The sequence below is a fragment of the Bacteroides togonis genome, from assembly GCF_900130135.1.
GTDB lineage: Bacteria > Bacteroidota > Bacteroidia > Bacteroidales > Bacteroidaceae > Bacteroides > Bacteroides pullorum.
On record NZ_LT670820.1, the window covers coordinates 3,305,314 to 3,362,984 of the forward strand.

The window sequence follows — 57,671 nt, forward strand, 5'->3', positions numbered from 1 at the left end:
GTTGCCGCCGTTCCTGCCCAGAGTAGCCATTTTGCTTACCTGAGTAGCGGTACCTGGTCGTTGATGGGTATAGAGGCGGATGCGCCTATTATAACTCCTGAGACAGAAGCATTGAATTACACCAATGAGGGTGGTGTGGAAGGCACCATCCGTTTCCTGAAGAATATTTGTGGCATGTGGCTACTCGAGCGTTGCCGTCTGCAATGGGGCGAGACTTCTTATCCCGAGCTGATAGCTGAAGCGAATGCTTGTGAAGCTTTCCGTAGCTTGATTTATCCAGATGATGCTTCGTTTGCCAATCCGTCGGATATGGAGCAGGCTATCAAAGACTATTGCAAGTCTACCGGCCAGCCAGTACCTGAAACTCGTGGTCAGATTGTACGTTGTATTTTCGAGAGCCTTTCATTGCGTTATCGTCAGGTTCTCGATGATTTGCGTGCCTTGTTTTCCCGCCCGATAGATACATTGCATGTGATAGGTGGAGGAAGCCGCAACGATTTGTTGAACCAATGGACGGCCAATGCCGTGGGTATCCCCGTAGTAGCAGGCCCGTCAGAGGCTACCGCCATCGGAAACATCATGTTGCAGGCCATTTCGGCAGGCAAGGCTCAAGACGTTCCTTCCATGCGTAAGCTGGTAGCGGCATCCATTCCTTTGAAGACTTTCCAGCCTCAAGACGATGCCGTGTGGAGTGAAGCTTATGCTCAATTCAAACGTATTGTACGATAATTATAACCATAATAAAATAAGATAAAACCATGAAAGAAGAACTGATTGTAAAGGCTTATGAAGTGGCCAAAGAACGTTATGCGGCCATCGGTATGGATACAGACAAGGCGATGGATGCCTTGCAGAAAGTACAACTCTCCCTGCATTGCTGGCAGGCTGATGATGTGACAGGCTTTGAGTCGGCTGGCGAATTGACAGGTGGCATTCAGGCTACCGGTAACTATCCTGGCAAAGCGCGCAACATTGAAGAACTTCGTCAGGATGTGCTGAAGGCTGCCAGCTATATTCCTGGTAACCATCGTTTGAATTTGCATGAAATCTATGGCGATTTTGGCGGCCAGTTTGTAGATCGTGATCAGGTAGAACCCAAGCATTTTGAAAGCTGGATGCAATGGGCAGCCGAGCATAATATGAAGCTCGACTTCAACTCTACTTCCTTCTCACATCCGAAAAGTGGTAGCTTGTCTCTCTCCAATCCTGACAAGTCTATTCGTGACTTCTGGATTGAGCACACCAAGCGTTGTCGTGCCATTGCCGAAGAAATGGGTAAGCGCCAGGGCGATCCTTGTATCATGAACCTGTGGATACACGATGGTAGCAAAGACATCACCGTCAATCGCATGAAGTATCGTGAAATCCTGAAGAACTCGTTGGATGAAATTTTTGCCACTGAGTACAAGAATATGAAGGATTGTGTAGAATCTAAAGTATTTGGTATTGGACTGGAAAGCTATACTGTGGGTTCAAGCGATTTCTATACTGCTTATGGTGCAAGCCACAACAAGATTGTGACATTGGATACCGGTCATTTCCATCCGACTGAAAGCGTAGCCGACAAGTTGTCTTCTTTGCTTCTCTTTATCCCCGAAGTGATGCTTCACGTTAGCCGTCCTGTACGTTGGGATAGCGACCACGTAACCATCATGAATGATGATACACTGGATTTGTGCAAGGAAATCGTACGTTGCGATGCGTTGGATCGTGTACACATCGGTTTGGATTACTTTGATGCGAGCATCAACCGCATTGGTGCTTATGTCATCGGTAGCCGTGCTACACAGAAATGTATGCTCCAAGCCCTGTTGGAACCGTTGGATACGTTGCGTAAGTATGAAGCTAACGACCAGGGATTTGAACGCCTGGCTCTGTTGGAAGAAGCCAAGTCGTTGCCTTGGAATGCCGTTTGGGATATGTTCTGCTTGAAGAACAATGTGCCTGTGGGCGAGGAGTTCATCGCAGAAGTTGAGAAATATGAAGCGGAGGTTACTTCCAAACGTAATTAATATACATCGTAGGACGGGACAAGTGTCGGGAGGCGCTTGTCCCTTTCTGCTGTATGCAAAAGAATAAATAGCATGAATACACTGATAGGATTGTTGATTATAGCGATTGGCAGCTTCGGACAGAGCAGTTCGTATGTGCCCATCAATAAAGTGAAGGAGTGGTCTTGGGAGAGCTTTTGGTTGGTTCAGGGCGTTTTTGCCTGGTTGGTTTTCCCTTTGTTGGGGGCTTTCCTAGGCATACCTGACGGAGGAAACTTGCTCGACCTGTGGAGCTCGGGTGGTGCACTTCCTGCCATTGTCTATGGAATACTTTGGGGCGTAGGTGGATTGACGTTTGGGTTGAGCATGCGATATTTGGGGGTCGCTTTGGGACAAAGCATTTCTTTGGGTACTTGTGCGGCTTTTGGTACATTGTTCCCTGCTTTGTTTGCAGGTAAAGACCTCCTGCATGGTGATGGCCTGATGTTGCTTATTGGAGTGTGCATCACGTTGGCGGGTATTGCCACGATCGGCTATGCAGGTAGTCTTCGTTCGAAAAACATGACGGAAGAAGAGAAGAAGGCTGCGGTTAAGGACTTTGCGTTGACCAAAGGTCTGCTGGTAGCCTTGCTGGCTGGTGTGATGAGCGCTTGTTTTGCCTTGGGCCTCGATGCTGGTACACCTATCAAAGAAGCGGCTTTGGCTGGTGGGGTAGAGCCTTTGTATGCTGGCTTGCCCGTCATTTTTCTGGTGACTTTGGGAGGCTTCTGCACCAATGCTGCTTATTGTATTCAACAAAATGTAAAGAACAAGACTGGCAAGGACTATTTTTCAGTGAAAAGTAGTATCTTTGTAAACAACCTGTTGTTCTGCGCCTTGGCAGGCGTTTTGTGGTATTCGCAATTCTTCGGCCTAGAGATGGGAAAAAGTTTTCTGACCGAAAGTCCTGTCCTGCTCGCTTTCTCGTGGAGTATCCTGATGTCGTTGAACGTCACGTTCAGTAACGTATGGGGTATCTTGTTGAAAGAATGGAAAGGATGTGGGGCACGTACCATCTCAGTGCTCGTCATAGGCTTGGTTGTATTGGTCGCTTCTATCGTAGTAGTGGCCATGGCGCAGTCTTGAATTATTGTAAATTTGTAGTTTAGAAAGAGTATTTATGGAATCAATTTTGAACAATCGTCCGGCTCTGGCAGCCGAAGTAGAAAAGGTAGCCGAAGTGGCTGGCTATTTGTGGCAAAAAGGTTGGGCCGAACGCAATGGCGGTAACATTACAGTAAATGTGACCGAATATGTGGACGACGCCATCAAGGCGATGCCTGCTATTAGCGAAGTGAAACCGATAGGAGCCGTGCTCCCTCACCTGAAAGGATGCTATTTCTATTGCAAGGGCACCCAGAAGCGTATGCGCGACTTGGCACGCCGTCCGATGGAGAATGGCTCCATCATCCGCATTCTCGATGATTGCGCCAGCTATGTGATCATTGCAGACAGCCCTGTGATGCCCACTTCCGAGCTTCCTTCTCACTTGAGTGTACACAATTATTTGATTTCAAAAGGCCTTCCCTATAAGGCATCTGTTCATACACATCCTATCGAGTTGGTGGCCATGTCGCACAACAAGAAATTCTTGGAAAAAGACGTTGCCAGCAATTTGTTGTGGAGCATGATCCCTGAGACAAAAGCTTTCTGTCCGCGTGGTTTGGGTATCATTCCTTATAAATTGCCCAGCTCAGTAGAATTGGCCGAAGCTACTATTCGCGAACTCGACGACTATGACGTAGTTATGTGGGAAAAGCATGGCGTGTTTGCGGTCGATGTCGATGTCATGGCTGCTTTCGACCAGATCGATGTACTGAATAAATCCGCCTTGATCTACATCGCCGCTAAGAACATGGGCTTCGAGCCCGACGGCATGAGCCAGGAGCAGATGAAGGAGATGTCTGTAGCGTTTAACTTACCTAAATAAAGCAAGTATTATGTATAGAATGATATTGAACGAGACATCCTATTTCGGTGCAGGATGTCGTGAAAACATTGCCGTTGAGGCTGCCCGCAGAGGTTTCAAGAAAGCCTTCTTCGTAACCGATAAAGACCTGATCCGTTTTCATGTAGCCGACAAGGTAATCGAAGTTTTCGAAAAGAATAATATCCCTTACGAACTGTTCAGCGATGTGAAGGCCAATCCGACCATTGCCAACGTACAACATGGTGTAGAGGCCTTCAAGGCATCGGGTGCCGATTTCATCGTGGCTTTGGGAGGCGGTTCTTCCATCGACACGGCTAAGGGTATCGGTATCGTAGTGAACAATCCCGATTTTGCCGATGTGAAGTCGTTGGAAGGCGTGGCAAATACCCGTCAGAAGGCAGTGCCTACCTTTGCCTTGCCTACCACTGCTGGTACGGCGGCCGAGGTGACCATCAATTACGTTATCATCGACGAGGATGCCAAGAAGAAGATGGTTTGTGTCGATCCGAACGACATCCCCTCGGTAGCCATCGTTGACCCCGAACTGATGTACTCCATGCCGAAAGGGCTGACCGCCGCTACGGGTATGGACGCTTTGACTCATGCCATTGAGAGCTTTATCACGCCTGGTGCTTGGGTAATGTCCGATATGTTCGAACTGAAAGCTATCGAAATGATTGCTGCCAACTTGAAGGCAGCCGTAGACAATGGTAACGATACTGTTGCGCGCGAGGCTATGTCGCAAGCCCAATACATTGCAGGTATGGGCTTCAGTAACGTAGGTTTGGGCATCGTACACTCGATGGCTCATCCGTTGGGTGCCCACTATGATACGCCGCATGGCGTGGCCAATGCCCTCCTGCTTCCCTATGTCATGGAGTATAATGCCAATTCTCCAGCTGCTCCCAAGTATCTTCAGATAGCCAAGGCTATGGGTGTCAATACGGAAGGCATGAGCGAGGCTGAAGGTGTGCGTGCGGCCGTTGATGCTGTTCGTCAGTTGTCATTGAGTATCGGTATTCCTCAGAAGCTGCACGAGATTGGTGTTCGCGAGGAAGATCTGCATCAGTTGGCTATCGACGCCTTCAACGATGTTTGTACGGGTGGTAATCCTCGTCCTACTTCCATTGAAGATATTGAAGCTCTTTATCGTCAGGCTTATTGATAATTTGCATGTTGTGTTGCCTCCATTTTAGGGTTATGGAGCGATGCGAAGGCTGTACTTCCTTTTCGGGCAATTTTGTATGGATAGGGAGTGCGGCCTTTCCTTTTTAGGAAAAGGGTGTTTTCCTGTCCGTATCTCTATGTTTTAGGAGTGCTAAAAGTATCATTTGTTATTTAGATTTGTATTGGATACCATGAAAAAGTTTTTTTATTTGATTCTGATATGCACCTTGGCGGCTTGCGGTGTTGAAAGGCAGGAGCCTATTGATCGCGAGGCGTTGGTGGCGCGAAACAATCCGCAGGTTTCTGCGTTCGATTCATAGGCTTCATTGTCTGTGGGTAATGGGGAGTTTGCCTTTACGGTAGACGTGACGGGTTTGCAGACTTTCCCTGAACGCTATTCCAAAGGTGTGCCTTTAGGAACACAGAGCCAGTGGGGGTGGCATAGTTTCCCAAATCCTCAAAACTTTCAGCCGGAAGATGCGTTGAAAGAGTTTGATTTCGGCCGTGGGCACAAGGAACTTTATGCTTGCCAGTTCAAAGAGACAGGGCGTCAGCAAGATGCTTCCAACTGGTTGCGGATGAATCCACATCGTCTGCATTTGGGTGTCGTTGGTTTGGAATTGGGAGATAGTGTGGAGGTAGAAGACTTGACTGATGTTCGTCAAAGTCTTGATATGTGGAAGGGAACAGTAAGTAGCAATTTTACACTGAATGGTGTTGACTACGAGGTACAGACGGTGTGCCATCCCACTTTGGATATGATTTCGGCAAAGGTTGTGGATGAGGCCCGTTCGGGCATTAATCTTCGTTTCCCTTATCCTACCGGCCAACATTCAGACGATGCTTGCGATTGGAAGGCCAATGACAAGCATGCAACGGAAGTGGTGCGTCAGGATGCTCAATGTGCGGTCTTGAAGCGTACATTGGATGAAACATCTTACTACGTGACTCTCTCTTGGGAAGGAAAAGCCCATCTGTTGGAGAAAGAAAGGAACTATTACATTCTGGAACCTGAAGCGGATACGTTGGCTTTCTCTTGTTGTTTTACCTCCGAACTTCTTAAGGAAACGTCCGATGCGTCTGTAGTTGAAACGCTACCGACTTTTGAAGAAACTTCCGTCGAGAGTGCCGTCCATTGGAAAGAGTTTTGGACAAATGGTGCTGCCGTTGATTTTTCTCATTGCACCGATCCTAGAGCTAAGGAGTTGGAACGTCGCGTGGTATTGTCCCAATATCTTCTGGCTATTCAATCTGCTGGTAGTTTTCCGCCACAGGAAACAGGTTTGACATATAATTCTTGGTTTGGAAAATTTCATCTGGAGATGATTTGGTGGCATCAGTCCTGGCTTGCTTTGTGGGGGCATGAGAATTTGTTGGAGCGTACGTTAGGGTGGTATGAGGCGGTTGAACCCGTTGCTCGTGAGATAGCTCGTCGTCAAGGTTTTGAAGGCGTACGTTGGATGAAAATGACAGATCCCAGCGGAATGGAAGCTCCTTCGAATGTGGGTTCTTTCCTGATATGGCAACAGCCTCATTTCATTTATTTGGCCGAATTGGTTTATCGTGCCCATCCTTCAGAAGAAATTATCCGTCGTTATAATCGATTAGTGCAGGAGACGGCAGCTTTCATGTATTCCTTTGCTACGTATGACGAAATGGGGGCACGTTTCCTCTTGAAAGGATGCATTCCTGCTCAGGAAACTCTTCGTGCTGCTACCACTATCAATCCTCCTTTCGAACTTTCCTATTGGCACTATGCCATGCAAGTGGCTCAGAAGTGGCGCGAACGGGCAGGCATGGAGCGCAACCTGGCATGGGACGAACTGATAGACAAACTCTCCCCTCTGGCTTATAATGAGGAAGGATTGTATTTGGCTTCAGAAGATGCTATGGATACATATAAAGATATACGCTTCACGAGCGATCATATGGCTGTATTGGGGGCCGTAGGAATCCTGCCGATGAATTCTTTGATTCGAGAAGATTATATGAAAAATACGCTCCATTGGGTGTGGGACAATTGGAATTGGGGAAAGACCTGGGGATGGGACTATCCGATGACCGCCATGAATGCCGCCCGTATGGGTGAACCTGAGAAGGCCGTAGGTGCCTTGTTGATGGAGAAACGCACTAATACATACTTACTGAACGGGCATAATTATCAGGATGGGCGTCTACGTTGTTATCTGCCTGGTAATGGTGGCCTTTTGACGGCTATTGCCATGATGTGTGCCGGATGGGATGGATGTGAGGTGGATAATCCTGGTTTTCCGAAAGATGGTACATGGGATGTGCGTTGGGAAGGACTGAAGTCCATGCCTTGATGGGGATGATGTAAAAAATACGGCGGATGAAAAATCATCTGCCGTATTTCAGTCGGAATGAGGCGACTCGAACGCCCGACCCCTACGTCCCGAACGTAGTGCGCTACCAACTGCGCTACATTCCGATAATTTATGGGGAAAAAGTGGTGTCACCAGGAATCGAACCGGGGACACAAGGATTTTCAGTCCTTTGCTCTACCAACTGAGCTATGACACCATTTGCTTTTGCTTGATTGCGGGTGCAAAGGTAAATCTTTTTTTTGATACTACAAACCTTTTCTTGGAAAAAAGTATAAAAAAGGTGCCTCTCGTGTGGGAGGCACCTTGAAAAATGGGGAATATCAATCGATGTTCGGGTTGATGCTGTGCCAATCTTTGATGGCAGGCAGAACGCCCATTTCGATAACTTCGTCACGCAGGGTGCAGAGATGTTTGTAGCTTTCCTGCAACTTGGCTTCTTCTTCGGGCGTACCGTTCAGCTCTTTGTAGTGAACGCCGTCCTTAGTGATTTCTGTTTCCATAGCCATCATGATGTGGTCGAAGCCGTGGCTATATACATAGGTACCTGCAGGCCAACGGAACGGTTTTCCCCCCATAGCGGCAGCAATCATTTCGATGGAAACGTATGCAGGGCTCTGGAAAGAAGAGCGGCCACGCAGAGCGATGATGTTGGCACCGCCTTTAGTTACCTTTGTCTGGATTTCAGCCCATTGTTCCTTGGTCAGTTCGGGTGTGCCGATGATGTCGAGCAACGGTTTTCCATCAACCTTGGCAGTAGAAGCATAAACGGCCATCTGCTCGCCATGACCACCATAAGTACGGCAATTTTCGATCTTGTCTGGAGACATGTTGAAGTGTTTTGCCAGTTCGCTACGCAGACGGGTGCTATCCAATGCGGCCAGTGTAGTAACCTGAGAAGGTTTCAAACCAGAATACAACAGGGTGATCAGACCAGTGATGTCGGCAGGGTTGAAGATAACAACTACATGTTTTACGTCGGGGCAATATGCCTTTACGTTCTTACCGAATTCTTCGGCGATGGCGGCGTTTCCTTTCAGCAAGTCTTCACGAGTCATACCAGCTTTGCGGGCAGCTCCACCTGAAGATACTACATATTTAGCTCCTGTCAGAGCTTCTTTGATGTCAGAAGTAAAGGTCAGGTTCAGTCCTTCGAAACCGCAATGAAACATTTCTTCTGCTACACCTTCCAAGCCGGGAGCATACGGATCGTACAGACAGATGTTCGGAGTGAGACGCATCATGATGGCTGTCTGGGCCATGTTAGAACCAATCATACCGGCTGCGCCGACGATTGTCAATTTCTCATTTGTAAGGAATTCCATAATTTTGTTATTTAAAGGTGAATAAATAAGTTCTCTTTTTAATTCCTGTTGCAAATATAACGCTTTTCTCATAGAGTTGTTCATATAAAAAAGTTATCTTTTAGATTGAAATGTTATAGCTTATCCTTACCTTTGTCGCAAAAGGCATTTTATGGAAATTAATTTAGGAAAATACAATACGTTACGCGTAGTGAAAGAAGTGGATTTTGGCATGTACCTTGATGGAGGCATCGAGGGCGAAATTCTTCTTCCTAAGCGTTATGTCCCTCGAGGTTGCAAGCCTGGTGACGATTTGGAAGTTTTCATTTATTTGGACCAGGACGAGCGGTTGGTGGCGACTACTCAGAAACCTTATGCGCAGGTAGGCGATTTCGCATGTCTGGAGGTGTCGTGGGTCAATCAATATGGCGCTTTTCTCAACTGGGGATTGATGAAGGACTTGTTTGTACCCTTCCGCGAGCAGAAAATGAAGATGGAGGTGGGCAAAAAGTACATCGTTCATGTGCATCTGGACGATGAAAGCTTCCGTATTGTGGCTTCGGCCAAGGTGGATCGATACTTGTCGAAGGAGAAGGCGGACTATAAGTGTGGCCAGGAAGTAGAGGTGCTGGTGTGGCAGAAGACCGACCTGGGTTTCAAGGCCATTATCGATAATAAGTATAGCGGCCTGCTCTATGAGAGTGAAATCTTCCAACCCTTGCATGTGGGGATGAAGCTGAAGGCTTATGTGAAGCAGGTGCGCGAGGATGGCAAGATCGATCTCGCTTTGCAAAAGATGGGCCAGGCGGGTGTAGAAGATTTTGCTTCCATCTTGCTGGAGCACATTCGTAGTAACGGCGGGTATACGACGCTCAATGACAAGAGTCCGGCTGAAGAAATCTATGCCCTCTTTGGCGTAAGCAAGAAAGTGTTCAAGAAGGCCGTAGGCGATCTGTATAAGAAGCGTTTGGTGGTGCTGGACGAAAAGGGCATCACTCTGGTTCGGTAAAGCGATGGCTTTCCGAGGAGGAAGGCTCTGGCTTCGAAAGTGCGAATGACTCCTTGGCGGGGCCACGAAGCACCACGTTGGCTATGTCCACCCCTTCGGCCTGCGCTTCATTGATGATGCCCTTCGCGGCCAGTCGCTGGGCTATAAGGCGGAAATATCCCTTCTGGCTATCTTTCAATCGTCCGTCAGGGGTAAAGGAGTTCTTGAAATGTTTGGGCTTGGGGATGATAGAAGCCAGGTAGATGGATTCTTCCAGCGTCAGCTCGGATGGGCGTTTGGCAAAGTAGAAGTCGGCTGCTTCGTGGATGCCATAGACGAGCGGCCCCCATTCGGCGATGTTCAGGTAAACTTCGTACATGCGTTCTTTCGATGTGAGCCGTTGGTGCTCGATGAACCACACGATAAGTGCTTCTTCCAACTTGCGGGCGATGTTTTTGTTGCGGTTCAGAAAGACGTTTTTCACCAGTTGCATAGAAATGGTGCTCCCTCCGCGGGCAAAGCGATGGACTTTGAGGTCTTGTATCAGAGCCTCGCGTAGGGCGTCGGGCAGGAAGCCCTGATGATAGAAGAAGGCTCCGTCCTCGCTTTGTAGGACGGCCATCTGAAGGATGGCTGGTATTTGGTTCAATGAAGTGAAATGTTCCCATGAAGGTCCTACGGCAAAGGTACGTACGGGCCGATCGTCTTCGTAGGCGGTATATTCAAACTCTTCTGCCATTTTGCTCAGGTTCGTGTGGCCATAACTTTCGATGTGTACATCCTTTCCTTTCAATTCAGATTCCAACTTAAGGCTGTCCAAGTGGGCAAAGTCTACGTCGAGCAGGAAATGGTAGGCCAGCTGACCTTTGATGCGGATGTCGTCCAGGTTGTCGAACAGGCCACGGGGTAATGACGTGAAAAGGTCTTCGGCAGGGAACCAGGGCTTGTCCGTAGCAGAGGTCAGATGCCAGTATCCGTTCTTCTGTTCTACCTTCAGGTAGGGATGGAAGTCCAGACGGTTGAAGCGTACAAGGCTGGTACTATCCAGTTCGATGGAGGTAGGAGCGATGTTCAGATGAAACTCCAGCCGACCGTGGTCGAGGTTGACCAGTTCAGGTGAGAGGCGTCGGTGGTAGACTTTCAATCCATTGACTTCTGTTTGTCCAATAAGGCGAGTCAGCTCTCGTCCAAGGCGTTGTTGTTCGAAACGGCACGTCAGACTATCGAAGCTGACTTCGGCACCCAGACGTCGTTTAAGGTAGGGCAGGGTGATGTGGGGTGCGTGCAGAGTAGCGCTTAGCCGACGGTCGGAGGGATTGATTTCGCCCTCGGCCTGCCAGCGTTGCACGTAGTGGTCTTCGTCGGCTACGATGTCCGTTCGGAAGCGATGGTCTTGGATGTTGAATTGGGGGATATGGAGGTTGACGTAGTTATTGTCTTTTTGTTCGGTGATATTCAGGTGAGTTAGTGTGCCATTTCCCGGCAGGAAACCAAAGACGAGGTCGAGCAGCTTGTTGATGCGGAGGGTATAATCTTCTTCACTTCGTGGCGTGGTGGAAGGAGCGGATGCATCAGCCTCCGACGTGGGTCGGAAAAGAAAATCATAATTGGCTTCGGAACCATGCTTGACAAAACGCACGGCCAAGCTATCTAACTGAAGGTGGCGTATTTGTACATTGCCTTGGAGAAGTTCCCATAGGCTGAGTCGTGCTTGAAGCGAACCGAGGGTTAGGAGAGTATCTCGTTCATGTGGAACGATGCTCAGTCCTTCGAGCAACACGGTGTTGATGCTTTTGAAGGTGAGGTGTCGGTAGCGGATGTCGAGTTCGTGGCGTTTGCCTACGGAGGCCAGCCGTTGCTCGACCACGTGGTTCAGAAGGACGTTGCGGAGAATGTAACCTCCCGCCGTCAGGAGGAGCAACAGGCCGATGAGGCCTGTTGCTATGCGGAGAATGCACTGCTTTTTCATCTGTAAACCTATGCTTTAGCAGGTGCAAAGATATCATTTATTTTTCTTATTCGATAGGTACCCCCTTGTAGAAGTCCAATATCTTGGTGCGGAACAGGTAGTCGTACTTGGCTTGGAGCTCGTCGCTTTGTGCCTTCATCAGGTTTTGTTTGGCTTCGTTGAACTCCACGGCGTTGGCTTTGCCATTCTCGAACTTCTGTGTCATCAGGCGGAAGGACTCTTCGCTGGCCAAGGCGGCCGCATGGCTACTGGTATATTTGCTTTCGGCGGCGGTGGCGTTGTACCAGGCCTGCTGGATTTCCTTGTAGAGCGTCTTCTTGGCGTTGTCCAGCTGGAGGGCGTAGTTCTCCTGCTGGAGGCGGGCGGTGCGAACACGGTTGCGCGTGGCCAGGCGGTTGAAGAGGGGTACGCTGAGGCTCACGCCCAGGTACTTGCTGAAGTTGTCGCCCATCTGCTGGCGGAAGGTGCGGTTGATGGTGGAGTAGTAGCTCGTACCCAGACTTCCGTTGAGGCTCAGTTGCGGATAATAGCCGCTTTGGGCGATGCGGACACTACGTTTGCTTCCCTCCAGACGGTATTGGGCGGCTTGGATGGAAGCCTTGCCAGTGAGGGCTGTCTGATAGATATCGTCGGGCGGGGTGATGGGCGACGGTGCGATGGCCGTAGAGGGTGATTCGAGCACGAAGCCTTCGGGCGACTCAAGTTCGATGAGCTGGCTCAGGGTGAGCAGGGCGAGGCGGTAGTCGTTTTCGGTTTGCACGGCCGTCATGCGGTCTTGCGCCACGCGGGCCTTGGCGTCGGCCACTTCGGCACTCGAAGCCTTGCCCACGCCTGCCAGTCCTTCGATGCGCTTGCATTGCTGGAGGCTCAGTTCCACCTGCCCGAGGGCCACTTCGTGGAGCTCCTGGTTGAAGAGCACCTGCAGATAGGCCGAAGCGATGTTGATGGAGATGTCTTCCTTGGCCTTCTCGAGGTCGGCGGTGGCGGCCTTCAGGTTCAGCTTGGCCAGGGCATACTGGTTGGGCAGTTCGAGGCCGGTGAAGAGGGGGATGCTGGTAGAGAGTTGCATGTTGGTGCCGTTGCTGGCCGTGTTGACGTAGACGGTGGAGTAGTCGCCGGTCGTCTCGTCGGGCACGGCGGTTTGCGTACGTCCCCAGTTCCAGCTTTGGTTGGCTCCTCCGCTCAGGTTGGGCAGGCGGGCCCACTTGGCGGTGTTCACTTCGACGGCGCTCTGCTCGGCCATGTTGGCGGCCTGGCGGATGTCGATGTTGTGTTCGATGGCATGGTCGATGCATCGGCGCAACGACCACGTCTCTTGTGCCTGAAGGCCTGTGGCGAGGCAGGCCAGTGCGGCTATGGCGGATAGTTTGTTCATATCTGTATAAGTAAGGTTTTAGGGGTTAGTCTTCTTTTTCCTGATTCTTGGTGTTGTTGCGTATCAGGTCTTTGTCGGTGATGCCACTCTTGACGGCTATCTGAATACCATCGCTCATGCCCACTTCGATGGGTTGGCGGCGGAAAACCTGCTGGGGCACGCTATCGGTCAGCACATAGACAAAGGTGCTGTCGTCCTTGAACTCCACGCATCCTTCAGGGATGGCGAGGGCCTGGCTGGCACGTTCGAGCACGATTTCGCCGTTGGCGGAGTAGCCCGAGCGAATGACCACCGTATCGGGAACACTAACGGCCGCTTTGATCTCGAATTGGTTGGCGCCATTGTCTTCGGTCGATTTGGGCGCGATGTACTCCAGCGTAGCTTGGAAGGTGAGGTCCTGCAGGGCGCCGATGGTAATCTTGACGGGCATGCCTTCGCTCACGCGTCCCACTTCGGTTTCGTCGATGTTGCCGCGGAAGATGAGGTCGTTCATGTCGGCCACGGTAGCGATGGTCGTACCGTCGTTGAAGGTGTTGCTCATGATGACCGAGTTACCCACCTTGACAGGCACGTCGAGGATGAGGCCCTCGATGGTGGAGCGTATCAGGGTGCTCGAGAAGGAGGCGCTGCTCTGCGTGATGCCTTCCTTCACAATCTGCAGGTTGTCCTTGGCGGCCTGAAGCTCCTCGCGGGCCTGCTTTACGGTCACTTCGCCCTTCTCGTACTCCTCGGAGCTGATGAGCTTGTCGGCGTAGAGCTTCTCGAGGCGGGCAAAGTCGGTTTCGGCCTGGCGCCCGTTGATTTCGGCCAGGCGTACGCGGCTCTCGGCGGCGTTGAGCGTACCCAGTTCGGGGATAACTTTCACCTTGGCTATCACTTCGCCCTTCTTCACCTTCTGGCCGGCTTCCTTGTAGACTTCTTCGATGATGCCCGATATCTGAGGCTTGATGAGGACTTCGTCTCTCGGCTCTATCTTGCCGGTGACGACGGTGGTCTTTTCCAGGTCGGCCACGGCGGGGCGGACGGTGTCGTAGAGGGTGACTTCGGGTTGGGACTTCTGGTACAGGAACACGAAGGTCCAGATGAAGATGCCGGCCACGATGACCAGCAACGCGATTTTCAGAATCTTTCTTGTTTTCATGTCGGATATGTTTTTTTGTTTTTATTTCTATAATAGGATGGAGTAAATCGGAGGTGGAACAACTATTCGTCGCGTATCGCCTCTATCGGCTTGATGGCCATGGCGCGGTAGGCCGGCGCGAGCCCCGCCAGCACGCCGAGGGCAATGAGCAGCACGCAGGTACCCACGGCCATGCCGAAGCTGACCTGATAGTGCGTCTCGACGACACCCTGCGGATTGGCCGCCGCCTCGAGCACCTGGAGCACCAGCACGGCCAGCGAAATACCCGCCATGCCTGCCACGGTAGTCAGTACCATGCTCTCGGAGAGTATCTGCTGGAGAATGTCGCGCGGACGGGCTCCGATGGCACGTCGGATGCCTATCTCGGTGGTGCGTTCGCGCACGGTGACCATCATGATGTTCGACACGCCGATGGCTCCTGCAAAGAGCGTGCCCAGCCCCACCATCCAGATGAGGATGTGTACGCCCGTCATCAGGGCATCCATCATGGAGAACATGGCTTCCACGTTGAGCATCATCACCGCCTGCTGGTCGTCGGGCGAGATGTAGTGGGCGGCCTTGATGGTTTGCTTCACCTGCTCTTCCACGTCGGCCACCTTCACTCCAGGCTTCATGGTGAAGCACACGAGCTCGACGGTGTTGCCCAGGTTGTACATCTTCTGCATCGTGGTATAGGGCAGGGTGACGGCTTCGGAAGCCTGTCCCTGTATGTTGACGTTGCCCTCGGACGAGCACATGCCCACCACGCGATAGTAGATGCTATCTACCTGTACGTACTTGCCGCAGGGGTCGCCTCCCTTGGGGAAGAGGCTCTCGTAGACACGCTTGCCGATGACGCACACCTTGCGTGCTTCGCGGATGTCTACGTCGTTGATGAAGCGTCCGTAGGCCATTTCCTGATGTTCTATCTGTTCGTAGTCGGGGTAGAGCCCTTTGACGCTACAATCGTATTTGTTGCCCTCGTAGATGGCCGTTTTGCCCCATTGGGCTACCGAGGGAGTGGAAATCTCTATGGGGGCCAGTTTGCCGATGCGCTCCACGTCGGCCATTTCGAGGTCCCAGCTTCGTCCTTTGCGGAAGCCTTTGTAGGCCTCGCCCGTCTTTTGGGCGAAGATGAAGCCCGAGTTGGTGGCAAAACCTTCGAATTCTTTACGCAACTCCTGCTCCATGCCCTGGCCGCCTCCCATGAGGGCCACGAGCATGAAGATGCCCCAGAATACGCCGAAGGCCGTGAGCAGGCTTCGCGTCTTGTTGCGGGTGATGGTGACGAGGATTTCCTCGCAGGTATCTTTGTCTATTTTCATAATGCCTAATTTTCAATTATCCATTAATCCGCCCTCAATGCCTCGATGGGCTTGATTTTTGTGGCCTTACGGGCAGGGAAGAACCCGGCCAGCGTGCCGGCTACGATGAGCGTCACTGTAGCCTGTATGGCGATGCGAAGGTCTACCGTCGGGTCGCTGAACATCTTGGCCTGGAACATGCTGGCATCCATCGTCTGGTTGCCGAAGGTGTTGTCCATCCACTCCGTCACGCCGATGCCCGCCACCATGCCGATGTAGCCGAAGAGGGTGGTGATGACGACACTCTCCACGATGATGAGCCACAGGATGGAAGCCGGCTTGGCGCCCAGTGCCTTGCGGATGCCGAACTCGTGGGTGCGCTCGCGCACGGTGATGAGCATGATGTTCGACACGCCCACGATGCCGCTCAGCAACGTGAAGATGCCGATGACCCAGATGGCCGTGCGCAGGATGCCCATGGCGTTCATGGTGCGCAGGTAGTCGGTAAAGCGGTTCCATATCCAGATGGCGCCCGTGTCGTCGGGCGAGAAGCGGTGGTTGGCGCCGATGACGCGGCGGTATTCCGCTTCGAAGGCTTCGTTGCTCTTGAGGGAGGTCAAGCCGTCGGTGGTCAGGAGGATGTTGTTCAGCTTGTTGCCCTTGTTGTAGATGGTCTGCAGGGTGCTGAAGGGGATGTAGGCTTCGCTCGGTTCGCTGTTGCCCTGGTCGTTGTAGATGCCCACCACCTGATAGGCCACGCCCCCGGCGTTGACAAACTGGCCGATGGGCTCGGTGTGGGTCTTGCCGAAGAGGATGTCGGCCGACTTCTGGTGGAGGACGATGACCTTGCGCCGCTCCTTCAGGTCGATGTCGTTGATGAAGCGCCCCTCGGCGGTCTTCACGGCCTCGATTTCCGTGTAGTTGGGGTGTACGCCCAGCAGGGAGAGGTTGACGTACTCCTTGCCGAAGCTGATGTTGAGGCCGCTCTGGCGCACGGTGGCGCCCACGCTGGTCACGTTGTCGGGGAATTGCGTTTCGGTGTCCGTCAGGTCGCGGTTGTCCAGCTCGATGCGCCGCCCTTCCTTCAGGCCGTCGTACGACTGGGTGGTCCAGCCGGGGAAGATGCGGATGGAGTTGAGCGCCCGCTCGGACGAGTTTTGCTCGAAAGCATGGATGAGGCCGTTGCCCGCGCCCAGCAGCACGATGAGCATGAAGATGCCCCACGCCACGGCAAAGCCCGTCAGGAAGGTGCGTAGCTTGTTGCGCCGCAGGGTGCCGTATATTTCTTGCCAAAGGTCAATCATGGGAATTGAGAATTGAAAATTGATAATTGTGATAATTGTGATTTGTGATTTGAGAATGGGGGGCCATTCTCCATTTTCCATTAACCAATTACTTCATGAACCCGTCGCGGCCGAAAGGCGAAGCGTCGTGGTTCAGGTTCTCTTCGATGGTGCCTATCACGCCGTCCTTGATGTGGATAATCTTGTCCGTCTGGTTGGCCACGCCGCTTTCGTGGGTCACGACGACGATGGTCATGCCCGTCTGGTGGAGGTCCTTCAGGATTTGCATCACTTCGACCGAGGTCTTGCTATCGAGGGCTCCCGTTGGCTCGTCGGCCAGGATGATTTGTGGACGGGTGATGAGGGCGCGGGCGATGGCCACGCGTTGCTTCTGTCCGCCGCTCATCTCGTTGGGCATGTGGTGGGCCCAGTCCTTCAGGCCCAGGCGGTCGAGGTACTCCATCGCCAGGGTGTTGCGTTTCTTGCGGCTCACGCCCTGGTAGAACAGGGGCAGGGCCACGTTCTCCACCGCGTTCTTGAACGAGATGAGGTTGAACGACTGGAAGATGAAGCCTATCATGCGGTTGCGGTATTCGGCGGCGCGTGTCTCGCTCAGGTTCTTGATGAGCGTGCCGTTCAGGTAGTATTCGCCCGTGTCGTAGTTGTCCAGTATGCCCAATATATTAAGTAAGGTGGACTTTCCCGACCCCGATGCACCCATGATGGATACGAACTCTCCCTTTGCGATATCCAGATTGATGCCCTTCAGAACGTGGAGCGGCGCTCCGTTGTAGTAGGTCTTGTTGATGTCTTTTAGCTGTATCACGGCTTTCTTCGATTTTATGCTTGTTTTCGCTATTAGACGCACGTATGTGATAAAAAGTTGCAAAAGATACGGACTTTTTTTCTTTTTTTCTGCTAACGTGTGCATGTCGGGTATCTTTTTTTTAGGGAAAAGATTTTGTTGTTTCGTTTTTCTTTGTCAAATTTGTAACCAACATTAATATTAACCCTTTAAACAAAAGAGAATATCATGAATACGAACATGGAGAAACCCTATGTGGTGGGTATCGACATAGGCGGTACGAATACTGTATTTGGCATTGTAGATGCGCGTGGAACGGTGATTGCAAGCAGCTCTATCAAGACGGGCGCTTATACGGAAGTGGAAACATACGTGGACGAAGTTTGCAAGAACCTGCTTCCCCTGCTCGAAGCCAATGGCGGAAAAGATAAAATCAAGGGTATCGGCGTGGGTGCCCCCAACGGCAACTATTATACGGGTACCATCGAGTTTGCTCCCAACCTTCCGTGGAAGGGTGTCATTCCCCTGGCTGCTTTGTTCGAAGAGCGCCTGGGCATACCGACGGCTCTGACCAACGACGCCAACGCGGCCGCCATCGGCGAAATGACCTACGGCGCGGCCCGTGGTATGAAGGACTTCATCATGATCACGCTGGGTACGGGCGTAGGTAGCGGCATCGTCATCAACGGCCAGCTGGTTTATGGCCACGACGGATTTGCCGGCGAGCTGGGCCATGTCATCGTGCGCCGCGAGAATGGACGTGTCTGCGGTTGCGGTCGCAAGGGATGCCTCGAGACCTATTGTTCGGCTACGGGCGTGGCACGCACGGCCCGCGAGTTCCTGACGGCCCGCACAGAGCCTAGTCTGCTCCGCTCCATCCCGGCCGAGAACATCACGTCGAAAGATGTGTACGACGCTGCCGTGAAGGGCGACAAGCTGGCTCAGGACATCTTCAACTTTACGGGTACAATCTTGGGTGAAGCGCTGGCCGATGCTATCGCCTTCTCGAGCCCCGAAGCCATCGTGCTCTTCGGCGGTCTGGCCAAGTCGGGCGACTACATCTTCAAGCCTATCCAGGAGTCCATCGACAAGAACGTGCTCAACATCTACAAGGGCAAGACCAAGTTGCTGATGTCCGAGCTGAAGGATGCCGATGCGGCCGTGCTGGGTGCCAGTGCGCTGGGCTGGGAGCTGAAGTAACCGCTTTTGTAAGAAATTGAAAGAACTGGCACAACGGGTGCGGGGGAAATGATCGTCGCCCGTCTGTGTCAGTTATTTTTATGCTGTAATGCAAGGCCTGTCGTCGCTTTGGAAGGAGGTGTAGACTAGCGTCCGCTTGTGAATTTTTTCGATGGAAACGGCAATTTTTGCATCTGTGCCTGTCTTCGGAAGTCTCATTTTGGGCGGATTTTGCTGGAGTGGGGTGGACGATAGCCTTCGCTTTTTGTTATAAAAAAGGGAAGCCTCCGTATGTGGAAGCTTCCCTCTTTTATTTTGTTCTGGCCAGACGGCCTTGGCCTTAGGCGTTGGCTCTTTTCTCTTTGATACGAGCTTTCTTGCCGGTGAGGTTGCGCAGGTAGTACAACTTGGCGCGACGAACTTTACCGATCTTGTTCACCTCGATGCTGTCGATAGCCGGTGATTCGATGGGGAAGATACGTTCTACACCTACAGTACCCGACATCTTGCGAACGGTGAAACGCTTCTTTTCACCATGGCCGGAAATTTTGATAACAACGCCGCGATACAGCTGAACGCGTTCCTTGTTACCTTCTACGATACGGTATGCTACGGTTACGGTGTCACCTGCCTTGAAGCTGGGGTGCTGCTTGCCGGTAGCAAATGCTTCTTCTGCAATTTTAATTAAATCCATTGTTCTAATTGGTTAAATTGTTATCGTTACTACGCAACATACCAGGCTTCTCTCTGTTTTTCCTGACAGCGATTGCGCGAAAGCGGATGCAAAGGTGCGAATTATTTGTCGGATACACAAATGTTTGGCGCTTTTTTTGTGCTTTTGCGAGGAAAAGCCGGCCGTTCGTCTTTGTTGAAGGACTGGTTTCTCGTGGTGAATGGTTGGGTGCGGGTGCTGGTGTGGTGGGATCGTTTGTCTCTTTTTCTCTTTGCTTGTTTAGATGTGATGTGTTGAATATTTTCTTAGCCTGTTTCTTCTTCCTCTGATCACGATTATCACAAATCACAAATCACAATTAGCCGAAACGATTTTTACCTGTTGTACTAAAAGAGAAGTGTTAAATAATTTAATATTATATATATATTATATATAATATATATATAATATTATTTTTCGCTCCCGCTTCCTTTGGCTGGGTTGGAAATCTATTTTCGATAATTGTGATTTGTGATTTGTGATATTTGTGACGCTTGAAGCGTAGGTTGGAACATGTGGTGTTCTTGTGGATGATGCCTATTGCTAGTTCCGATTTTTTTTCGTATTTTTGTGTCGGTTTAAAAATACGATGAACGCATGGAAAAGAAAAATACATACTCGAAGTGGATGGCGGTGGTGCTGCTGGCCTGCGTATGCGGCTTGGTCTCCTGCCGTGCGGAATACGAAGTGACGAAGGTGGAAGGCACGCGGGTGGCGATGGACGCCACCTGGGATGCGGAGCCTGACAAGGATGCCCTGGCGCTGCTGGAGCCCTACAAGGCTGGGGTGGATAGCGTGATGGGCGAGGTGAAAGGCGTGGCCGCCGTGTCGATGGACCGCTTCCGTCCCGAAAGTCCCCTGTCCAACCTCATAGCCGACGTCTTGCGCCAGGCCGCCGCCAGCGTGCTGGGCCGTCCGGCCGACGTGGGGCTGGTCAACGTGGGCGGCATTCGCAACGTGCTGACCGAGGGCAACATCACCACGCAGAACATCTACGAAATCCTGCCCTTTGAAAACTCGCTCTGTGTGCTCACGCTGGGCGGAGCCGACCTGAAGGAGCTTTGCGCCAACATCGCCGCCCGTGGCGGTGAGGGGGTGAGCGGGCTGAACCTGGTCATCGATGCCGAAGGCCACCTGCTCGAGGCGAAGGTGGGCGGACAGGCCATCGACGAGGGGCGCACCTACACCGTGGGCACCATCGACTTCCTGGCCGAGGGCAACGACGGTATGGCGGCTCTGACCCACGCCAGCCAGCGCCAGTGTCCCGAGGGAGCCACGCTCCGCGGCCTTTTCATGAACTACGTGGAGCGTGAGACGGCTGCCGGACGGAAGATAGAGGCGCGCATCGAAGGCCGTGTGGTGATGAAGAAATGAACAATGTAAACTCAAGAAAGAAAGGATTATCGCAATGATGAAACGAATCTATATGCTGCTTTGGCTGGCCGGATGCCTGGCACTGAGTCTCTCCGCCCAGCAGACAAAAGAACTCTATCTGCTCCAGACGAGCGACATGCACAGCCGTGTGGAACCTCTGGCCGCCGATGCCGCCGACGCCGATGCCGGTAAGGGTGGATTGGCCCGCCGTGCCGCCTTCGTCCGCCAGTTCTGTGCCGAACATCCCAACACGCTCGTGCTCGATTGTGGCGACATCTCGCAAGGCACGCCCTACTACAACTTCTACAAGGGCGAGGTCGAAATCCAGCTGATGAACCACATGGGCTACGACGCCATGACCATCGGCAACCATGAGTTCGACTTCGGCATGGAGAACATGGCCCGCCTCTTCCGCATGGCCCGCTTTCCGGTGGTCTGCTCCAACTACGACGTGACAGGTACGCCGCTCGAGGGACTGGTGAAGCCCTATGTGGTCATCGAACGCGACGGCTTGCGCATCGGCCTTTTCGGCCTGGCTCCCCAACCCGAAGGACTGATACAGGCCGACAAGTGTCAGGGCGTGGTTTACAAAGACCCCATCCCCGTGGCGCAGGAGATGGCCGACCTCCTTCGTAACGAGGAACATTGCGACGCCGTCATCTGCCTGTCGCATTTGGGCATCCGCGGTATCGATCCCAAAGCCATGAGCGACGAGAAGCTGGTAGTGGCCACTTCGGGCATCGACGCCATCCTTGGCGGACACTCGCACACGTTTATGGAGACTCCCGCCTTCTACCCCAATGCCGAGGGGCGCGAGACGCCCGTGTTCCATACGGGCAAGAACGGCGTGTATGTGGGAGTGTGGACATTGACGTTAACGAAAAAATAATCTCTCAGCCGCTATGGAAAACACTTCGTTGAAACGCATCTGCCTGCTGGCCGTCCTGATATTGTTCTTTGTCAACCGTCCTATGTCCGATGCCCAAAGCGTGCCTGCTTCCACGCCCCGCGGAGAGGCTTCCTTCCTCTATGCGATGAAAGACGATGCTGGTTGCCGTCAATGGGTGGACTCCGTCATGCAGACCTTGAGCCTGCGCGAGCGCATCGGCCAGCTTTTCATCTATACGATTGCTCCCACACAGACCAAGGCAAACGTAGATCTCCTGCGCAAGGTGGTGAAAGATTACAAGGTGGGCGGCCTCTTGTTCTCCGCCGGCGAGGTGCCCGATCAGGTGGCGCTGACCAATCTGGCTCAGGAGTGGGCCGACGTACCTCTGATGATCACCTTGGATGGCGAATGGGGCCTGGCCATGCGCCTGAAGGAGACGCCCCGCTTTCCTCGCAACATGGTGCTGGGATGCATCGCCGACGATAGCCTGCTCTACGAATATGGGCGCGAGGTAGCCCGCGAGTGCCGCGAGATGGGCATCCACGTCAACTTTGCCCCTGTGGCCGACGTGAACATCAATCCCTCGAACCCCGTCATCAATACCCGCTCCTTTGGCGAAGACCCCGCGAACGTGGCCCGCAAGGTTGTGGCCTATGCCCGTGGCCTCGAAGACGGAGGCGTGGTTTCTGTAGCCAAGCATTTCCCTGGTCATGGCGATACGAACGTCGATTCCCACAAAGCCCTGCCCACGTTGCGCTTCTCGCGCGAAAGATTGGATAGTGTGGAGCTTTATCCCTTCCGCCAGGTGATAGACGCGGGGCTGAACGGCATCATGGTGGGCCATCTGGCCGTACCCGCGCTGGAGGGTAGGGAAGGAGTGCCTACTTCCCTCTCGCGCAAGATTACACACGACCTCCTCGTCGATGAACTTCGCTTCAAGGGGCTGGTCTTTACGGACGCCCTTGCCATGAAAGGCGTTTCGGGTAGCGCTTCCCTCTGCCTCGAGGCGTTGAAGGCGGGCCATGACCAGTTGCTCGTGCCGCGTCGCATCAAGGAAGATGTCGATGCGGTACTTCGTGCCGTGAAGCACGGCGAACTTTCCAAAGAAGACATTGCGCGCCGATGCCGCAAGGTGCTGACCTACAAATATGCGTTGGGCTTGAATCGGAAACCTTTCGTACGCCTGTCGGGACTCAGTACGCGGCTCAATACGCCTCAGGCGCGCGACCTTGTGCGCCGCTTGAGTCTGGCGGCCGTCACCGTGCTGGGCAACGAGGAGAAGACCTTGCCCTTGGATCCTACATTGAAAGACGTGGCCGTAGTCAACGTGGGCGACCATGCGGAGCTGATGCCCTTCATGCAAGCCCTGCGTCCCTATGCCGAGCCCGAGCGGTTCGACGTGGCGCGTGGCATGAACGCCTCGCAATGTGCTGCGTTCCAGAAACGACTTGCTTCCTATCGTCGGGTACTGGTGTGTGTCACTGAGGACAATCTGGACGCTTATCGCACTTTCTTTGAAACCTTTGCTCCAGAAGTCCCCGTGGTTTATGTTCTTTTCGTCCAAGGTTATCGGTTGGAGTCGTGGATGGACGGATGCCTCAAGAAGGCGTCGGCCGTAGTTCTGGCCCATGCCTCCGACGAAGAGGTGCAACAGGGCGTGGCGGATATACTCTATGGCGTAGCGGGTGCCGACGGTCGTCTTTCGGCCAGCATCGGCGAAGCTTTTGTTGCAGGCGAGGGCATCACCATCGAGCCGCGCACGCTTCCCCACTACAACCCCGACGAACATGGCATGGATGCGGGCATTCTTTCTCAGATTGACGACATCGTGGAGGAGGGTATCCGCAAGGGGGCTTTTCCTGGTTGTCAGGTCGTCGTGTGGAAGGATGGGCACGAGATGTTCAACAAGGCTTTCGGTACGCAGGAGAAAGGAGGAAAGGTTCCCGTGGAGGCAACCGACGTCTACGACCTGGCTTCGCTTACCAAGATGACGGCCACTCTGCTGGCCGTGATGAAACTCTATGATCAGGGCCTTCTTAGCTTGACCGACTACGCTTCGACTTATCTTCCTTTCCTGAAGGGGACGGACAAGGAGCGCATCACTATTCGCGAATTGTTGATGCACGAGTCGGGTTTGCCTTCTACTATCTTGTTCTATCAGGATGCTATCGACAAGGAAAGTTACGCCGGCACGTTGTTTAAGGCGAGTGCCGATCGTCTCCACACCGTCCGCCTCGGACGTAAAACGTGGGGCAATCCCCATTTTCGTTTCCGTGCAGGGTTGACTTCTCCTTTCAGGACTGATAGTTGCACCATCCAGGTGTCCGATAGCCTTTGGCTCCAAGCCTCCTTCAAGCAGGAGATGATGCGGAAGATTGCCGATGCGCGCCTTCGCGACAAACGTTACCGCTATAGTTGTGTGGGTTTCATCCTTCTCCAGCAGGTAGTCGAAGCTCGTACGGGCCTTTCGATGGATGAATTCCTTCACAAAGAGTTTTATGAGCCGATGGGATTGACACATACAGGTTTTCGTCCTTTGGCTTTCCTGTCTGCCCGCCACATCGTACCTACTTCGACCGACGCCTTCCTGCGCAAGACTACTTTGCGAGGCTTTGTCCACGACGAGTCGGCCGCTTTTCTTGGTGGGGTGTCGGGCAATGCTGGCCTGTTCTCGAATGCTTCCGAAGTCGCCGCCCTTTGCCAGATGCTGCTCGACGACGGGGTCTATCAGGGCAAGCGTTACTTGAGTGCCGAGACATGCCGAACGTTTACGACTCAGACTTCACGCATCAGCCGTCGGGGATTGGGTTTCGATAAGCCTGGCAAGGCCAATGAGCGCTTCAGCCCTTGTTGTGAATCTGCTCCTGCTTCCGTCTATGGCCATACAGGCTTTACGGGTACTTGTGCCTGGGTCGATCCCGACAATGGTCTTGTCTACGTGTTTTTGAGCAATCGTATTTCTCCCGATGTCTGTAACAATCTGTTGATGGAGCTTGATGTGCGTGAACGTATTCAGGAGACGATATACCGAGCTTTGCGCACAGGAAGATGATAGAGAAGGTTTATCGATGGCACAACTTTGACTATGCATTTATTATTAAAAATCAACAATCTTGTTTATAATATTCATATATGTTGTAAACGTCTATAGTTTGACTTTTCTTTGATGTTGATGAAGTAATTTGTAGTCAAGAGCTGTGGTTTTGCTTGATTAACTTTATGAGATAGTTTTAGATTTTATAATTTAAATATTGTTTTGACAATGAAGAAGGCTGTTTTATTGTTATTATTGTGGTGCGTATTAGGAATTTCAGTGTACGCCCAAAAAAGTTTTGTTTTGAAATCTCCTGGGGGAAATTTATCTACAACAATTGTGGCTGGTGAACAATTGACATACGATGTCGTTTGTAACGGTCGCCAGATAATGGCTCCATCAAATATTTCCATGACTTTGGATAATGGAACGGTGTGGGGCACTGGTGTTCGTATTCAAAAAAGTCGGCGTAAGAGTGTGGACGAAACGGTGTTTTCTCCATTCTATCGCGCTGCTCAAATTAGAGATCATTATAATGAATTGGTTTTATTCTTTAAAGGACATTATCGAGTCGAATTTAGAGCATATGATGATGGGATTGCCTATCGCTTTGTAAGCGATGTGGAAAAGCCTTTTAATATTGTTTCGGAACAATCTGATTTTAATTTTCCTTTTGATGCGGTAGCTTCAGTTCCATATGTCAGAAATTGGAATGAAGATAACCCTGACGCTCAGTTCTTTAATTCATTTGAAAATGAATATACAACTACATCTTTATCTAAGTTGCATAAACAAAGGCTGATGTTTTTGCCTGTAGTTGTGAATGTAGGCGAAGGTATGAAGATGTGTATAACAGAAACTCATTTGGAAAATTATCCAGGACTTTATTTGTCTGCTTCCCAGGGAAGCAATCGGTTGAGTGCGGTTTTTGCTCCTTATCCAAAGCAGTTAAAACAAGGCGGGCATAATCAGCTTCAGATGTTGGTAACTGAACGGGAAAATTATATAGCCAAAGTTGAGAAAGCGCGTACGTTCCCTTGGCGTATAGCTATTGTTTCTACTTCGGATAAGGATTTGGCCGCTTCCAATCTGAGTTATCTGTTGGCCGCTCCTTCACGTGTCGACGATACTTCGTGGATTAAGCCGGGTAAAGTAGCATGGGAATGGTGGAATGATTGGAATTTGGAAGGAGTTGATTTCGTGACGGGAGTAAACAATGAAACCTATAAAGCTTATATTGATTTTGCGGCATCTAAAGGGATAGAATATGTTATTTTGGATGAAGGATGGGCCGTAAATTTGAAAGCGGATTTGATGCAGGTTGTCAAGGATATTAATTTACGCGAATTGGTGGATTATGCCAAGCAGCGTAATGTAGGCATTATTCTTTGGGCTGGATATTATGCTTTTGATCGTGATATGGAAAACATATGCCGTCATTATTCGGAAATGGGAATAAAAGGCTTTAAGGTTGATTTTATGGATCGCGACGATCAGATTATAACCGACTTTAATTATCGTGCAGCTGCAATGTGTGCTAAATATAAGTTGGTTCTTGATTTACATGGGACGTCTAAACCGGCAGGCTTGAATCGAACTTATCCTAATGTGCTCAATTTTGAAGGTGTAAATGGATTGGAACAATTAAAGTGGAATCCAGTATCTTATGATCAAGTAAAATATGATGTTATGCTTCCCTTTATTCGTCAAGTTGCTGGACCTATGGATTACACTCAAGGAGCTATGCGTAATGCAGCTAAGGGACATTATTATCCTTGCTATTCTGAACCGATGAGCCAAGGTACGCGTTGTCGTCAATTGGCGTTGTATGTAGTGCTGGAGTCTCCGTTGAATATGCTTTGTGATGCTCCTAGCAATTATATGCGCGAGCCAGAATCTACAGATTTTATAGCACAAATTCCTACTGTATGGGATGAAACGAGAGTTTTGGAAGGTAAGATGGGCGAATATATTGTAACTGCTCGTCGTAAGGGAGATGTTTGGTATGTAGGTGGAATTACTGATTGGAATACCCGTGAGTTGACTATTGATTTGTCTTTTTTGCCTGAAGGCAAATATCAGCTTGAACAATTTTGCGATGGAGTGAATGCTCATCGTAAAGGAACGGATTATCGTAAACAAGTTGGTGAGTTATCTTTCGATAGAAAGATTCAAATAAAAATGTATCCAGGTGGTGGATATGTAGCTAAAATCCAGAAGAAGTAGATTTGATAAGATTGAAAAAATCGAAAAACTTAGGGGCGTGTCGGAATGATATTATTTATGTATCAAATTTAGACGCTGCCCCTGTTTTTTATGAAAACTGTTTATATGAAATGAAGTAATATCCGCTGACCCTTGATCTGGTTTACTGAATATCCCCATGTAAACCGGCGCAATTCAAGCATAAAAAAAAGAGCTACTTTTGTGTAACTCTCTGATTTTAAGTGATCCGCTTGGGGCTCGAACCCAAGACCCCAACATTAAAAGTGTTGTGCTCTACCTGCTGAGCTAGCGAATCAAACCTTATTGCTGTTAAGCGGGTGCAAAGATAGTCATTCCTTTTTAAATAGCAAATATTATTAGCGTTTTTATTTTATTCCTTTGGTTGATATTTATTCATGTGTTTGATTTTTAGAGCTTTCTGTATGTTCGATTTTCTCCCGATCGATAATAAATCTTTGGTAATAAGAAAGCATAAGTGTGGTTAACGGTAGCGCTATAATCATGCCTAACATTCCCATCAGTGAACCCCATATGGAAAGTGAAAGCAGGATGATAGCCGGGTTTAGCCCTGTTATCTTACCCATTACACGTGGTACAATGAAACCGTCTTGAATGGCTTGTACAACAGCAAATACGGCAAGGGCTGCTGCTAAAATGATCCAAAAGTTTCCTCCTGTATCGGCTGCTTTCAAGATAGCCAATATAATGGTTGGGATAAAACCGATAATCTGTAAATAAGGGACAAGGTTAAGAAGACCTATGAATAGCCCCAGGCCGATAGCTAAAGGGAAATCAATGATGAGGAAACCGATGCTGAATAAAATGCCTACACATAATGCGACAAATGCCTGACCGCGAAAGTATTTGTTCATGCCTTCTTTTACATCGTTCATAATGCCTGTCAGGAAGGGACGGTATTTTGCCGGAAGTAAACGTGGCCAACCTTCGGAAATACTTTCATAATCTAACAATATGAATACGATGTAGAGTAAGATAATGAATATCGTGAATACTCCATATATAAGGTTGATGGATTCTGTGACCAATGACCATAAAGGAGGTACAGCTTCTTTCAACATATTCAGTAGGTTTTTTTCTTGAAAAAGTTGTTTGAGTAATGCCGGGTCTATGTTTTCTCGTAGAAAATCTGATAGACTACGTGGTACATTGCTACCATAGCTGCTGTCTGTAAAATAGGCCATCAGCAGATCTTTGACTCGACTGAACTCTTGGACCATTGGGGGGACCAACAGATAAAAAGCTGCTGTCCCTATGGCAGCTAATAAAAGGAGAGCGCAAAATATAGAAAGAGCCCTGTTCCTTAATTTCAACCGATGTTGAAAGAATGTTACTAACGGATAAATCAAATAAGCGGCCAACCATGCGATGAAAAAGGGTAGTAGTACGCTGCTAAGCCTTTTCAAAAGCATCAGAATGGCAATGACAACGCCGCAAATGATAGCGCCGCGTATAAAGCTGTCGAAAGTGATTTTCTTACGTTCCATAATGCGCGAATTTGGTTTTTCATTTCTTGCTGTCTTCTTGGATTGCCTTCAAATAGCATGTGCGGCATAGGGGCTCATATTGAGCCGTTTCTCCGAGAAGCACTTGCTTGTCATTTTTTACTGTGCGATGCGAGAAGGAGGCCAGTTGTCCACATTTGACACAAATGGCATGTACTTTCGTCACCTCATCGGCTATGGCGCATAGGCCGGGCATGGGGCCGAACGGGATGCCACGGAAGTCCATGTCGAGGCCTGCGATAATGACTCGAATTCCATTATTGGCCAGTTGGTTGCAGACGTCTATCAGGCCATTGTCAAAGAATTGGGCTTCGTCTATACCGACTACGTCAATTTCAGATGCAAAAAGCAGGATAGTGCCTGATGAATCAATGGGAGTTGAAGCAATGGAATTGCTGTCGTGTGACACTACTTCGGCCTCTGAATAGCGTGTATCGATGGCTGGTTTAAATATTTCGACCCGTTGTTTGGCAAACTTCGCTCGTTTCAGTCGTCGGATAAGTTCCTCTGTCTTACCCGAAAACATTGATCCACAGATGACTTCTATCCGTCCACGTCTGCTGGTTTCCTGTATATGATCTTCTGAAAAAACGTTCATCCCTTTGTTGTTATAATCCGTACAAAAGTAATCATTTTGTTCTCTTCCTCGTATTTTTTCATTATTTATTTCTACATTTGTACCATTAATAAGTATGCAACGAAGGATATGCAGAAACTGTTAGATGATATAAGGACAGAAATGGATGTCCTGAAAGGGAGTATCGGACGTATGGAACAGCGTTTGGACGAATTGCAGAATAAATTTGCGGAATTGAATAAATTGCTGCAGACTGGAACAAGGTCCCAGACTCCCGAAGCCGTCGTAAGGCAGGAAATCGTAGAAGAGAGAGAACCGATATCTACCAGGCAGGAAGTGAAAATCACGGAACCTTCTTCTGCTCCTGTACACGTGTCTGAAGAGCAGCCCTCTCCGTCGGCCATATTGGGCGAACGGATAAAACCTGCGACTGACTTGCGCCATGCTGTCAGCCTGAACGATTCGTTCCGTTTTACTCGTGAATTGTTTGGCGGAGATGCTGCACGGATGAATCGGGTATTTGCAGAATTGAATGCAGCCGTTTCCTTTGAGGAAGCCATAGCTTTGTTTCAAAAAGAAGTACCTGTTGACGAGGAGAACGAAGCTGTTGTGGATTTTGTTGAACTTTTGCGTAAGTGTTTCAATTGAACGGATTATGGGAAAACTATACATTGTCCCCACACCGGTAGGTAATCTGGAAGATATGACTTTCAGAGCTATTCGTATTTTGAAAGAGGCTGATCTCATTCTGGCAGAGGACACGCGTACATCCGGCATTTTGCTGAAGCATTTTGAAATAAAGAATGCCATGCAATCTCATCATAAGTTCAATGAACATAAAACGGTTGAAAGTGTTGTTAATCGTATAAAGGGAGGTGAAACGGTAGCGTTGATATCAGATGCTGGTACGCCGGGTATATCCGATCCTGGGTTTCTGGTGGCACGCGAATGTGCGAGGAATGGAGTAGAAGTGGAATGCTTGCCGGGGGCTACAGCTTTTGTGCCGGCTTTGGTCGCATCAGGGCTACCGTGTGACCGATTTTGTTTTGAAGGCTTTTTGCCTCAGAAAAAAGGACGTATGACGCGCCTGAAAGCATTGGCCGAAGAGTCGCGAACGATGGTGTTTTATGAATCGCCTTATCGTTTGGTAAAGACCTTGACGCAATTTGCCGAATGTTTTGGAACAGAACGGCAAGCTTCTGTTTCAAGAGAAATTTCAAAGGTGCATGAAGAAACCGTACGTGGTACCTTGAGTGATTTGGTTGCCCATTTTACGGCCAATGAACCTCGTGGCGAAATAGTAATAGTGATAGCAGGAATAGACAAAGAATAAAAACCAACTTTAAACGTTAAAACAAAGCGTATGAAAAAATTAGCTTTTTTGGTAGTATGTGCGGCCGTTGTGGCTTCATGCGACAATTTTACAGGTGAGAGCAAAGACCAGTTAAGGGCCGAGAATGATTCTTTGAAAGTTGTATTGGGCCAGCGTGATGCTGAGTTAGACGAGATGATGGGTACATTCAATGATATTTCTGAAGGTTTCCGGCAGATTAATGCTGCTGAAAATCGGGTGGATCTGCAGCGTGGTTCGGTCGCAGAAGGTTCGTTGAGTGCTCGTCAGCAGATGGCTTCTGATATAGAATTCATCCGCAAACAGATGGAAGAAAACAAGCAGCAGATTGAGAAACTGCAACAAATGCTGAAGAGTAGCAAGACAAACTCGGCACAGCTGAAGCGTGCAGTTGAACAATTGACACAGGAATTAGCCGATAAAGCTCAGCGGATTGAGGAATTGCAGGCAGAGCTGGCATCAAAGAATATCCGTATTCAGGAACTGGATGCTGCTGTTACCGACCTGACGACACAGAAGGAGCAGCTTACTGCAGAAAACGAAGCCAAAGCCAAGACCGTTTCCCAACAGGACAAGGCGTTGAATACAGCTTGGTTTGTTTTCGGAACCAAGAAGGAACTGAAAGACCAGAATATTCTTAAGAAAGGTGAGGTGCTTCAGGATGCCGAAGTCAACAAGGACTATTTTACAGAAGTCGATATCCGTACGACCAAGGAAATCAAGTTGTATTCCAAGTCGGCTGACATTTTGACTAACCATCCTGCCGGTTCCTATGCATTCGAGAAAGATGATAAGAACCAGCTTACACTGAAGATTACCAATCCGCAAGAGTTCTGGAGTGTTTCCAAATATCTTGTGATCCAGGTGAAATAAGCTGTAGATAATAAATCGATAGTGATGTAAACGCAGGCTTTTGCAGAGAGGTTTGAGAAATATTCTCAGTAACCCTCAGCATAGGTCTGCGTTTTTTTGCAGTTTCTTTAGAGAGTCTTAATCTTTCTCCTATGTCCCGTAGATATAAAAACATCTTTTTCGATTTGGATGATACGTTGTGGGCTTTTTCAGAAAATGCCTATGATACGTTTCAGGAAATGTATCACAAGTATGCGTATGACCGTTTTTTCTCTTCCTTCGACCACTTCTATCAGCTTTATCAGAAGCGGAACGTAGAGTTGTGGGAAGAGTATGGACAGGGAAAGATCACAAAAGATGAACTGAATCGCCAGCGCTTTCTTTATCCGCTGGAGCAGGTAGGATGGGGCGACGCAGAACTGGCCAAACGTTTTTCGGATGATTTCTTCTCGGTGATTCCTACAAAAGCAAAGCTGATGCCTCATGCTCGTGAAGTGCTCGACTATTTGTCAGAACGTTACAATCTTTATATTCTGTCAAACGGCTTTCAGGAGTTACAATGCCATAAGATGCGTTCAGCGGGTATCGACGGCTATTTCCGGAAAGTAGTCTTGTCTGATGATATCGGTGTCTTGAAGCCTCATGCTCCGATATTTCATTTCGCTTTGTCGGCTACTCAGTCGTATCTGGAAGATTCGTTGATGGTAGGCGATAACTGGGAAAATGACGTTGCCGGAGCCTATGGCGTGGGTATGCATCAGGCGTTTTTTGATGTGGAAGGGCGGAGTGAATTACCTTTTAAGCCGACTTATCACATCAAGGATTTGAAGGAATTGCTTACATTTTTATGATAGGGCTGTTGTTGTTCGATTTTGTTTAGACTATTTGTTAATAACTGATATTATGGATACAATTTTACCTTTTGCACTTTTGTGCCTGACTTCTTTCTTTACGTTGACCAATCCATTGGGCACCATGCCTGTGTTTCTGACCATGACGCAGGGAATGACCGATAAGGAGAGGCACAGCGTGGTTACCCGTGCCACATTGACTGCCTTTATCATTATCATGGTCTTTACTTTTGCCGGACAGTTCCTTTTCTGGTTCTTTGGCATTTCCACCAACGGTTTCCGCATAGCGGGTGGAGTTATTATTTTTAAGATCGGTTTCGACATGCTGCAAGCACGCTATACGCCGATGAAGCTGAAGGACGAAGAAATCAAAACGTATGCGAACGATATTTCTATCACACCTTTGGGCATTCCGATGCTTTGCGGTCCGGGAGCCATTGCCAATGCTATTGTCCTGATGCAGGATGCCGATACCATTGAGTTGAAAAGCGTCCTGATCGGTTCCATCGCTTTTATATATTTGCTGACCTACTTTATTCTCCGTGCTTCCACCCGCTTGGTTAATGTGCTGGGAGAGACGGGCAACAATGTCATGATGCGTCTCATGGGCCTTATCCTGATGGTGATAGCCGTGGAATGTTTTGTAGGCGGAATGAAGCCTATCTTGGTGGATATCCTGAAAACAGGAATGGTCGACCTGCAATAGGGTAACTTCTGTACATTTGTTGGTGCGCAAGGCTTTTTATTTCTGTAGCTGAGGGCAACTGCCTGCATGTGGCGGCTGCCAGAAGTACCGGTCATCGTTGACGGAGAAGTTCCTCGGGTTCCGTTGCTTGCTGTCGCAGCCGGTGGGTTGCAGGAAGATGTAGTTGATGAGGTTCTCATGGTCGCTTTCCGTGTTGAACCCGTAGCGCGTCCAGCTTTCCAGGTAGAACAGGTTCTTGGCCATGTACTCGTACAGATACTCTTCCGTCGTGGTCTTCTTTTCGTTGTTCCAGTTAGCCTCTTCGTTCACCCGGACGGGCTGGCCGCTCCTGAGGCGTGCGCGCACTTCCTGTATGCTCAGTAGGTTGCCCTGTTCGTCGGTCACCCAGGCGTTGTTCGTGGGGTCTATCCAGAGCCACTTGCCGAGGGTGGACGAATAGACGGCGTTGATGACGTGGCAGTCGTTGATGTATGTCTTCGGCATGCAGGTGATGACGCGTGAAGGGATGCCCATCGACAGGTAGCACTCGTTCAGCACCGTGGCCAGTCCGCGGCAGTTCAGGCCCCGGCTGCCGTCCTTGCAGGCCTCGGCAAAGTTGATGGAATTGTTTCCGCCCGTCGGATTGCCGTTCCCGCCGTCGTGGCGTATCTTGTCGTGGATATAGGTCAGGATACGTTTGATGGTGGCCAGTTCGTCGCCCGCCACGGCCACGCTGTCCAGCCGGAAATAGTTACGGACGCGCTTCAGGTCGGGCTCGTCGGCCTGCGCATAGACAATCCGGGGCAGGCTGTCGGCCGGCTGCGTGCGGGTGTATTCCGGCGCATTTTGCAGGATATAAAGGTAATCGGTGGTCTCTTTCAGTCGCTGCAGGGCGGGTTGCAATTCAGGTGCATCCAGAATGTCTTTCAGGTCCTCATCATTGACTACCCTTTTGTAGCTGACTTCCATCTTGTTGCTGTTCAGGGCTTTGAACAGGTTGCTGACGGCTTCTTGCTTTTTCCCCTGTATTGCCTGGACGCTGGCCATGTTATAGTAATAGGCGTATTTGACGTAAGCATAGCCTTCGGCCAGTTGCGACGCATGTGCGTCGTAGAGGTCCATAACCTTTTGGCAGAGGGCTTCGGCAGCCGGATAGTCCTTCCCGGTATATGCGTTGATAAACTGTGTGTTCAGTGAGTCAACGGAAGCCATGAATTTCCGTTCAGCATCGGTTTGTGCCGACAGACTTGCCGGGATGACCAGGGCCAACAGCAGATTCAGCAGGATTGTTTTCAGTCTTTTCATTGTGTGTTCTGTTTAAAAAGTAGTTGTCAATAGGTTGTTCAGTCTACAAATGTAGGATTAATTATTCAATACCACTCTATTATTGTCGAATATTCTTTTCCAGCACTTTCCGAATAATTTCTTTCACTTCCTCTTTGCTTTTAATGGCAGCCGGGTGGGCGTGAAAAACATTGTATTCGTCAATGGCAGCCTCCATGGGTATTTCTGCGCCGGGTTGTGTTGCTTGGAAGAATATGGTCAGACGGCGTTTGATTTCAGGTTCAAACTCTTTGGTTATAAGGCCTTCAATACCCCATGCAGCAACATGGTCGTAGAGGGGTGCATAGTAGATAAGCCCATCGGCCACATCTTGCCAAGACTTGTTCTTTACATTAATCGTAGTACCTCCGATGAGACCGTTGTAAGCAGTTTCTCCGTATGGCGTGTTTTTCAAATCAATAGCGAACGGGCGGCATTCCATCAGTTCAAAGGCTGCATCCCAATGTCCTTCACCCGTCATCGGGAAATTACTTCCGTCAAACAGGTTGTAATCAAACCAATTCAGTATCACGATTCTGACTTTTTCTTCTCCAAAGATTTTCTTCATCCACCATCCCTGTGTTCCATAAACCGTATTTTTCTTTTTGAGAATCATCGAATAGTTGATGGCATGCGGCTGACTGGTTATCACCAATGCCTTGCGCTTACCGTTCAAGGGTGTCTGGCGGGCAAACATTTCCGAAATATGGGCAGCCATTAAACTGTCGCGATAGTTCACTGTACGAGATTCCCAGAATTTCTTGTAGTCTTCTACAGTACGAATCTCATCCCATGAGAACTCTCGGTCGGTTAGTCCGAGCTTAATTTTCCTTGAAGAAGTACGGTTTATTTCATATATACCTTTCAGGAATTTAATGCGGTTGTACTTCTCCCAAATCGGATAGAAGGTCTCTGACTTTCTATAATGGGCATACAGGCTGTCCATGAAAGCCGCCTCCGTTGGATAACTGCCTTGCAGCAGGCGGTTCACATCATCGTTCATGTTGTACGAGCCGACTTCGGTATAGACGTGTCCCACTTGTTCGGCAAAACGAGGATCGGCCAGGATGTCATGAATCAGGTCGTATTGTACCGTGTCGCGGTGGTCGCGCTCACCCAGCACTACTATATCCGATTTCTCAAACTGTTTGAATATGTATTCTTTGGGAGACATTCCCTTTTCAGCTGCGCATGTACGCAACGCCTCGATAGAGGGTGTCTGTGCCTTTAATGCAATGGCTGTAAAAGCACTGAAAATAAAAAACAATAACTTCCTCATATATAAAATATAAAATTATTTATTCAAGATCATTCTTGGATTTTAGACAAGATCTACATACGGCTCTTCTGGCTATCTCCGGCACCTGTTCCCTTGTACTTGCTCTTGGCTGCATTGAACTTATAGCGTACAGTGATAGAGAAATTTCTGGTATCAAGAACTTTTTTCATGGTAATCTCCCTTATGTCACTTCTCAGAACCATACCGCTGTTTGCCGTACTGAACAAGTCGTTACACTGAAGCTTGACACTCCATTTATCGTTGTTGAATGATTTATAAAGTCCCAAATCACATTGCCAGGTATCCTCCAGATACATGTTTTCCGCATTACCTTTTGTACGCCAGGAAAAGTCCAAATTCAACCATGCATCGAACGGTAGGTTATAGGCATTGTTGAAACGGAAAATACCTATCGGGTTATCCAGCTTTACAGTTTCACCACGGAACACCATATCGAAGAGCTGTGCCCTGACACCAGCCATCAAAACAGGATGATATTTACCAAATTTTGGTGCTATGTTTACCATACCGGTAAGTTCATGATACGACTTGGCATTCTGTTTCTGCAACAGTGCCACTTCCGGGTCATCACCGTACTGGGTATATACAGACATGATATAGTCCGATACATGTGCGTAATCCAGCATTACAGTCAGCCAGCGGTAATTGGTAAGCAAGGACACATAATCCCTGTATGAAGGCTGAAGATACGGATTGCCCGACTGATAAGTATATCGGTTTATGTACTGTACATTTCCGTTCAACTGGCTGAAAGCCGGACGTGTAATCTTACGGGTATAGTTCACTCTCATTCTTACGTCCCGAACCGGGAAAGAAATCATAACGGAAGGAAACAGATTGTCATAAGTACGGCTCTGTTCTTCCATTTTCTTTCCACCCTCATAATAGCGGCTGTCCATGTGTTCGTAGCGAAGTCCTACCATGGCTGTAACCTTGCCGAAACGCTGGCTCAATTCTACAAATCCGGCTCCGTTATCCTCATTCAACTTTGTATCACTGTCATTGATGAATGATTCCTGGCTTGTATAGAGATCTGTTCTTCGGATAAAGCTCCATTCCGTACCAAAGGAGAGCTTACCGTTCCAGAGCGGTCGCGACACGACAGCCTTGGCTGCATACAGACGGCTATCCACCTGGTTGTCTGTAGAGAAAATACGGTTGTCCGTCTCTGTTGCCATTTCGTTCACCTGCTGGTCTTTGTCCTGATTATTCCACAAGACATCTGCATTTACGTCAAGCTGCCATTTACCCCAGCTTCCGTTATAATAGCCGGAAACCAAATGCTGGCGATTGTGCAGGTCGGTAGTGTCGGCAGTGGTAAGTTCGTTCTCCAGCAGTTCATCAACAGAAAGTGACGTATATGAATCATTGCGTGTGGTTGTAGGCCGGTAAGAGAAATCATAGATGAAACCCAGAGAGTGACGGTCATCAAACATGTAGTTCATACCCAACTTACCAGCATACAGCTGAGACTGGTTGACACGTCTGGAAGATGTAGCCTGGTTTATAAGACTCTTGGAGTACGTATTCTGCACCATCGTATTGTTCTGTCGGTCACGGTTATTGTCATATTCCAACATGCCGAACAGATCGAAACCGTTCTTTCTATAGTTGAAGTTAAGTTCCTCCAAGCCGTATATATAGTGAGCCACTCCCAACACTGTACGACTGTTGAATCCATAATATGTCTTTTTATTCTACTTTCTGTTTCTTATTATCTCTTTTTCGTTAGAATTTGCACACAAAGTAATCGATAAAAAACGAAGTATGCAAGTTTATGGAGAAGCTTGTTGCTGTAATATGTTTATTTCATCTTTCGTTAGTTTGCTTATTCTTCGACAATCCACCTCTCTATCCCCCGGATTTCGTTGCTGAAGTTGACACCGATCTTATAGAGGGTTCTGCTGTCGGAGGCAAAGGGGACAGCATAGCCTTTCTCATTGATTTGGCGGATGGCTTCTTCGGCAGTACCGTTCAGCTTGAACTCCATGACGTAGATGTAGTGGTCGGTCTTCACTACCATGTCTATGCGGCCGTTGGACGTGCGGTATTCCGCCTGGGTATAGAAGCCCAGCAGCTTGAAGACGATGAAGAGTACGTTCTGGTAGTGCCGCTCCAGGTCGCGCGCCAGCTCGTAGGGTGTGTCGGCAAAGAAGCTCTGGAGGCGGCGCATGAAGGCGTCGGTGTTGCCGCCTCGGACTTCCCGGACGAAGCTGCTTATCTCGAAAGAGGGGTTGCCCGAAGAAAGAGACGCATAGTTGGGCAACAGAAACTTGGTGAAACCTTCTTCTACTTCCTTGTTGGGGAAGCCCAGTTCATAGGTCCTGAATTCTTTGTCGAACCCCTTGATGGTGAGGTAGCCACTCTGGTAGAGGATGGGGACGGGATTGGTCTCCATCGTGTCGATACCGCCCAGTGAGTCGGCGGTCGCCATCTCTTCGGCCAGGCGGTGCAGGTCGTACTTGCTGCGCTGGAGCAGCTCCACGAGGAAGGTGGGCGTGCCTGTCTCGAACCAGTAGCTGCCGAACTTCATTTCGGCCAGCGTATTGAGCAGGCTGAACGGGTTGTAAATGTCTTCCGTATTTTCGGCAAAGTGGTAGCCGTCGTACCATTCTTTCAGTGTCTGTCTGGCTTCGGTTTCGTTCATTCCGTTGGCCTCGGCCAGAAGCCGGATGTCTTCCTCCAGATCGCGGTAGAGTTCGTTCTCTGTAATGCCGCAGATGTTGGCAAAACGGTTGGACAGAGAAATGTCCATCAGGTTGTTCAAGTCGCTGAACACACTGACTTTGCTGAACTTCGTCACACCCGTCAGCAGGGCGAAGCGCAGGTACTTGTCGCAGCTCTTCAGTACGCCGTAGAAGGCTTTCAGCGTGTTGCGGTAGTCGGTGAGCAGCGGTTCGTTGCCGATGGCCTGGAGCATGGGTTTGTCGTATTCGTCCACCAGCACCACGACGTTCCGTCCGGTGGTGCGACAGGCCTTCTCGATCAGCCAAGCAAAGCGCTCTTCGGGAGCACGGTCTTTCTTCTCGTCGCCATAGATGGCCTCCCAACTCTCCAAATGCTGGTTCAGGATGGCGTTCAATGAGGAAGCATCCACATATTTCCGGGCGTTCAGGTCGAGGTGCAGTACAGGGTACGTCGTCCAGTCCTTTTCCAGCTCTTCCATAGCAAGCCCCTTGAAAAGTTCCTTCTTTCCCAGGAAGTAGGCTTCCAGCGTAGAAATGAGCAGGCTCTTGCCGAAGCGGCGCGGACGGCTCAGGAAATAATATTGGCCGGATTTTACCAAGTTATAAATAAGCGAAGTCTTGTCGATGTAACAATAGCCGCCTTCACGTATTTTCTCAAAACTCTGTATGCCTACCGGATAAATCTTGCTCATGGCTTCTCTGTGATAAATGATTGTTTTTGCAAAAATAATGAAAGGCGAGGGCAGAGACAAACGAAAAGCAAAGTTTTTCAGTTTGACTGTGCCGAGCCGCATCCTGTCTTATCCAAAAATAATAAAAGAAAGAAAGGAATAACGCGACGCGTTTATGGACGCTTTTTGTTGGCAGGCGGCCGATGGCGGCCTTTTTCTTGAGGCGATTTGTACGGATAGAGCGGATTAATCCTTATTTTTGTAGGCAGAAGCCCCGCCCGATGAACGAACGGGGCGCATCGTTGTTATAGAAACGTTATGATACTCTATTTTTCAGCAACAGGAAACAGCCGCTATGTGGCGGCCCTGCTGGCCCGGGAGTTGGACGGCCAGCCGGTGATGGATATGAGCCCGTACATGAGGCCGGGGGCGGAACGGCTGGCGGTGACGCTGGCCGGGGGCGAGCCGCTGCTCTTTGTCTTCCCCGTGCATTCGTGGGGATTGCCCAAGTATTTGGCAGACGTGCTGGCGTCGATGAACGTACGGGGCTATGTGCCCGGTCGGAATTACGTCGGCTTGCTGGCAACCTGTGGCGACGATGCAGGCCGCCTGTACCGCATGTGGAGCGAAACGGTGAGTGGGGCGGGGCTGCAGGCCGATGCCGGCTTCACGGTGTTCATGCCCAATACGTATGTCCTCTTCCCCGGCTTCGATGTGGATCGTGCCGAGGTGCGCGACCGCAAACTGGATGCCGCTCCGGCCATCGTCCGACAAGTAGCGGAACAAATCAAGGCAGGGGTGCGTGGCGACTTTACCTGGAAGGGTACGTTACCGGGGTTGAAAACAAGCATTATCTATCCGCTGTTTACCCGTTATGCCACCAGTGATAAGGCTTTCCATGTCGATGCGGAGGCCTGTATCGGTTGCGGCCGTTGCGTGGAGGCCTGTCCCGTGGGCAACATCACGCTGACGGCTGTGCACCCCAAGCGTGAGGGCAAACACATGCCCGTCTGGCACGGCCGGTGTCTCAACTGCCTGGCCTGCTATCACTATTGCCCCACGCATGCCATAGCCTACGGCTCGAAAACCCGGGGCAAAGGCTACTATACCTGTCCCTATAAATAGAGGTATGCGGATCCTGTTCGTTATGCCTTCCTGACACGGTGCTTCGTGACCCTCTGACACAGTGCTTCGTCAGGGTGTCAGGAAGTGCTTCGTGAGGGGGTGACGAAGCACTGCGTCGCACCCTCATGCCGTGTTTCGTGGGAGGGCGATGAGGATTAGTCTTCCAGACAGACACCAACACCTTTCAGCGACTTGAGCGTGACGGCGGGGTCTTGGGATAGGTATTTGCGGAGCTTGGTGATGAAGACGTCCAGGCTGCGCGAGGAGTAGAAGTCGGCCGTTTCCCATACGGCGGTCAGGATGTCGTCGCGCCGGACCACCTGTCCCTTCCGGCGGCAGAGCATTTCGAGTATCTGCGCTTCTTTGGGCGTCAGTGTCTGTCGTTCTTCTCCGTAACAAAGCTGGTGTTGTGAGGGCAGGAAGCGATAATTGCCGATAGCATATTCTTCTTCCGTGGGAGCTTCTTCGGTTTGCGGGGCGGGGGCACTCTGTTTCATTTTCAGCACGGCCTGGATGTGGGCATTCAGCTCTTCGGGCAGGAAAGGTTTCTTGATGTAGAAGTCCGCGCCCGATTGGTAGCCGTTGATGACGTCGCGTGCCGTCGTCAGTCCCGTGATGAAGATGATGGCCAGCCGGGGATGGCGCCGGCGGATGTGCTGCACCATGGTCATGCCGTCCATGACCGGCATCTCTACGTCGGACACAATCACGTCGAACGTCTTTTGCTCCAGCAATTCCAGCCCCTCCCGGCCGTTGGGGGCGGTGGTCACTTCGTAACCGCCTATCATCTGCTCCAGACTGCTCTTCAGGATGAAGCATAGGTTCTTGTCGTCTTCTACCAGCAATACTCGTATCATAGTTTCTTGTTTGGAGCGGGCAGCGTCAGTGTGAATTCGCTGAACTTGCCCTCTATACTGTTTACCGAAACGCTTCCGCCCATGGCCGTGATGACTTTGTGGACAAAGTTCAGACCCAGGCCGAAGCCGGACACTTTCTTCTCCTTCTTGTATTCCAGCCCGCCGCGGTCGAACTTCTCGAAGATGTGCTTCTGCTGTTTCAGCGGGATGCCCCAGCCGTTGTCCCACACCCGGATGAGGATGTGGCGGTTCTGCTCTTCGGCAGAGAGGCGGATGGTGACACGTTCGTCGGAATATTTCAGCGAATTGTCTATCAGGTTGCCGAGGGCTTCTTTCAGGTATTCGGCATCGGCCGTCACCAGGAGGGAGTCGGGGCAATGGGTTTCAAGGGTCACCTCCTTGTCGGTCTTGACCCGATACTTCTGCGTCAGCTCGTCGAACAGGGTAGGGAGGCTGACCGGCTCTTGCGCCAGTTTCAGGCGCGACTGCTCCAGCTTGGCGATGGTCAGAATCTTTTCGGACAGGCCGAGCAGGTGGGCGCTCTCTTCGTGCAGGATGGAGAAATACTGTTTCTTCAGTTCTGGGTTCTGGTCCAGCAAGCCGCTTTCCAGTGTATGCCCGGTCATGGAGATGATGGTGATGGGCGTCTTCATGTCGTGGATCATGGCGTAGGTGAAGTCCTGCCGCAGGCGGGCTATCCGGTTCTGGCGGATGATGATGCGCACCTGATAGACGATGCATCCGGCCACAAAGACCAGCAGCAGGGCGGTGGCCACGAGCAGGACGCCCATCTGCCGGAAGGCAATCCAATAAGGGTTCAGGATGGTGGCCCGTACGGCTTGTGTATGTTCCCTGTTCAGGTAGACTGGATTAGTTCGGAGGGTCTTGAACGGATGGTGCCAGGCAGAGGCATCCTCTTCCTGAAGAGGAACGCCCAGGGAGTCGACCAGCTGGCATTTCACCTGGGCCTGATACCCTTCTTGTGCCAGTCGGGCTGCAAAGATGGAGTCGGCCAGCGGCAGGGAGATGGACGAGTGATAGACCGAGTCGGCGTAATCGTTGGCAAGCACCGCCAGATATTCGAACAGTGTCTGGTCGATTTCCCGTTGGTAGTCGAAATTCGTAGAGAAGCTGAGGGTGATGTCTTCGCCTTGGGCGTCGCTTAGCCGGTCGAGACGCGTCTTGGCCTCGTCCACAACGGCTTGCGGAAACAGACGGTTGCCCACCTGCAACAGCTCCGCCTCTATCAGCCGGTAGGTGTGGACAAGCCACGAGCCCTGGATGGCCACGATGACAATCAGACTCAGAAAGGTGACTATTTTGATGTATTTGCCGGGCATAAGTGTCTCGATTTGTCGGCAAAGATATAACAATCTCTTAACAATCGGGTGTTTCCTAACAATAATATAAGGAAAGCATAACGGGACAATAACCTGCTTTCTGCCATAAAGGCCGTTACTTTGCGGCATGAAAACAAAAAGAATGAATGCTTTATGAAACAGATTGTAATTCTGACAGTAAGTTTGATGGTGGCAGCCACCCGCTTGGCTGCGCAGGAGGTAAAAGGACGTGTGGCGGATAAGGCCCAACGGCCGATTGAGGGCGCAACGGTAGTCATGCAGACACCGGACTCCGTATTTGTCGATGGTGTGACGACTGATTCATTGGGATGCTTTGTGTTCCATCGGACGTTGAAACGGTATCGCCTGATTTTTCAGCATCTGCTCTACAAGAGTGTGGTGAAGGACTATGATGCGGCAGGTGATATGGGTGTGGTGACGATGGACGAACAGGATGCCTATGCCTTGGGCGAAGTGGTGGTCAGTGCTGAACGTCCCTTGGTGAAGGCAGAGAACGGCGCCCTGACCTACGACGTGGAAGCCCTGGCCGAAAAGACGACAGCAAGCAACGCTTACGAAGCCTTGACCCGCCTGCCGGGAGTATGGGAGCAGGGCGGGAGCCTTAGCCTGATTGGAGCAGGAAGCGTGACGGTAGTGTTGAACGGACGCCCTTCGTCCATGTCGGGCGAACAACTGGCCAATCTGCTGAAGAATACGTCTGTCAGCAACGTGGAGAAGGCGGAAGTGATGTATAGCGCGCCGGCCAAGTACCGTGTACGAGGGGCAGTCATCAATCTGGTGCTGAAGAATCGGAAGTCCGAGGAACCTTTCCTGCGTGGAGAAGTTGGAGCCGACTTTACTCAAGCCCGCTATGCACAGGGCAGCGGCCGCATGAGCCTTTCTTTCGGAACGCGGAAGGTGACGGCAGATGTGCTCTATGCGGCCGACTATACCAGACGGAGGACGGGCTACGATTTCATCTCCCACCATATGCTGGACGGCGTGGTACACGAGGTGGAGCAATACAACACCGGCTTGAGGAGAAATCTGACCCATAACATCCGTACCTCTTTGGATTATCAAATAACGGAAAACGATCATCTGAACATGGCCTATACGGTAGCCGTCACTCCCAACATCAAAACGGTTGAAAACTCAACAGGCTCCTTGTCGGAGTCGTCCAACGTCCGAAAGGGAGACGAACAGATGCACAACTTCAACCTCGACTATACGGCACGTTGGGGCATGAATGTCGGGCTGGATTATACTTCTTATTCCTATCCGAGCGTACAGGAGTTCAGCAATCGGGCAGGTAATGTCGAGCAGGAGTTTTTGGCCGACAGTCGCCAGCGCATCAACCGCTGGAATGTCTATGCCGGCCAGATGCACGTCCTGCCCTTGGATTGGAGTCTGAACTACGGCATCAACTTCTCCTTTGCCCAAGAGAAAAGTGCCCAGTTATATCATGCGCAAGATGGAAATGACATGTCATCACTGAACTCGGATACGGAACTGGACGAACGGACCTACAATTTTTATGGAGGGTTGGAGAAAGCCTTTGGCGAGCGTCTGTCGTTCTCTCTGTCCGTGGCCGGAGAGTATTACCGTCTGGCCGGTTACGATCGTTGGGCTGTCTATCCCTCCCTGCAATTGAACTATGTGCCGTCGGCTTCCCACATCTTTCAGCTTTCTTTTTCTTCAGACAAGGCCTATCCCGACTATTGGAGCATGCAGGACGCTACGAGCTACCTCAACGGCTATACCAAAGTGGTGGGAAATCCCGCCCTTCGCCCCTCGACGGACTATACCGCCGACCTGACCTATATACTAAAAAGCAAATACATCTTCAGCCTGTACTATACCCATGTAAAAGACTTGTTCGCCCAGTTGGCTTATCAAAGCCCCGACGAACTGACGATGATTTATCAGACGGTGAATTACGATTACGAACAGAACTTCGGCCTTTCGGTGATACTGCCTTTCACGGTCGGCAGCTTCTGGAACTCCCGCCTCACGCTGAATGGCTCCTACCTCAGGGATGTTTGCAAAGACTATCATGCCATCGGCTTCGATAACTGCGTTTGGCGGGGAATCGCGATGCTGAACAATACCTTCCGCCTGTCCTCCAAGCCGGCCATCAGCCTGGAGTTGAATGGGCTGTACGTCAGCCCTTCCGTTCAGGGAAATTATGATTTGTCCTCCATCTGGAAAGTCGATGCCGGACTGAAATGGACTTCTGCCGACAAGAAAGCCGAACTTCGTCTGTCGGGCAATGACTTGTTCAACAGTGCCACCCCTAACGCCCGTGTGAACGACAGGGGGCAGCGGTTCGAGATAAACCAGCATGCTGACAGCCGTTCTTTCTCCCTGTCGTTTACCTATAAGTTCGGTGGCTACAAGGCAAAGGAACACAAGGATGTGGACACGTCGCGTTTCGGTTATTAATTTGTTGTCGGTACGGTCTTTATTATTTCGTGAAAGATGAGTATATCCTGTGAAGTTTCATTGTAATATGCTTGTATAGAGTGCGTTACGGTGAAATTTGTGAGTTAGGAGTGAAAGGTCGCCCCTTCACAATATTGCTTTGATTGCTAAATGTTTACAGGCTTGTGAAGGCGTGAAAGCATTTTTCTAACAAAGTTTTTTCAAGAGGGTGTTTGATGAATGAAATCGTCACTACCTACTTGAGCCGCGTAAACATCTACATTAGCATTGTAAACATCTACTTTAGCGACGCAAACATCTACATTGGCGGTATGGACATAGAAATGTTGTAGATTTGTTATAGAATAAAAGAAAAAAGGAGTCAAGTCAACGACTTAACTCCTTCATTTTCACCAGTCGGGGTGACTGGATTCGAACCAGCGACCACACGCCCCCCAGACGCGTACTCTAACCGGGCTGAGCTACACCCCGAATTGCGGATGCAAAGGTACGGCTTTATTTTTAATCTGCAAATATATGGCCGACTTTTTCGCAAGAAATACAAAAATAATTCTTCGAAAGCTGCTGAAGGCAGCGTATGGAGGGGCTTTTACAACCCCATGCACTCGCGGAAGAAGTCGAAAGTCTCAAAAATAGTATCTTTATCGGCCGTCTGGTTGAGGCTGATTTCACCTACATCTTTCAGCAGGGTGAAGTTGATGACGCCGGCCGTATTTTTTTTGTCATGCAGCATCAGCTCGTACAGGTGGTCGTAGTGTTTGCAGGTGAAGGGGAATGGACCGTAGTTTTCCTTGATGAACTGTATGACCTGACGCATGCGGTCTTGGGGAAAACCTGCCTGAAGATGTGAGAGATATAGCTCACAAACCAGGCCCCACGCCACGGCATAGCCATGGAGCACGGGACGGCTTTCAGCCAAGGCCAGGCTTTCGAAGGCATGTCCGATGGTGTGACCCAAGTTGAGCGCTTTGCGGATACCATGCTCTTTGGGGTCTTGCTCTACAATGTTTTCCTTGACTTGTACAGAGCGGCCTACCATATTCTTCAATAGGACGTAGTCGGGCTGCTCGGTGTCGAAGGCGAGCAGCTCATCGAGATGTTGTGGCGTACTGATGAGGCCGTGTTTCAACATTTCTGCATAGCCGGAGAAGAAGTTGTGAGCGTCGAGGCTGCGCAGGAACTCTGTTTCGAGCAGTACGCAATTGGCGGGAGCGAACGCACCGATTTCGTTCTTCAGCCCGTTGAAGTTGATGCCTGTCTTTCCGCCTACCGAAGCGTCGACCATGGCCAGTAGGGTAGTGGGAATGTTGATGTAGGCGATGCCGCGCTTGAAGGTGGCAGCCGCGAAACCTCCCAGGTCGGTCACCATGCCGCCTCCCAGATTGATGAGGAGTGAGTGGCGAGTAGCGCCTTGTTGGCTCAGCGCTTGCCATACCTGAGCCAGTGTCTCCAGGGTTTTGTTCACATCTTCGGCTCCGATGACGATTTCCTGCGCCTGCCGCATGACGGGGATATCCTTGATTGGGGGTAGGCACAGGCGGTGCGTGTGTTCGTCGGTCAGGACGAAAAGCCTGTCGGGGGAACATTTTTCGATGGCTTGCGTCATGCTGCTTTCCAGCTCTTTGCACAATATCACTTCTTGTTTGCTCATGTTGTATTTGCTTTTTTCTGCTGACAAAGATAGGATTTATCTTTGAAAGACGTATCTTTGCATTGATAATGTTGAACGAAAATTAGTAAACTTATGAATGCATTGCTTCCTGTATATTGTCGGCCTTTGGGCTATTTTATCATTGCTTTGGCGTTGTTTCTTCCCTTTCTGATGTTCCTGATGGGGCGGGTGACCGATGCCAATCTGTTGTTTTATAAAGAGTGTGCAAAGCTGTTGATGATGATGGGGGCGCTGATGATTATCTTTGCATTGAGCAAACATGAATCGGAAGAGACGGTGAAGGTCCGCAACAAGGCTGTCCGTAATGCCATGTTCCTGACGGTACTGTATGTCTTTGGTATCATGCTTTATCGGGTGGCTCAGGGGGATGTCTTTACTGTGGATGGTTCGTCTTTTCTGATATTTCTGTTCATTAACGTCTTGTGCCTGGAATTTGGTATAAAGAAATCGTCAGTTAATCGACTATTTCGGGGAAATGGTCGATAAAATGCGAAAAAAACATCTGCTCTCATTAAACCTTTAGTGGAGATATGTGTCAAATGAAACATCACGTTTAATAGATGTTTTTTTAAGAATAGACACAAATGAGAAAGACTTTTTTGCTGGTAGTGCTGCTTTGGGCTGTAGCGCTGTCGGCAGTATCGCAGAGCAAGATTATTTCCGTTTCGGGACGGCTTGTCGAAGATGACACCAAGGCTCCCGCTGCACAGGCTACTATCCAGTTATTGTCTTTGCCGGACAGCGCTTATGTTACGGGTGCGGCCAGTTCGGAAGCAGGTAGTTTTGCATTGCCTAAGGTAAAGGCTGGAAAGTATGTCCTAAAAGTATCTTATATCGGTTATAAAACACTGTTTCTTCCCTTGCAACTCACTGCTTCTGCTCCCAATAAACGTTTAGGTACGTTGACGTTGGAATCGGATGCCATTATGCTGGCCGAGGCAGTCATTGTGGCTGAAGCGCCCCAGGTACAGATTGTGGAAGATACGGTAGCTTTCAATTCTTCGGCCTATCGTACTCCAGAGGGAGCTATGCTCGAGGAATTGGTAAAGAAGTTGCCTGGTGCGGAAGTGGATGACGATGGTAATGTGAAGATAAACGGTAAGGAAATCTCCAAGATCATGGTGGATGGCAAGGAGTTCTTTGGCGGGGATGTGAAAACGGGTTTGAAGAACTTGCCGGTGGATATGATTGACAAGTTGAAAACGTATGATAAGAAATCGGACTTGGCACGTATTACAGGTATTGATGATGGTGAGGAAGAAACGGTGCTCGACTTGACGGTCAAGAAAGGTATGAACAAAGGTATCTTTGGCAATATAGACTTGTCTGGAGGTACGGAAGACCGTTATATGGGACGTGCTATGGTGAATTATTTTTATGATAAGACGCAAGTGTCGCTCATTGCAGGTGCCAATAATGTAAACGACCAAGGTTTCTCAGCTGGTGGTGGCGGACCGCGCTGGCGTAGGAATAACGGCTTGACTTCGACCAAGGAACTGGGCTTGAACTTCGCTACAGAGACGGAAAAGATAGATATGGGTGGTAGTGTGCGTTACAATTACCGTGGAAATGATGTCTATAGTGACGGTTACACTGAAAACTTCCTGACAGGTGGTGAGGCTTCTTCGTTTAATAACTCCATCTCAAGTACATCGAGTGGAAATAAAGATTTTCATGCGGATTTTCGATTGGAATGGAAACCCGATACGCTGACCAACATTATATTCCGTCCTAATTTCAGTTGGGGGAAAAGTTATAGTACCGCCGATTCGAAATCGGGTACCTTTAATAGTGATCCTTATGCTGTAGTTACGAACCCGAATGAGTATCTTGACATCACCAAACTCTCTAAAATGAATTTGTCCGATGAGATTTTTGATGCGGACAGTGAAGAAGATCCGTTGGATTCTATTCGTGTCAATACTTCAAATAGCCTTTCGGGCAGTGACAGTAAGACCCTTTCGGCAGATGCAACTTTGCAGGTCAACCGTAAACTGAATTCTATGGGGCGTAATATCACGTTCCGTGGTACGATCGGTTATGACGATTCGGAGAGTAAGCAATATACAGCTTCTAATACCCGCTATTTTCAACAGAATGAAGATGGTACGGTAACCCCCGAAAATATCATTCGTCGTTATGTAACTACTCCTACTGATGGTTACAACTATAGCCTGGAGCTGACTTATAGCGAACCGCTTTGGAAGGCTACTTTCTTGCAGTTCCGTTATCGTTTCAACTACAGTTATAGTAAGAGTGACAAGAAAGCCTATGATTTAGGTGAAGATTGGAATTTTGGTGAGGCCCTGCCTGATGATTATGAAGATGGTTATGATATGAGCCTGAGTAAATTTGCCGAATACAAAACCTATACACATCGTTTCAGTCCCAGTTTGCGTTTCATTCGTCAGAAATATCAGTTGAGTGTTGGTGCGGATCTTGAGCCGCAAAAGACCTCGTTGTCCTATAAGAAGGATGCCATGGATACATTGGCTGTACGCAATGTCTTCAATGTAGCTCCGAACTTGGATTTCCGTTATCGTTTCTCGAAGGTAAGCCAGTTGCGTGTCACTTATCGTGGACGTAGTTCACAGCCGGGCATGGAGAACTTGTTGGATGTGACGGACGACTCCAATCCGCTGAACATTACCAAGGGTAATCCTTACTTGAAGCCTTCTTTCAATCATAGCCTTCGTATATTCTACAATACATATAATGTGGATCGCCAACAGGGAATATTTTCGCATGTCAACATGCAGATGACGCAGAATAGCATCAGCAGTTCGCGTACCTATAACTCTTCTACGGGTGGATGGGTGACGAAACCTGAGAATATAAATGGAAATTGGAGCGCATTCGGTATGTTCGGTATCAATTCGGCACTGAAAAACAAGAAATTCAATATCGGTTCTTTCAGTAATCTGTCCTATAACAACAACGTCGGTTATCTGACAACCGGTAACGGGGCTGAGGCTGTACAGCAGAAGAATACAACTACCAACCTGACTTTGAATGAACGGTTGAACGGCACATATCGTAATGACTGGCTGGAATTCGGATTGAATGGGACATTCTCTTACTCGATAGAAAAAGATAAGCTAACCCCTTCCAACAACCAGCAACCATATACTTATTCTTATGGAGCCAATACGACCGTAAGTATGCCATGGGGAATGAGTTTGTCTACCAATATTGCTAATCAGAGTCGTCGTGGCTATTCAGATTCCAGCATGAATCGCGATGAATTGATTTGGAATGCCCAGCTTTCACAGACTTTCCTGAAAGGTGATGCTACTGTCAGCTTTGAGATGTATGATATTCTACATCAGCAGAGCAATATCAGCCGTTCACTGACGGCAAGTGGACGTTCGGTATATAAATACAATGGAGTGAACAGCTATTGTATGTTGCATTTCATCTATCGCTTGAATATCTTTGGTGGAAAACAAGCTCGTGACAAACGGGGACAGATGAACTTTGGCCCTGGTGGACATCGTCCTCCCATGGGTGGGCCGGGACGCCGTCGTTTCTAATGAAATAAGTTTGCTTTTTCCCAATGTTTTTTCTACATTTGTTTTCCATATAAATGGTATGGAAAACAAATGTTTGATTGGAGCACTCTAGTTGGACTAATTGCTACAGCAACTTTTGATGTAGTGTATTTCGGTGTTGTGTTAGGGACAATCCTGGTGATTGTTCTTGACAACCGCAATCCTGTCAAAACTTTAGCTTGGATATTGGTTCTGATTTTTCTGCCTATTGTGGGGCTTGTTTTTTATTTTTTCTTCGGACGGAGTCAGCGGCATGTGCGTATAATAAACCGCAAAGGTTATAATAGCTTGCAGAAAAAACCATTACTGGAGTATATGTCCCAGACTTCCAGTTCCTTGCCTTTGGCTTATAGCCGATTGATATCTTTATTCCGAAATACAAATCAATCTCTTCCTTTCGATGGCAATCGGATCGAAACTTTTACCTCAGGATATGCGATGTTGCAGGCTCTTTTGCGGGAACTTCAGAAGGCTGTTCATCACATCCATCTGGAGTTTTATATTTTTGAGGATGATGCCGTAGGACGCATGATAAGGGATGTATTGATAGAGAAGGCACAGAGCGGTGTAGAAGTTAGGTTACTTTACGATGATGTAGGCTGTTGGCATGTTCCCAATCGTTTTTATGAAGAAATGCGTGAAGCGGGTGTCGATGTCCGTAGTTTCTTGAAAGTCCGTTTCCCTTTATTTACTAGTAAAGTTAATTACCGAAACCATAGAAAAGTTGTAGTCATAGACGGGCGTATTGGATTTATTGGGGGCATGAACCTGGCGGAACGCTATGTGAAAGGGGTTCCATGGGGCGTGTGGCGAGATACGCACTTGCTGGTAGAAGGTAAGGCTGTACATGGGTTGCAGACAACTTTCTTGCTTGACTGGTATTTTGTAGATTGTACTTTGATGACTGCTGCCCGATATTTTCCCAAATTACAGCCTTGCGGTACATCATTGGTACAGATTGTAACGAGTGAACCGGTAGGGCCTTGGAATGAGATCATGCAAGGGTTGGTGATGGCTATCGGTTGTGCTAAAAAATATTTTTATATTCAAACGCCTTATTTCTTGCCGACGGATTCTATTCTTGTTGCGTTGCGTACAGCTGCTTTGGCTGGTGTGGACGTGCGGTTGATGCTTCCGCAGAAGGCTGATGCGCGTATTATTCATTTGGCATCTTGCTCCTATCTGAATGAGATTCTAGCAGCAGGTGTCAAAGTCTATTTTTACAAAAAAGGTTTTCTCCATTCCAAATTGATGGTGTCTGATGACGCATTGTCTACAGTGGGATCCACCAACATGGACTTCAGGAGCTTCGAACACAATTTTGAGGTAAATGCCTTTATTTATGATGTAGAGACAGCTTTGTTGATGCGTGAGATCTTTTTACAGGATCAACGCGATTGTGTACAATTACATTTGAAAACTTGGGCTAAACGTCCTTGGTATAGAAAAGCTCTGGAAAGTCTGGTTCGTTTATTGGCTCCATTGTTGTGACCAAGATTTTATTGAAAAAATGAGAAGTTTACACTCCCATAGACACGTCGTTCGATGAAATGGGGATGAGATTCAAAATTGTTTTTCTTTCCATGTTCCAACACGAAAAGCCCTTCATCTTTGAGTAACCCATGTTCGAATATCAGGTCGGGGATTGTTTCCAGCCCCTTCAACTCATATGGAGGATCCGCAAATATAAAGTCAAACTGGTTGTGACAGCTTTGGATATATTTGAATACATCTCCTCTGATGGGAATACATTTGTCAGTTTTGACTTCATTCATGACTTTACAAATGAAGGCATGATGATCTCGGTCTTTTTCAATGCTGACTACTTGGTCGCATCCGCGTGATACCAGTTCCAGGCTGATGCTGCCAGTGCCGGCAAACAAATCAAGCGCATGTATATTATCTTCAAAATCCAGGTAGTTAGACAATACATTAAACAAATTTTCTTTGGCAAAATCTGTTGTGGGACGTGCCTTGAAAGAATGGGGTACGTCAAAACGGCGTCGTTTGTATATTCCGCTAATTACTCGCATTGGGTGATGGCTTGTAGGTCAAGGTTAGTGGCAGGATTGGTTATAAAGACCTGCCGTATATATTTTCTTAATTCTCTCAGTAAAGGCTCTTTAGAGGCTAATAATCCAGTCAGATGAAGCTCGTCGCGTTCCTGGTCGAATCCCAGTTGTTTCCAGATGTAAAGTACGTAGTAGAGACGGTCCGATGCTGCTTTGCATGAAAAAGAGTTAGCTAATAATAATCGGTTACGCTCAAAAGCATAAACGTCCGTCGCATTTTCCCGTAGGTTAACATACATTTTCTGGTTGTTTCCCAGCCTGCTTTTCGAAGAGAAATATTCAATAAATATACTGGCTTGGGAATAGAAATGTGCTTCGGGGTATTGGTCGCACAAGAAAGTATAAACGCTTTTGTCCATACCGAATACGACTACCGTATCATTTCTATGAAGGATGTTATATCGTATTATTTCGTTTTCTTGTGTGGAAAAATTATGATAGAAAATGGTTTCAGCTTGCTCATCCTCGAAATATTCCAATGGAATGAAAGTGAAGCGGTTATTGGCTATTAGAATATTGATGCGTCGATAGGGAAGGTTCAACCATTCCTTTTCTTTGAACACTTGTTTAAGGTTCGCTGTTAAGGACGATCCTTCGTTAAGGGAATATTCATAAATTGCATATCCGTTCTCTTCCAATGGGTTGAGTACAGAAAAAGAAAATCCATCCGTACTAAGACGGATGGATAATGTATATTGCTTTGATTTACTGAAATCAAGTTTCTCTATCATATATAGAATCAGGAAGATTATTCCCAGTTACCTGCGTTGTTGTTTGCAGTTTCCAAGCTACCAATCATCAGACCTGCGTATTTGCCCAATTTAGTCTGAAGGTCAATCTTGTTGGCGATTTCCTGAGGATCCAAACCATTCAGGTAAACAGTGTACGGAGTCTTAACTTCAAGCAGACAGAAAGGAGCACCCGATTTGGCTGTATCGTTCTTGATGGCCATTTCAAACTGTGCACCGTTTCCATAAGGTACATATCTCATAGAATCAGGATTGAAGCCTTTGGGGAAAATTGTATCCAATACGGCAGTCCACAAAGTATCACGCTCAAAGTTTTCCAATCCCCATTTTTTTACTTCAGCATAGTTACCAGTCTTTTTAGCTTTGTTGATGATGCTGACAGCCTTCTTTTCTGTCAGACCGTCTTCCATCTGCTTATCGGTCAGCTCACCTTTCTTATAAATAAAAGGCAGTTTGGCAGTCTTCACAAAGTGAATCAGCGTGTCAAAGCTGGGTGTATACTGCAAGTTGTTCAAGTTGCGGTATTCAGTCTGAGCTTTGCGGATGTCTATCAGACGGGCAATAACTGCTTGCTCTCTGATCTTCTCTGCTTTTTCGAAATTGATCGGCCCCATAATGCTGGCATAGCAGATATAGACCAATGCTAAGGCACACAAGCCTAAAACGATGTTAAATACTGTTTTCATGATAAATATGTTTTTTAGTTTATTATATTCGCACCGCAAAAATAAGAGAAATAAATTTAAAAACGATAGTTCCCGTTACTTTTTTCTCATACGAAAATGATAAATAACTATTTAGAAAGGCAAATTAAGGAAAATTTTCCTTACCAGCCAACTGTAGAGCAAGAAAATACACTAAAAATGTTGTCGCAGTTTCTGTGTTCAAGAGAGAAGGATATTGCATTTCTGCTACGTGGTTATGCAGGTACGGGAAAGACTTCTCTGATTGGAGCGCTGGTTAGGACCTTAGATAAGCTTGAGCAGAAGGTTATGCTTTTGGCACCTACTGGGCGGGCTGCCAAGGTTTTCTCTGCTTATGCGGGGCATCCGGCATTTACGATTCATAAGAAGATATACAGGCAACGAGCTTTTTCTAGCGAAGGTGGAAATTTTGATTTGAATGACAATCTGACAACGCATACTTTATATATCGTGGATGAGGCTTCAATGATTTCCAATGAAGGATTTTCGGGGACGATGTTTGGGACGGGACGACTGCTTGATGATTTGGTACAGTTTGTCTATTCTGGGGAAGGGTGTCGTTTGTTGTTGATGGGAGATACGGCACAGTTGCCCCCTGTGGGTGAAGAGCTCAGTCCGGCTTTGTTTGCAGAGGCATTGAGGGGCTATGGCTTGGAAGTTGTTGAGGCTGATTTAACACAAGTCGTTCGTCAGGAACAACAATCGGGCATTTTGTGGAATGCTACCCGACTACGTAGACTTATAGCGGAAGATGCTATGGATACATTACCGCCTGTACGGGTATCTTGTTTTCCTGATGTCAAAATACTTCCTGGTAATGAATTGATTGATGCTTTGTCGACCTGTTATGATCAGGATGGGATAGATGAGACGATTGTCATTTGTCGTTCTAATAAACGGGCAAATATTTATAATCAAGGTATACGGTCACAGATTTTGTGGCGCGAGGAGGAATTGGAAGGAGGAGACCTTTTGATGGTAGCCAAGAATAATTATTATTGGACTGAGAAAGAAAAAGAATTGGATTTCATAGCCAATGGGGAGACGGCAGTCGTGCGTCGAGTGAGGCGTACGACAGATATGTACGGTTTCCGTTTTGCGGATGTCCTGTTGTCTTTTCCCGATTGGCAGGATGTCGAATTGGAAACTCGATTGTTACTTGATACGTTACATAGCGATGCACCAGCCTTGTCACGTGAAGACAATGAACGGCTTTTTCAGAGTGTACTTGAAGACTATGTTGACGTACCTTTGAAGAAGGAGCGGATGAAGAAAATGAAGGCTGATCCTTATTATAACGCTTTGCAGGTGAAGTATGCTTATGCGGTGACTTGTCACAAAGCGCAGGGTGGTCAATGGAAAAATGTATTTTTGGACCAGGGATATATTACGGATGACCATCTGACACCAGACTATTTCCGTTGGCTTTATACGGCTTTTACCCGAGCTACGGGGACGATTTACTTGGTCAATTATCCGACGGATCGTGTGGAGTAAGTTCGTGAGAAAGGAACGCTTGGCGTGTCATTTGCCGGCTAAGGAACGTTTGTACGATACCTCGTACGCTTAAATAAGTCAGGAAGGCCAGCCAGAGGGCATGGTTTCCCCAGGTATGATACAAGGCATAATACAGAAGGAAGAAGCAGCCAGCTGCTATTGCCATGGATTGTAGCATTCCTTTTGTGTTGGTAGCACCTATGTAGATTCCGTCCCAAATAAAGGCAGTCATGCCGGCTATCGGAATAACCAAGGCCCATCCCAGATAGTTTTCGGAAGCTTCTATCACTTCTGTCTCATCAGTTAACAAGGCTAGGAATGTATTGCCGCCTGTGGCGTAGGCGATGGTGAACAATAAAGCCATGATGCCTCCCCATACGAACAAGTGTTTCTGTGTACAAGTGTATGCTGGGTAGTTCTGAGCTCCGATGTGTTTGCCGATAAGGGCTTCGCCTGCGTATGCAAATCCGTCCATTATATAGGAATAGAGTGTAAATAATTGCATTAGCAAGGTGTTGACAGCTAGTATAATTTCTCCTTGTTCGGCTCCGGCTGAGGTAAAGAACAGGGTGACTGCAACCAGGCAAAGTGTACGTAAGAAGATGTCGCGATTTATTTGAAAGAAATGCCACATCGCTTGCCGTTTCCATAGTCCTTTCCTACTGAAATGTTTCCATAAACTGCCATAATGTCGTATCCATAGTCCTATTCCCATCAGGAAACCTGCATATTGGGCTATTAGGGTACCAAGTGCTACTCCCTCCACCTTTAGCCCGCCTATATATACCAGGCAAAGGCTGGCAATGATGTTCACTACGTTTTGTGTGATGGCGATAATCATTGGAATGCGTGAGTTTTGCATCCCGATATACCATCCTGTGAGTCCATAGAGGCCCAGGGTAGCGGGAGCTCCCCAGATGCAGATGTGGAAATAGGTTGTAGCGAGTCTTTTAATTTCTTCAGTGGGATGGATAAAGAAGAAAGCCGCTTCTCTAATTGGAATCTGCAGTATGATGAGGGCAAGGGCGGCCATCATTCCAATGCCAACGGAACGGACTGCCATTTGAACAATCTCGTCCGCTAAATGTTTACCGTAAAGCTGAGCGGCCATACCGCTTGTCCCCATACGCAAAAATGCGAAAACCCAATAGATAATGTTGAATAACATCCCACCTACTGCGATGGCGCCGATATAGGCAGCATTGCCTAGATGGCCGACTATAGTGACGTCTACCAGTCCCAGCAGGGGAACAGTAATGTTCGATACGATAGCCGGAAGGGCTATATTCAGTATTTGCTTGTCGGTCTCTTTCATTGCGTTTGCAAAGGTAGGCAGAAATGCTAAATAGAGAGAATTTTATTAATGATATTTGTCCAATATTTACTTGACTTTTAGAGGCGGATTGTCTAATTTTGTAGGCCTTCCAAAAAAAGGAAGAGAAACTGGATCTAAACTGACTATTTTTATGAAAATCTGGATGTTAATCATGTTCAGCATGTTTCCGCTTACAATGTTTTCCCAATCGGCGGACGTGCTATTGCGTAAAGTAGCTGATGCGCTTGCCTCGGGGCAAACGGGGTATGCTGTAAGTCTTTTCCGGCAGTCATGTCAGGCTGACGGGCATGAGGCGGAAATGTTTTATTGGACAGAGGTGGATAAGTCGGAGAATACGGCGCCACAGTTTGCTCGCGAGCTGGCTGAGCATTTTAAAGATGTTCGTAATTACACCAAGGCCTATTTGTTCTATAAAGAGTTATTACAGTATACTCCGGACAATGTGGATGTTCTTGTTTCATGTGCAGAGATGGAAGTACGTTGTGGAAAGGTGGCAGATGCAAAGGCTACTTATGAGCAAGTTGTGGCACTCGATTCGGATAATTTGCAGGCATGTAATTTTTTAGGTAGTTATTATTTCCTGAAATCTGAGGATGCGCGTAAAAAAATAGAGGCAGACTTCAAGAAGCTTTCTTCGCCTACCCGTATGCAATACGCCCGTTATCGCAACAATCTCTCATCACTTTTTGATTCGGGTTATTCTAAAGCCCGTGCTTATTTGCAACAAGTGTTGACGCTATTCCCCTCTTCTGAAGCGGGTAAAACTCTTGAGAAAATAAAGCTGGTTGAACAGGAAGTCAACAAATAATCTTTGTTGCTTCATCGTTTGACGGTATGGCTCGATTGGGTTAGAAACTGAGCACTACGCGGTCGCCCAGGCGCTTGGCCATGACGCTTTGTACTTCGCGCAACTCGCTGTATCGTTGCATGATGGCGTTGCATTGTGCCTCGTCCTGCACCACCTTGGGGTCCTGCAGGGCGCGCATCATGTGTTTCAGTTCTTCGCTGACGATGGCATACTTGAAGTTGGTGGTGAGCAGCGGCACCAGTTCGTAGAGCCGTTCTTCGTCGGTCACAATCTTCTGATTCTTATAGTGGTATTTGCTCAGCTGGTAGCGGTCGCTGATGAGCTCCGTGCTCAGGCGGCTGATGACAGGGTCGGGATGTGTCAGGAAGTAGTGCTCGGCCCGGAAACCTTCGTCGTGCAGGTGGGCGGCGGCTTCGGTCATCATCTGGCGGTGGAGCGGATTGTGAAAGGCCAGGTCGTCCTGCTGGAGGTCGGCCACCACAAACTCGATGACCGTTACTGGTGTTTCCTTACCCTCTTCGTCGGTTACGTTGCACATGACGCGTTCGCCGTAACGAACCACCATCTGCAGGATGAGCCGTTCGTAGCGGTAGAATTCCTGCCCCTCCTTGCCTTCCTGGGGGATGAAGGAGGTGTAGCTGTCCGCTGCTTCCGCGATACCCGT

Annotated in this window: 45 protein-coding genes, 4 tRNA genes and 1 pseudogene (2 of these 50 only partly in view); 24 read left to right on the plus strand and 26 right to left on the minus strand. The window is 49.0% G+C overall.

Annotated features, from left to right (window positions below; genetic code table 11):
- The 6 genes and pseudogenes from rhaB to BQ8005_RS13915 form a co-directional block, all read left to right on the plus strand.
- Window positions 1–729, plus strand: the 3' portion of a protein-coding gene (gene rhaB, locus BQ8005_RS13890) for a rhamnulokinase (RefSeq protein WP_075319264.1). It extends 732 nt beyond the left edge of the window; 729 of the gene's 1,461 nt are visible here — the last part of the coding sequence; its start codon lies beyond the left edge, outside the window; its stop codon occupies window positions 727–729.
- A 29-nt stretch (window positions 730–758) separates the two neighbouring features.
- Window positions 759–2,012, plus strand: a complete 1,254-nt coding sequence (locus tag BQ8005_RS13895; protein ID WP_021846388.1) for an L-rhamnose isomerase — start codon at window positions 759–761, stop codon at window positions 2,010–2,012.
- A gap of 72 nt (window positions 2,013–2,084) precedes the next feature.
- Complete coding sequence (gene rhaT, locus BQ8005_RS13900; RefSeq protein WP_075318466.1) at window positions 2,085–3,116, plus strand: L-rhamnose/proton symporter RhaT; 1,032 nt, start codon at window positions 2,085–2,087, stop codon at window positions 3,114–3,116.
- Between the two features lie 34 nt (window positions 3,117–3,150).
- The gene (gene rhaD, locus BQ8005_RS13905) at window positions 3,151–3,960 is read left to right on the plus strand and encodes a rhamnulose-1-phosphate aldolase (protein ID WP_021846390.1); all 810 of its coding nucleotides are present in this window, start codon (window positions 3,151–3,153) and stop codon (window positions 3,958–3,960) included.
- A gap of 10 nt (window positions 3,961–3,970) precedes the next feature.
- Complete coding sequence (fucO, locus tag BQ8005_RS13910) at window positions 3,971–5,125, plus strand: lactaldehyde reductase (RefSeq protein ID WP_075318467.1); 1,155 nt, start codon at window positions 3,971–3,973, stop codon at window positions 5,123–5,125.
- Between the two features lie 193 nt (window positions 5,126–5,318).
- Window positions 5,319–7,451, plus strand: a pseudogene (locus tag BQ8005_RS13915) (hypothetical protein).
- 52 nt (window positions 7,452–7,503) lie between these two features.
- Here BQ8005_RS13915 and BQ8005_RS13920 read toward each other — a convergent pair.
- From BQ8005_RS13920 to BQ8005_RS13930, 3 genes are all read right to left on the minus strand, one after another.
- Window positions 7,504–7,576: transfer RNA gene (locus BQ8005_RS13920), tRNA-Pro, on the minus strand.
- A gap of 19 nt (window positions 7,577–7,595) precedes the next feature.
- Window positions 7,596–7,668 (minus strand) — tRNA-Phe (locus BQ8005_RS13925).
- 124 nt (window positions 7,669–7,792) lie between these two features.
- The gene (locus BQ8005_RS13930; protein ID WP_075318468.1) at window positions 7,793–8,794 is read right to left on the minus strand and encodes a malate dehydrogenase; all 1,002 of its coding nucleotides are present in this window, start codon (window positions 8,792–8,794) and stop codon (window positions 7,793–7,795) included.
- Between the two features lie 151 nt (window positions 8,795–8,945).
- On the opposite strand from BQ8005_RS13930, the gene BQ8005_RS13935 reads away from it, so the two are divergent.
- The gene (locus tag BQ8005_RS13935) at window positions 8,946–9,782 is read left to right on the plus strand and encodes a CvfB family protein (protein ID WP_075318469.1); all 837 of its coding nucleotides are present in this window, start codon (window positions 8,946–8,948) and stop codon (window positions 9,780–9,782) included.
- Here BQ8005_RS13935 and BQ8005_RS13940 read toward each other — a convergent pair.
- The 6 genes from BQ8005_RS13940 to BQ8005_RS13965 form a co-directional block, all read right to left on the minus strand.
- The gene (locus BQ8005_RS13940; RefSeq protein ID WP_075318470.1) at window positions 9,766–11,730 is read right to left on the minus strand and encodes a transglycosylase domain-containing protein; all 1,965 of its coding nucleotides are present in this window, start codon (window positions 11,728–11,730) and stop codon (window positions 9,766–9,768) included. The genes BQ8005_RS13935 and BQ8005_RS13940 overlap by 17 nt on opposite strands.
- A 46-nt stretch (window positions 11,731–11,776) precedes the next feature.
- Window positions 11,777–13,105 carry a TolC family protein gene (locus tag BQ8005_RS13945; protein WP_075318471.1) on the minus strand — a complete coding sequence of 443 codons (1,329 nt, stop codon included), beginning with the start codon at window positions 13,103–13,105 and terminating at the stop codon, window positions 11,777–11,779.
- Window positions 13,106–13,130: 25 nt separating this feature from the next.
- The gene (locus tag BQ8005_RS13950) at window positions 13,131–14,246 is read right to left on the minus strand and encodes an efflux RND transporter periplasmic adaptor subunit (RefSeq protein ID WP_021846398.1); all 1,116 of its coding nucleotides are present in this window, start codon (window positions 14,244–14,246) and stop codon (window positions 13,131–13,133) included.
- Window positions 14,247–14,308: 62 nt separating this feature from the next.
- Window positions 14,309–15,550 carry an ABC transporter permease gene (locus tag BQ8005_RS13955; protein WP_021846399.1) on the minus strand — a complete coding sequence of 414 codons (1,242 nt, stop codon included), beginning with the start codon at window positions 15,548–15,550 and terminating at the stop codon, window positions 14,309–14,311.
- A 23-nt stretch (window positions 15,551–15,573) separates the two neighbouring features.
- Window positions 15,574–16,833: an ABC transporter permease gene (locus BQ8005_RS13960; protein WP_075318472.1), complete on the minus strand. Its 1,260-nt coding sequence runs from the start codon at window positions 16,831–16,833 to the stop codon at window positions 15,574–15,576.
- An 88-nt stretch (window positions 16,834–16,921) separates the two neighbouring features.
- The gene (locus tag BQ8005_RS13965) at window positions 16,922–17,638 is read right to left on the minus strand and encodes an ABC transporter ATP-binding protein (protein WP_075319266.1); all 717 of its coding nucleotides are present in this window, start codon (window positions 17,636–17,638) and stop codon (window positions 16,922–16,924) included.
- A gap of 207 nt (window positions 17,639–17,845) precedes the next feature.
- On the opposite strand from BQ8005_RS13965, the gene BQ8005_RS13970 reads away from it, so the two are divergent.
- Window positions 17,846–18,817: an ROK family protein gene (locus BQ8005_RS13970; RefSeq protein ID WP_021846402.1), complete on the plus strand. Its 972-nt coding sequence runs from the start codon at window positions 17,846–17,848 to the stop codon at window positions 18,815–18,817.
- Window positions 18,818–19,136: 319 nt separating this feature from the next.
- Here BQ8005_RS13970 and rplS read toward each other — a convergent pair whose 3' ends face one another.
- On the minus strand, window positions 19,137–19,490 hold the full coding sequence (rplS, locus tag BQ8005_RS13975) for a 50S ribosomal protein L19 (RefSeq protein WP_021846403.1): 354 nt from the start codon (window positions 19,488–19,490) through the stop codon (window positions 19,137–19,139).
- A gap of 615 nt (window positions 19,491–20,105) precedes the next feature.
- Here rplS and BQ8005_RS13980 point away from each other — a divergent pair.
- From BQ8005_RS13980 to BQ8005_RS13995, 4 genes are all read left to right on the plus strand, one after another.
- Window positions 20,106–20,882, plus strand: coding sequence for a 5'-nucleotidase C-terminal domain-containing protein (locus BQ8005_RS13980; RefSeq protein ID WP_075318473.1), 777 nt, complete (start codon window positions 20,106–20,108; stop codon window positions 20,880–20,882).
- 37 nt (window positions 20,883–20,919) lie between these two features.
- Complete coding sequence (locus BQ8005_RS13985; protein ID WP_075319268.1) at window positions 20,920–21,771, plus strand: bifunctional metallophosphatase/5'-nucleotidase; 852 nt, start codon at window positions 20,920–20,922, stop codon at window positions 21,769–21,771.
- A gap of 28 nt (window positions 21,772–21,799) precedes the next feature.
- Window positions 21,800–24,823 carry a serine hydrolase domain-containing protein gene (locus BQ8005_RS13990; protein ID WP_075319270.1) on the plus strand — a complete coding sequence of 1,008 codons (3,024 nt, stop codon included), beginning with the start codon at window positions 21,800–21,802 and terminating at the stop codon, window positions 24,821–24,823.
- A gap of 210 nt (window positions 24,824–25,033) precedes the next feature.
- Window positions 25,034–27,031 carry a glycoside hydrolase family 97 protein gene (locus BQ8005_RS13995; RefSeq protein ID WP_075318474.1) on the plus strand — a complete coding sequence of 666 codons (1,998 nt, stop codon included), beginning with the start codon at window positions 25,034–25,036 and terminating at the stop codon, window positions 27,029–27,031.
- A 222-nt stretch (window positions 27,032–27,253) separates the two neighbouring features.
- On the opposite strand, the gene BQ8005_RS14000 is transcribed toward BQ8005_RS13995, so the two are convergent.
- The 3 genes from BQ8005_RS14000 to BQ8005_RS14010 form a co-directional block, all read right to left on the minus strand.
- Window positions 27,254–27,326: transfer RNA gene (locus BQ8005_RS14000), tRNA-Lys, on the minus strand.
- Between the two features lie 94 nt (window positions 27,327–27,420).
- Entirely contained in the window at window positions 27,421–28,536 is a 1,116-nt protein-coding gene (locus tag BQ8005_RS14005; protein WP_021847867.1) for an AI-2E family transporter, read from the minus strand.
- Between the two features lie 19 nt (window positions 28,537–28,555).
- Window positions 28,556–29,152, minus strand: a complete 597-nt coding sequence (locus BQ8005_RS14010; RefSeq protein ID WP_021847866.1) for a thymidine kinase — start codon at window positions 29,150–29,152, stop codon at window positions 28,556–28,558.
- Between the two features lie 108 nt (window positions 29,153–29,260).
- On the opposite strand from BQ8005_RS14010, the gene BQ8005_RS14015 reads away from it, so the two are divergent.
- The 5 genes from BQ8005_RS14015 (at window position 29,261) to BQ8005_RS14035 (ending at window position 32,891) form a co-directional block, all read left to right on the plus strand.
- Window positions 29,261–29,779 carry a hypothetical protein gene (locus tag BQ8005_RS14015; RefSeq protein ID WP_075319271.1) on the plus strand — a complete coding sequence of 173 codons (519 nt, stop codon included), beginning with the start codon at window positions 29,261–29,263 and terminating at the stop codon, window positions 29,777–29,779.
- A 7-nt stretch (window positions 29,780–29,786) separates the two neighbouring features.
- On the plus strand, window positions 29,787–30,464 hold the full coding sequence (gene rsmI / locus BQ8005_RS14020; RefSeq protein WP_075318475.1) for a 16S rRNA (cytidine(1402)-2'-O)-methyltransferase: 678 nt from the start codon (window positions 29,787–29,789) through the stop codon (window positions 30,462–30,464).
- A gap of 30 nt (window positions 30,465–30,494) precedes the next feature.
- Window positions 30,495–31,355, plus strand: a complete 861-nt coding sequence (locus BQ8005_RS14025; RefSeq protein ID WP_075318476.1) for a Cbp1 family collagen-binding glycoprotein adhesin — start codon at window positions 30,495–30,497, stop codon at window positions 31,353–31,355.
- Window positions 31,356–31,486: 131 nt separating this feature from the next.
- Window positions 31,487–32,185, plus strand: coding sequence for a YjjG family noncanonical pyrimidine nucleotidase (locus BQ8005_RS14030; protein WP_075318477.1), 699 nt, complete (start codon window positions 31,487–31,489; stop codon window positions 32,183–32,185).
- A 52-nt stretch (window positions 32,186–32,237) separates the two neighbouring features.
- Window positions 32,238–32,891, plus strand: a complete 654-nt coding sequence (locus BQ8005_RS14035; RefSeq protein ID WP_021847861.1) for a MarC family protein — start codon at window positions 32,238–32,240, stop codon at window positions 32,889–32,891.
- A 36-nt stretch (window positions 32,892–32,927) separates the two neighbouring features.
- On the opposite strand, the gene BQ8005_RS17720 is transcribed toward BQ8005_RS14035, so the two are convergent.
- The 4 genes from BQ8005_RS17720 to BQ8005_RS14055 form a co-directional block, all read right to left on the minus strand.
- Window positions 32,928–34,175 carry a transglutaminase domain-containing protein gene (locus tag BQ8005_RS17720; protein WP_075318478.1) on the minus strand — a complete coding sequence of 416 codons (1,248 nt, stop codon included), beginning with the start codon at window positions 34,173–34,175 and terminating at the stop codon, window positions 32,928–32,930.
- Between the two features lie 79 nt (window positions 34,176–34,254).
- On the minus strand, window positions 34,255–35,472 hold the full coding sequence (locus BQ8005_RS14045; protein ID WP_234984054.1) for a hypothetical protein: 1,218 nt from the start codon (window positions 35,470–35,472) through the stop codon (window positions 34,255–34,257).
- Between the two features lie 53 nt (window positions 35,473–35,525).
- Window positions 35,526–37,145, minus strand: a complete 1,620-nt coding sequence (locus tag BQ8005_RS14050) for an outer membrane beta-barrel family protein (RefSeq protein ID WP_234984055.1) — start codon at window positions 37,143–37,145, stop codon at window positions 35,526–35,528.
- A gap of 176 nt (window positions 37,146–37,321) precedes the next feature.
- Window positions 37,322–38,872 carry an ATP-binding protein gene (locus BQ8005_RS14055; RefSeq protein ID WP_075319273.1) on the minus strand — a complete coding sequence of 517 codons (1,551 nt, stop codon included), beginning with the start codon at window positions 38,870–38,872 and terminating at the stop codon, window positions 37,322–37,324.
- A gap of 297 nt (window positions 38,873–39,169) precedes the next feature.
- Between BQ8005_RS14055 and BQ8005_RS14060 the strand changes: the two genes are divergently transcribed.
- Window positions 39,170–39,976, plus strand: a complete 807-nt coding sequence (locus BQ8005_RS14060) for an EFR1 family ferrodoxin (protein WP_075318480.1) — start codon at window positions 39,170–39,172, stop codon at window positions 39,974–39,976.
- 155 nt (window positions 39,977–40,131) lie between these two features.
- Here the strand turns inward: BQ8005_RS14060 and BQ8005_RS14065 are convergent, their stop codons facing one another.
- Together BQ8005_RS14065 and BQ8005_RS14070 are read right to left on the minus strand one after the other, a co-directional pair.
- On the minus strand, window positions 40,132–40,833 hold the full coding sequence (locus BQ8005_RS14065; protein ID WP_075318481.1) for a response regulator transcription factor: 702 nt from the start codon (window positions 40,831–40,833) through the stop codon (window positions 40,132–40,134).
- Window positions 40,830–42,173 carry a sensor histidine kinase gene (locus BQ8005_RS14070; RefSeq protein WP_075318482.1) on the minus strand — a complete coding sequence of 448 codons (1,344 nt, stop codon included), beginning with the start codon at window positions 42,171–42,173 and terminating at the stop codon, window positions 40,830–40,832. Before BQ8005_RS14070 ends, BQ8005_RS14065 begins: the two co-directional genes overlap by 4 nt.
- A 153-nt stretch (window positions 42,174–42,326) precedes the next feature.
- Here BQ8005_RS14070 and BQ8005_RS14075 point away from each other — a divergent pair, with 153 nt between their 5' ends.
- Window positions 42,327–44,618, plus strand: coding sequence for an outer membrane beta-barrel family protein (locus tag BQ8005_RS14075; protein ID WP_075318483.1), 2,292 nt, complete (start codon window positions 42,327–42,329; stop codon window positions 44,616–44,618).
- A 396-nt stretch (window positions 44,619–45,014) separates the two neighbouring features.
- On the opposite strand, the gene BQ8005_RS14080 is transcribed toward BQ8005_RS14075, so the two are convergent.
- Both BQ8005_RS14080 and aroB read right to left on the minus strand, forming a co-directional pair.
- Window positions 45,015–45,089 (minus strand) — tRNA-Pro (locus BQ8005_RS14080).
- Window positions 45,090–45,207: 118 nt separating this feature from the next.
- Complete coding sequence (aroB, locus tag BQ8005_RS14085) at window positions 45,208–46,269, minus strand: 3-dehydroquinate synthase (protein WP_075318484.1); 1,062 nt, start codon at window positions 46,267–46,269, stop codon at window positions 45,208–45,210.
- A 93-nt stretch (window positions 46,270–46,362) separates the two neighbouring features.
- Here aroB and BQ8005_RS14090 point away from each other — a divergent pair, with 93 nt between their 5' ends.
- The 3 genes from BQ8005_RS14090 to cls all read left to right on the plus strand — a co-directional run bounded on the left by BQ8005_RS14090 (window position 46,363) and on the right by cls (window position 51,332).
- Window positions 46,363–46,776, plus strand: a complete 414-nt coding sequence (locus BQ8005_RS14090) for a hypothetical protein (protein ID WP_021847854.1) — start codon at window positions 46,363–46,365, stop codon at window positions 46,774–46,776.
- 98 nt (window positions 46,777–46,874) lie between these two features.
- Complete coding sequence (locus BQ8005_RS14095) at window positions 46,875–49,823, plus strand: TonB-dependent receptor (protein ID WP_075318485.1); 2,949 nt, start codon at window positions 46,875–46,877, stop codon at window positions 49,821–49,823.
- A 69-nt stretch (window positions 49,824–49,892) separates the two neighbouring features.
- A complete protein-coding gene (gene cls / locus BQ8005_RS14100; RefSeq protein WP_021847852.1) occupies window positions 49,893–51,332 on the plus strand; it encodes a cardiolipin synthase in 1,440 nt (479 codons plus the stop codon).
- A gap of 8 nt (window positions 51,333–51,340) precedes the next feature.
- Here cls and rsmD read toward each other — a convergent pair whose 3' ends face one another.
- The 3 genes from rsmD to BQ8005_RS14115 are packed head-to-tail and all read right to left on the minus strand — an operon-like array spanning window position 51,341 to window position 53,348.
- Window positions 51,341–51,874, minus strand: a complete 534-nt coding sequence (gene rsmD / locus BQ8005_RS14105) for a 16S rRNA (guanine(966)-N(2))-methyltransferase RsmD (protein WP_075318486.1) — start codon at window positions 51,872–51,874, stop codon at window positions 51,341–51,343.
- Window positions 51,865–52,644 carry a DUF3822 family protein gene (locus BQ8005_RS14110; protein WP_075318487.1) on the minus strand — a complete coding sequence of 260 codons (780 nt, stop codon included), beginning with the start codon at window positions 52,642–52,644 and terminating at the stop codon, window positions 51,865–51,867. The genes rsmD and BQ8005_RS14110 overlap by 10 nt, the downstream gene beginning before the upstream one ends.
- Window positions 52,645–52,661: 17 nt before the next feature.
- Window positions 52,662–53,348 carry a hypothetical protein gene (locus BQ8005_RS14115; RefSeq protein ID WP_021847849.1) on the minus strand — a complete coding sequence of 229 codons (687 nt, stop codon included), beginning with the start codon at window positions 53,346–53,348 and terminating at the stop codon, window positions 52,662–52,664.
- A 96-nt stretch (window positions 53,349–53,444) separates the two neighbouring features.
- On the opposite strand from BQ8005_RS14115, the gene BQ8005_RS14120 reads away from it, so the two are divergent.
- A complete protein-coding gene (locus tag BQ8005_RS14120; RefSeq protein WP_075318488.1) occupies window positions 53,445–54,863 on the plus strand; it encodes an ATP-dependent DNA helicase in 1,419 nt (472 codons plus the stop codon).
- Here BQ8005_RS14120 and BQ8005_RS14125 read toward each other — a convergent pair.
- Window positions 54,835–56,178, minus strand: a complete 1,344-nt coding sequence (locus BQ8005_RS14125) for an MATE family efflux transporter (protein ID WP_075318489.1) — start codon at window positions 56,176–56,178, stop codon at window positions 54,835–54,837. The genes BQ8005_RS14120 and BQ8005_RS14125 overlap by 29 nt on opposite strands.
- Window positions 56,179–56,329: 151 nt before the next feature.
- On the opposite strand from BQ8005_RS14125, the gene BQ8005_RS14130 reads away from it, so the two are divergent.
- Window positions 56,330–57,007 carry a tetratricopeptide repeat protein gene (locus BQ8005_RS14130; RefSeq protein WP_075319274.1) on the plus strand — a complete coding sequence of 226 codons (678 nt, stop codon included), beginning with the start codon at window positions 56,330–56,332 and terminating at the stop codon, window positions 57,005–57,007.
- A 40-nt stretch (window positions 57,008–57,047) separates the two neighbouring features.
- On the opposite strand, the gene dnaG is transcribed toward BQ8005_RS14130, so the two are convergent.
- A protein-coding gene (gene dnaG / locus BQ8005_RS14135; protein ID WP_075318490.1) for a DNA primase crosses the window boundary here: on the minus strand, window positions 57,048–57,671 show its final stretch. Its footprint extends 1,482 nt past the window's final position; only the last 624 of its 2,106 coding nucleotides appear in the window; its start codon lies off the right edge, out of view; its stop codon occupies window positions 57,048–57,050.

What these genes read in the sequence shown, in the direction of transcription:
- BQ8005_RS14075 (WP_075318483.1), top strand. Translation starts at nt 42,327, where the DNA reads ATGAAACAGATTGTAATTCTGACAGTAAGTTTGATGGTGGCAGCCACC.
- BQ8005_RS14010 (WP_021847866.1), bottom strand. Translation starts at nt 29,152, where the DNA reads ATGAACGTTTTTTCAGAAGATCATATACAGGAAACCAGCAGACGTGGA.
- BQ8005_RS13995 (WP_075318474.1), top strand. Translation starts at nt 25,034, where the DNA reads ATGAAGAAGGCTGTTTTATTGTTATTATTGTGGTGCGTATTAGGAATT.
- fucO (WP_075318467.1), top strand. Translation starts at nt 3,971, where the DNA reads ATGTATAGAATGATATTGAACGAGACATCCTATTTCGGTGCAGGATGT.
- BQ8005_RS14095 (WP_075318485.1), top strand. Translation starts at nt 46,875, where the DNA reads ATGAGAAAGACTTTTTTGCTGGTAGTGCTGCTTTGGGCTGTAGCGCTG.
- BQ8005_RS17720 (WP_075318478.1), bottom strand. Translation starts at nt 34,175, where the DNA reads ATGAAAAGACTGAAAACAATCCTGCTGAATCTGCTGTTGGCCCTGGTC.
- BQ8005_RS14060 (WP_075318480.1), top strand. Translation starts at nt 39,170, where the DNA reads ATGATACTCTATTTTTCAGCAACAGGAAACAGCCGCTATGTGGCGGCC.
- aroB (WP_075318484.1), bottom strand. Translation starts at nt 46,269, where the DNA reads ATGAGCAAACAAGAAGTGATATTGTGCAAAGAGCTGGAAAGCAGCATG.
- BQ8005_RS14090 (WP_021847854.1), top strand. Translation starts at nt 46,363, where the DNA reads ATGAATGCATTGCTTCCTGTATATTGTCGGCCTTTGGGCTATTTTATC.
- BQ8005_RS13930 (WP_075318468.1), bottom strand. Translation starts at nt 8,794, where the DNA reads ATGGAATTCCTTACAAATGAGAAATTGACAATCGTCGGCGCAGCCGGT.
- BQ8005_RS14030 (WP_075318477.1), top strand. Translation starts at nt 31,487, where the DNA reads ATGTCCCGTAGATATAAAAACATCTTTTTCGATTTGGATGATACGTTG.
- BQ8005_RS14005 (WP_021847867.1), bottom strand. Translation starts at nt 28,536, where the DNA reads ATGGAACGTAAGAAAATCACTTTCGACAGCTTTATACGCGGCGCTATC.
- BQ8005_RS14115 (WP_021847849.1), bottom strand. Translation starts at nt 53,348, where the DNA reads ATGAAAACAGTATTTAACATCGTTTTAGGCTTGTGTGCCTTAGCATTG.
- rsmI (WP_075318475.1), top strand. Translation starts at nt 29,787, where the DNA reads ATGGGAAAACTATACATTGTCCCCACACCGGTAGGTAATCTGGAAGAT.
- BQ8005_RS14070 (WP_075318482.1), bottom strand. Translation starts at nt 42,173, where the DNA reads ATGCCCGGCAAATACATCAAAATAGTCACCTTTCTGAGTCTGATTGTC.
- BQ8005_RS13980 (WP_075318473.1), top strand. Translation starts at nt 20,106, where the DNA reads ATGGAAAAGAAAAATACATACTCGAAGTGGATGGCGGTGGTGCTGCTG.
- BQ8005_RS14055 (WP_075319273.1), bottom strand. Translation starts at nt 38,872, where the DNA reads ATGAGCAAGATTTATCCGGTAGGCATACAGAGTTTTGAGAAAATACGT.
- BQ8005_RS13935 (WP_075318469.1), top strand. Translation starts at nt 8,946, where the DNA reads ATGGAAATTAATTTAGGAAAATACAATACGTTACGCGTAGTGAAAGAA.
- BQ8005_RS14025 (WP_075318476.1), top strand. Translation starts at nt 30,495, where the DNA reads ATGAAAAAATTAGCTTTTTTGGTAGTATGTGCGGCCGTTGTGGCTTCA.
- rsmD (WP_075318486.1), bottom strand. Translation starts at nt 51,874, where the DNA reads ATGCGAGTAATTAGCGGAATATACAAACGACGCCGTTTTGACGTACCC.
- BQ8005_RS14035 (WP_021847861.1), top strand. Translation starts at nt 32,238, where the DNA reads ATGGATACAATTTTACCTTTTGCACTTTTGTGCCTGACTTCTTTCTTT.
- BQ8005_RS13895 (WP_021846388.1), top strand. Translation starts at nt 759, where the DNA reads ATGAAAGAAGAACTGATTGTAAAGGCTTATGAAGTGGCCAAAGAACGT.
- BQ8005_RS14120 (WP_075318488.1), top strand. Translation starts at nt 53,445, where the DNA reads ATGATAAATAACTATTTAGAAAGGCAAATTAAGGAAAATTTTCCTTAC.
- BQ8005_RS14065 (WP_075318481.1), bottom strand. Translation starts at nt 40,833, where the DNA reads ATGATACGAGTATTGCTGGTAGAAGACGACAAGAACCTATGCTTCATC.
- BQ8005_RS14045 (WP_234984054.1), bottom strand. Translation starts at nt 35,472, where the DNA reads ATGAGGAAGTTATTGTTTTTTATTTTCAGTGCTTTTACAGCCATTGCA.
- BQ8005_RS13970 (WP_021846402.1), top strand. Translation starts at nt 17,846, where the DNA reads ATGAATACGAACATGGAGAAACCCTATGTGGTGGGTATCGACATAGGC.
- BQ8005_RS14125 (WP_075318489.1), bottom strand. Translation starts at nt 56,178, where the DNA reads ATGAAAGAGACCGACAAGCAAATACTGAATATAGCCCTTCCGGCTATC.
- BQ8005_RS13940 (WP_075318470.1), bottom strand. Translation starts at nt 11,730, where the DNA reads ATGAAAAAGCAGTGCATTCTCCGCATAGCAACAGGCCTCATCGGCCTG.
- BQ8005_RS13985 (WP_075319268.1), top strand. Translation starts at nt 20,920, where the DNA reads ATGAAACGAATCTATATGCTGCTTTGGCTGGCCGGATGCCTGGCACTG.
- BQ8005_RS13945 (WP_075318471.1), bottom strand. Translation starts at nt 13,105, where the DNA reads ATGAACAAACTATCCGCCATAGCCGCACTGGCCTGCCTCGCCACAGGC.
- cls (WP_021847852.1), top strand. Translation starts at nt 49,893, where the DNA reads ATGTTTGATTGGAGCACTCTAGTTGGACTAATTGCTACAGCAACTTTT.
- rplS (WP_021846403.1), bottom strand. Translation starts at nt 19,490, where the DNA reads ATGGATTTAATTAAAATTGCAGAAGAAGCATTTGCTACCGGCAAGCAG.
- BQ8005_RS14130 (WP_075319274.1), top strand. Translation starts at nt 56,330, where the DNA reads ATGAAAATCTGGATGTTAATCATGTTCAGCATGTTTCCGCTTACAATG.
- BQ8005_RS13950 (WP_021846398.1), bottom strand. Translation starts at nt 14,246, where the DNA reads ATGAAAACAAGAAAGATTCTGAAAATCGCGTTGCTGGTCATCGTGGCC.
- rhaD (WP_021846390.1), top strand. Translation starts at nt 3,151, where the DNA reads ATGGAATCAATTTTGAACAATCGTCCGGCTCTGGCAGCCGAAGTAGAA.
- rhaT (WP_075318466.1), top strand. Translation starts at nt 2,085, where the DNA reads ATGAATACACTGATAGGATTGTTGATTATAGCGATTGGCAGCTTCGGA.
- BQ8005_RS13955 (WP_021846399.1), bottom strand. Translation starts at nt 15,550, where the DNA reads ATGAAAATAGACAAAGATACCTGCGAGGAAATCCTCGTCACCATCACC.
- BQ8005_RS13960 (WP_075318472.1), bottom strand. Translation starts at nt 16,833, where the DNA reads ATGATTGACCTTTGGCAAGAAATATACGGCACCCTGCGGCGCAACAAG.
- BQ8005_RS14015 (WP_075319271.1), top strand. Translation starts at nt 29,261, where the DNA reads ATGCAGAAACTGTTAGATGATATAAGGACAGAAATGGATGTCCTGAAA.
- BQ8005_RS14110 (WP_075318487.1), bottom strand. Translation starts at nt 52,644, where the DNA reads ATGATAGAGAAACTTGATTTCAGTAAATCAAAGCAATATACATTATCC.